The 55,753-nt window shown below is 67.0% G+C and carries 55 protein-coding genes and 2 riboswitches (2 of these 57 cut by a window edge); of the genes, 25 read left to right on the top strand and 30 right to left on the bottom strand.

The window, feature by feature from the left end:
• The 12 genes from J8I35_RS01570 to J8I35_RS01515 all read right to left on the bottom strand — a co-directional run.
• Positions 1-846 carry the 5' portion of an AAA family ATPase gene (locus J8I35_RS01570; RefSeq protein ID WP_050015325.1) on the bottom strand. It extends 363 nt beyond the left edge of the window, so only the first 846 of its 1,209 coding nucleotides appear in the window; it begins with the start codon at positions 844-846; its stop codon lies off the left edge, out of view.
• A 22-nt stretch (positions 847-868) separates the two neighbouring features.
• Positions 869-1,312 carry a TadE family protein gene (locus J8I35_RS01565; RefSeq protein ID WP_124592669.1) on the bottom strand — a complete coding sequence of 148 codons (444 nt, stop codon included), beginning with the start codon at positions 1,310-1,312 and terminating at the stop codon, positions 869-871.
• Positions 1,309-1,842, bottom strand: a complete 534-nt coding sequence (locus J8I35_RS01560; protein ID WP_124630121.1) for a TadE/TadG family type IV pilus assembly protein — start codon at positions 1,840-1,842, stop codon at positions 1,309-1,311. The genes J8I35_RS01565 and J8I35_RS01560 overlap by 4 nt, the downstream gene beginning before the upstream one ends.
• Positions 1,843-1,855: 13 nt before the next feature.
• Positions 1,856-3,127: a TadE/TadG family type IV pilus assembly protein gene (locus J8I35_RS01555; protein WP_209924275.1), complete on the bottom strand. Its 1,272-nt coding sequence runs from the start codon at positions 3,125-3,127 to the stop codon at positions 1,856-1,858.
• 25 nt (positions 3,128-3,152) lie between these two features.
• A complete protein-coding gene (locus J8I35_RS01550) occupies positions 3,153-3,449 on the bottom strand; it encodes a hypothetical protein (RefSeq protein ID WP_124592666.1) in 297 nt (98 codons plus the stop codon).
• Between the two features lie 20 nt (positions 3,450-3,469).
• Complete coding sequence (locus tag J8I35_RS01545) at positions 3,470-5,401, bottom strand: type II and III secretion system protein family protein (RefSeq protein WP_209924274.1); 1,932 nt, start codon at positions 5,399-5,401, stop codon at positions 3,470-3,472.
• Positions 5,402-5,503: 102 nt separating this feature from the next.
• On the bottom strand, positions 5,504-6,343 hold the full coding sequence (gene cpaB, locus J8I35_RS01540) for a Flp pilus assembly protein CpaB (RefSeq protein WP_209924273.1): 840 nt from the start codon (positions 6,341-6,343) through the stop codon (positions 5,504-5,506).
• A 35-nt stretch (positions 6,344-6,378) separates the two neighbouring features.
• Positions 6,379-7,779, bottom strand: a complete 1,401-nt coding sequence (locus J8I35_RS01535; RefSeq protein ID WP_050015337.1) for an ATP-binding protein — start codon at positions 7,777-7,779, stop codon at positions 6,379-6,381.
• A gap of 43 nt (positions 7,780-7,822) precedes the next feature.
• On the bottom strand, positions 7,823-8,362 hold the full coding sequence (locus tag J8I35_RS01530) for a prepilin peptidase (protein WP_124637523.1): 540 nt from the start codon (positions 8,360-8,362) through the stop codon (positions 7,823-7,825).
• 28 nt (positions 8,363-8,390) lie between these two features.
• Positions 8,391-8,597, bottom strand: coding sequence for a Flp family type IVb pilin (locus J8I35_RS01525; protein WP_209924490.1), 207 nt, complete (start codon positions 8,595-8,597; stop codon positions 8,391-8,393).
• Positions 8,598-8,680: 83 nt separating this feature from the next.
• Positions 8,681-8,872 carry a Flp family type IVb pilin gene (locus tag J8I35_RS01520; protein ID WP_050015343.1) on the bottom strand — a complete coding sequence of 64 codons (192 nt, stop codon included), beginning with the start codon at positions 8,870-8,872 and terminating at the stop codon, positions 8,681-8,683.
• A 148-nt stretch (positions 8,873-9,020) separates the two neighbouring features.
• Positions 9,021-9,212 (bottom strand): Flp family type IVb pilin, encoded by a 192-nt coding sequence (locus J8I35_RS01515; protein ID WP_069619945.1) that lies wholly within the window; start codon positions 9,210-9,212, stop codon positions 9,021-9,023.
• Positions 9,213-10,261: 1,049 nt separating this feature from the next.
• Between J8I35_RS01515 and J8I35_RS01510 the strand changes: the two genes are divergently transcribed.
• From J8I35_RS01510 to J8I35_RS01485, 6 genes are all read left to right on the top strand, one after another.
• Complete coding sequence (locus tag J8I35_RS01510) at positions 10,262-11,500, top strand: glycosyltransferase family 87 protein (RefSeq protein ID WP_050015347.1); 1,239 nt, start codon at positions 10,262-10,264, stop codon at positions 11,498-11,500.
• Positions 11,497-12,876 carry a glycosyltransferase family 87 protein gene (locus J8I35_RS01505; protein ID WP_124637521.1) on the top strand — a complete coding sequence of 460 codons (1,380 nt, stop codon included), beginning with the start codon at positions 11,497-11,499 and terminating at the stop codon, positions 12,874-12,876. The genes J8I35_RS01510 and J8I35_RS01505 overlap by 4 nt, the downstream gene beginning before the upstream one ends.
• A gap of 24 nt (positions 12,877-12,900) precedes the next feature.
• Positions 12,901-13,944: a glycosyltransferase family 2 protein gene (locus tag J8I35_RS01500; RefSeq protein ID WP_124555462.1), complete on the top strand. Its 1,044-nt coding sequence runs from the start codon at positions 12,901-12,903 to the stop codon at positions 13,942-13,944.
• A 12-nt stretch (positions 13,945-13,956) separates the two neighbouring features.
• A complete protein-coding gene (locus J8I35_RS01495) occupies positions 13,957-14,340 on the top strand; it encodes a GtrA family protein (protein WP_209924272.1) in 384 nt (127 codons plus the stop codon).
• A gap of 294 nt (positions 14,341-14,634) precedes the next feature.
• Complete coding sequence (locus tag J8I35_RS01490; RefSeq protein ID WP_023475068.1) at positions 14,635-15,138, top strand: inclusion body family protein; 504 nt, start codon at positions 14,635-14,637, stop codon at positions 15,136-15,138.
• A gap of 69 nt (positions 15,139-15,207) precedes the next feature.
• Positions 15,208-15,747 carry an AidA/PixA family protein gene (locus J8I35_RS01485; RefSeq protein ID WP_209924271.1) on the top strand — a complete coding sequence of 180 codons (540 nt, stop codon included), beginning with the start codon at positions 15,208-15,210 and terminating at the stop codon, positions 15,745-15,747.
• Between the two features lie 107 nt (positions 15,748-15,854).
• On the opposite strand, the gene J8I35_RS01480 is transcribed toward J8I35_RS01485, so the two are convergent.
• Together J8I35_RS01480 and J8I35_RS01475 are read right to left on the bottom strand one after the other, a co-directional pair.
• Positions 15,855-16,805, bottom strand: coding sequence for an ABC transporter substrate-binding protein (locus J8I35_RS01480; protein WP_050015356.1), 951 nt, complete (start codon positions 16,803-16,805; stop codon positions 15,855-15,857).
• A 96-nt stretch (positions 16,806-16,901) separates the two neighbouring features.
• A complete protein-coding gene (locus J8I35_RS01475; protein ID WP_124637519.1) occupies positions 16,902-18,023 on the bottom strand; it encodes a TauD/TfdA family dioxygenase in 1,122 nt (373 codons plus the stop codon).
• 404 nt (positions 18,024-18,427) lie between these two features.
• Here J8I35_RS01475 and J8I35_RS01470 point away from each other — a divergent pair, with 404 nt between their 5' ends.
• Positions 18,428-19,870 (top strand): MFS transporter, encoded by a 1,443-nt coding sequence (locus tag J8I35_RS01470; protein ID WP_209924270.1) that lies wholly within the window; start codon positions 18,428-18,430, stop codon positions 19,868-19,870.
• A 53-nt stretch (positions 19,871-19,923) separates the two neighbouring features.
• Positions 19,924-21,192 (top strand): ATP-grasp domain-containing protein, encoded by a 1,269-nt coding sequence (locus tag J8I35_RS01465; RefSeq protein WP_050015362.1) that lies wholly within the window; start codon positions 19,924-19,926, stop codon positions 21,190-21,192.
• Between the two features lie 18 nt (positions 21,193-21,210).
• Here the strand turns inward: J8I35_RS01465 and J8I35_RS01460 are convergent, their stop codons facing one another.
• Positions 21,211-22,086 carry a LysR substrate-binding domain-containing protein gene (locus tag J8I35_RS01460; protein ID WP_209924269.1) on the bottom strand — a complete coding sequence of 292 codons (876 nt, stop codon included), beginning with the start codon at positions 22,084-22,086 and terminating at the stop codon, positions 21,211-21,213.
• Between the two features lie 164 nt (positions 22,087-22,250).
• Between J8I35_RS01460 and J8I35_RS01455 the strand changes: the two genes are divergently transcribed.
• Both J8I35_RS01455 and J8I35_RS01450 read left to right on the top strand, forming a co-directional pair.
• Entirely contained in the window at positions 22,251-23,195 is a 945-nt protein-coding gene (locus tag J8I35_RS01455) for a hypothetical protein (protein WP_124637515.1), read from the top strand.
• 37 nt (positions 23,196-23,232) lie between these two features.
• Positions 23,233-24,441 carry an ATP-grasp domain-containing protein gene (locus J8I35_RS01450; protein ID WP_124630114.1) on the top strand — a complete coding sequence of 403 codons (1,209 nt, stop codon included), beginning with the start codon at positions 23,233-23,235 and terminating at the stop codon, positions 24,439-24,441.
• 38 nt (positions 24,442-24,479) lie between these two features.
• Here the strand turns inward: J8I35_RS01450 and J8I35_RS01445 are convergent, their stop codons facing one another.
• Positions 24,480-25,094, bottom strand: a complete 615-nt coding sequence (locus tag J8I35_RS01445; RefSeq protein WP_209924268.1) for an NIPSNAP family protein — start codon at positions 25,092-25,094, stop codon at positions 24,480-24,482.
• 112 nt (positions 25,095-25,206) lie between these two features.
• On the opposite strand from J8I35_RS01445, the gene J8I35_RS01440 reads away from it, so the two are divergent.
• Positions 25,207-26,127 carry a LysR family transcriptional regulator gene (locus J8I35_RS01440; protein WP_124630113.1) on the top strand — a complete coding sequence of 307 codons (921 nt, stop codon included), beginning with the start codon at positions 25,207-25,209 and terminating at the stop codon, positions 26,125-26,127.
• A 52-nt stretch (positions 26,128-26,179) separates the two neighbouring features.
• Here the strand turns inward: J8I35_RS01440 and J8I35_RS01435 are convergent, their stop codons facing one another.
• On the bottom strand, positions 26,180-27,283 hold the full coding sequence (locus tag J8I35_RS01435) for an alpha/beta hydrolase (RefSeq protein ID WP_209924489.1): 1,104 nt from the start codon (positions 27,281-27,283) through the stop codon (positions 26,180-26,182).
• A 255-nt stretch (positions 27,284-27,538) separates the two neighbouring features.
• Between J8I35_RS01435 and J8I35_RS01430 the strand changes: the two genes are divergently transcribed.
• Positions 27,539-28,120, top strand: a complete 582-nt coding sequence (locus tag J8I35_RS01430; protein WP_245170045.1) for a TetR/AcrR family transcriptional regulator — start codon at positions 27,539-27,541, stop codon at positions 28,118-28,120.
• 163 nt (positions 28,121-28,283) lie between these two features.
• Here J8I35_RS01430 and J8I35_RS01425 read toward each other — a convergent pair whose 3' ends face one another.
• Positions 28,284-29,204 carry a LysR family transcriptional regulator gene (locus J8I35_RS01425; protein WP_124592796.1) on the bottom strand — a complete coding sequence of 307 codons (921 nt, stop codon included), beginning with the start codon at positions 29,202-29,204 and terminating at the stop codon, positions 28,284-28,286.
• 81 nt (positions 29,205-29,285) lie between these two features.
• On the opposite strand from J8I35_RS01425, the gene J8I35_RS01420 reads away from it, so the two are divergent.
• The 6 genes from J8I35_RS01420 (at position 29,286) to J8I35_RS01395 (ending at position 34,545) form a co-directional block, all read left to right on the top strand.
• Positions 29,286-30,236, top strand: a complete 951-nt coding sequence (locus J8I35_RS01420) for a 2-dehydropantoate 2-reductase (RefSeq protein ID WP_050015377.1) — start codon at positions 29,286-29,288, stop codon at positions 30,234-30,236.
• Positions 30,233-30,625, top strand: coding sequence for a VOC family protein (locus tag J8I35_RS01415; protein WP_050015379.1), 393 nt, complete (start codon positions 30,233-30,235; stop codon positions 30,623-30,625). The genes J8I35_RS01420 and J8I35_RS01415 overlap by 4 nt, the downstream gene beginning before the upstream one ends.
• Before the next feature lie 2 nt (positions 30,626-30,627).
• The gene (locus J8I35_RS01410) at positions 30,628-31,086 is read left to right on the top strand and encodes a MaoC family dehydratase (protein WP_209924488.1); all 459 of its coding nucleotides are present in this window, start codon (positions 30,628-30,630) and stop codon (positions 31,084-31,086) included.
• Positions 31,086-32,309, top strand: coding sequence for a CoA transferase (locus tag J8I35_RS01405; protein ID WP_050015382.1), 1,224 nt, complete (start codon positions 31,086-31,088; stop codon positions 32,307-32,309). Before J8I35_RS01410 ends, J8I35_RS01405 begins: the two co-directional genes overlap by 1 nt.
• On the top strand, positions 32,306-33,139 hold the full coding sequence (gene aroE / locus J8I35_RS01400) for a shikimate dehydrogenase (protein WP_050015384.1): 834 nt from the start codon (positions 32,306-32,308) through the stop codon (positions 33,137-33,139). The genes J8I35_RS01405 and aroE overlap by 4 nt, the downstream gene beginning before the upstream one ends.
• Positions 33,140-33,312: 173 nt before the next feature.
• Complete coding sequence (locus tag J8I35_RS01395; protein ID WP_050015386.1) at positions 33,313-34,545, top strand: MFS transporter; 1,233 nt, start codon at positions 33,313-33,315, stop codon at positions 34,543-34,545.
• Positions 34,546-34,752: 207 nt separating this feature from the next.
• Here J8I35_RS01395 and J8I35_RS01390 read toward each other — a convergent pair whose 3' ends face one another.
• Positions 34,753-35,010, bottom strand: a complete 258-nt coding sequence (locus J8I35_RS01390) for a hypothetical protein (RefSeq protein ID WP_209924266.1) — start codon at positions 35,008-35,010, stop codon at positions 34,753-34,755.
• A complete protein-coding gene (locus J8I35_RS01385; protein WP_176015903.1) occupies positions 35,007-35,624 on the bottom strand; it encodes an NAD(P)H-dependent oxidoreductase in 618 nt (205 codons plus the stop codon). The genes J8I35_RS01390 and J8I35_RS01385 overlap by 4 nt, the downstream gene beginning before the upstream one ends.
• Before the next feature lie 109 nt (positions 35,625-35,733).
• Between J8I35_RS01385 and J8I35_RS01380 the strand changes: the two genes are divergently transcribed.
• The gene (locus J8I35_RS01380) at positions 35,734-36,168 is read left to right on the top strand and encodes a helix-turn-helix domain-containing protein (RefSeq protein ID WP_050015389.1); all 435 of its coding nucleotides are present in this window, start codon (positions 35,734-35,736) and stop codon (positions 36,166-36,168) included.
• A gap of 372 nt (positions 36,169-36,540) precedes the next feature.
• Here the strand turns inward: J8I35_RS01380 and J8I35_RS01375 are convergent, their stop codons facing one another.
• Positions 36,541-37,407, bottom strand: a complete 867-nt coding sequence (locus J8I35_RS01375; protein WP_209924487.1) for an NmrA family NAD(P)-binding protein — start codon at positions 37,405-37,407, stop codon at positions 36,541-36,543.
• Positions 37,408-37,617: 210 nt separating this feature from the next.
• Between J8I35_RS01375 and J8I35_RS01370 the strand changes: the two genes are divergently transcribed.
• A complete protein-coding gene (locus J8I35_RS01370; protein ID WP_089490056.1) occupies positions 37,618-38,550 on the top strand; it encodes a LysR family transcriptional regulator in 933 nt (310 codons plus the stop codon).
• Positions 38,551-38,703: 153 nt separating this feature from the next.
• Here the strand turns inward: J8I35_RS01370 and J8I35_RS01365 are convergent, their stop codons facing one another.
• Positions 38,704-39,468, bottom strand: a complete 765-nt coding sequence (locus tag J8I35_RS01365) for an SDR family oxidoreductase (RefSeq protein ID WP_089490057.1) — start codon at positions 39,466-39,468, stop codon at positions 38,704-38,706.
• A 139-nt stretch (positions 39,469-39,607) separates the two neighbouring features.
• Here J8I35_RS01365 and J8I35_RS01360 point away from each other — a divergent pair, with 139 nt between their 5' ends.
• Positions 39,608-40,525, top strand: a complete 918-nt coding sequence (locus J8I35_RS01360) for a LysR family transcriptional regulator (protein WP_089490058.1) — start codon at positions 39,608-39,610, stop codon at positions 40,523-40,525.
• 108 nt (positions 40,526-40,633) lie between these two features.
• Here J8I35_RS01360 and J8I35_RS01355 read toward each other — a convergent pair whose 3' ends face one another.
• On the bottom strand, positions 40,634-41,557 hold the full coding sequence (locus J8I35_RS01355; protein WP_209924265.1) for a LysR family transcriptional regulator: 924 nt from the start codon (positions 41,555-41,557) through the stop codon (positions 40,634-40,636).
• A gap of 108 nt (positions 41,558-41,665) precedes the next feature.
• Here J8I35_RS01355 and J8I35_RS01350 point away from each other — a divergent pair, with 108 nt between their 5' ends.
• Genes J8I35_RS01350 through J8I35_RS01340 form a run of 3 tightly spaced genes read left to right on the top strand, consistent with a single transcriptional unit; the run spans position 41,666 to position 43,805 of the window.
• Positions 41,666-42,400 (top strand): SDR family oxidoreductase, encoded by a 735-nt coding sequence (locus J8I35_RS01350; protein ID WP_209924264.1) that lies wholly within the window; start codon positions 41,666-41,668, stop codon positions 42,398-42,400.
• 13 nt (positions 42,401-42,413) lie between these two features.
• A complete protein-coding gene (locus J8I35_RS01345) occupies positions 42,414-43,181 on the top strand; it encodes an SDR family oxidoreductase (protein WP_209924263.1) in 768 nt (255 codons plus the stop codon).
• 27 nt (positions 43,182-43,208) lie between these two features.
• Positions 43,209-43,805 (top strand): NADPH-dependent F420 reductase, encoded by a 597-nt coding sequence (locus tag J8I35_RS01340; RefSeq protein WP_209924262.1) that lies wholly within the window; start codon positions 43,209-43,211, stop codon positions 43,803-43,805.
• A gap of 67 nt (positions 43,806-43,872) precedes the next feature.
• Here the strand turns inward: J8I35_RS01340 and J8I35_RS01335 are convergent, their stop codons facing one another.
• The 7 genes from J8I35_RS01335 to J8I35_RS01305 all read right to left on the bottom strand — a co-directional run bounded on the left by J8I35_RS01335 (position 43,873) and on the right by J8I35_RS01305 (position 54,051).
• Positions 43,873-44,610, bottom strand: a complete 738-nt coding sequence (locus J8I35_RS01335) for a transporter substrate-binding domain-containing protein (RefSeq protein WP_209924261.1) — start codon at positions 44,608-44,610, stop codon at positions 43,873-43,875.
• A gap of 208 nt (positions 44,611-44,818) precedes the next feature.
• Positions 44,819-45,730, bottom strand: a complete 912-nt coding sequence (locus tag J8I35_RS01330; RefSeq protein ID WP_209924260.1) for an ABC transporter ATP-binding protein — start codon at positions 45,728-45,730, stop codon at positions 44,819-44,821.
• Between the two features lie 45 nt (positions 45,731-45,775).
• On the bottom strand, positions 45,776-46,750 hold the full coding sequence (locus J8I35_RS01325; RefSeq protein WP_050015417.1) for an ABC transporter permease: 975 nt from the start codon (positions 46,748-46,750) through the stop codon (positions 45,776-45,778).
• Between the two features lie 64 nt (positions 46,751-46,814).
• Positions 46,815-48,686, bottom strand: a complete 1,872-nt coding sequence (gene atzF, locus J8I35_RS01320) for an allophanate hydrolase (protein ID WP_209924259.1) — start codon at positions 48,684-48,686, stop codon at positions 46,815-46,817.
• Positions 48,683-52,297: an urea carboxylase gene (gene uca, locus J8I35_RS01315; RefSeq protein WP_209924258.1), complete on the bottom strand. Its 3,615-nt coding sequence runs from the start codon at positions 52,295-52,297 to the stop codon at positions 48,683-48,685. Before uca ends, atzF begins: the two co-directional genes overlap by 4 nt.
• A gap of 330 nt (positions 52,298-52,627) precedes the next feature.
• The gene (locus J8I35_RS01310) at positions 52,628-53,284 is read right to left on the bottom strand and encodes an urea amidolyase associated protein UAAP2 (protein WP_050015406.1); all 657 of its coding nucleotides are present in this window, start codon (positions 53,282-53,284) and stop codon (positions 52,628-52,630) included.
• Between the two features lie 11 nt (positions 53,285-53,295).
• Positions 53,296-54,051, bottom strand: coding sequence for an urea amidolyase associated protein UAAP1 (locus J8I35_RS01305; RefSeq protein WP_209924257.1), 756 nt, complete (start codon positions 54,049-54,051; stop codon positions 53,296-53,298).
• A gap of 57 nt (positions 54,052-54,108) precedes the next feature.
• Positions 54,109-54,240: riboswitch (guanidine-I (ykkC/yxkD leader) on the bottom strand.
• A gap of 432 nt (positions 54,241-54,672) precedes the next feature.
• Positions 54,673-54,797, top strand: a riboswitch (guanidine-I (ykkC/yxkD leader).
• A gap of 140 nt (positions 54,798-54,937) precedes the next feature.
• Between J8I35_RS01305 and J8I35_RS01300 the strand changes: the two genes are divergently transcribed.
• A protein-coding gene (locus tag J8I35_RS01300) for an ABC transporter substrate-binding protein (protein WP_209924256.1) crosses the window boundary here: on the top strand, positions 54,938-55,753 show its 5' portion. It continues 207 nt past the right edge of the window; the window shows 816 of its 1,023 coding nt (coding positions 1-816); the start codon lies at positions 54,938-54,940; its stop codon lies beyond the right edge, outside the window.

Genomic DNA, 55,753 nt, shown 5'->3' with positions numbered 1-55,753 from the left:
CACGTGCGGCATCGCCGGCTGCAGCACGAGCTGGATCTGGTCGCTGCGATCGAGCGCGACCATCGACAGCGGGTTGATGCCGACGCCGACGTCGAAGATCACGAAGTCGTAGCGCGGCGCGGCGACGCCGAGAATCCATTCGAGCGCGTCCTCGCGCATCTCGGCGGCCTTGACCGGGTCGCCGGCGCCGGCCAGCACGTGGAAGTTTTCCGTCACGTGCGCGACGCTCGCGTCGAGAAACGCGCTGTCGAGCCGTTCGATCTGCGCGCATAGCTGCGGCAGCGTCGACGGCGGGGTTTCGTCGCTGACGAGGAACGCCGCGTCGGCGAACTGCTGGTTCAGGTCGATCAGCAGCACGCGGCGCTTGAAGCCCTCGGCGATCTCGAACGCGACGTTGCTGGCCGCGAAGCTCGTGCCGGCGCCGCCCTTGCACGACATGAACGACACGATGCGCGTGTCGTCGGTATCGCGCCGCGTGCTCTGCGCGGCGGCCCGCCCGAGCGCGTGGCCGAGCGCCTGCGGATCGAGCGGCCACTGCAGCACGTCGCGGGCGCCCGCACGCATCGCATCGAGCAGCACGTGCGGCGATGCGTCGGCCGTCACGAGGATGCAGGTCAGGCCCGCATGCGCGCGGCAGATGCGCTCGATCGCCGACAGCTCGAACGGCTCGAGCGACGCGCCGTCGACCAGCAGGATGTCGAACGCGTCGAGCCCGTCGGTGCGATGTTCGATCTGCGACGGGCGGCCGGTGGCGCGCGTCGTGCGATAGCGTCCGCAGTCGGCCACGAGACGCGCGATCTGCGAAAGCCGCGCGGTATCGTCGGAAGCTACGAGGATATTGATCATGTCGTGTGCCTCGTCTTGTCGATTAGTTGCAGGCGGAGCCGCCCGTCGCGGAATTCAGACTTTCGCGCGGCAGCGTCGTCGTGAACGGTGGCATTTTCAGCGTGACGTTCATGAACGGAATCATGGTCTTGACGGTGACGTTCGTGACGCTCACCGTCACGAACGAACAGGTGTTGATGTCGCAACTCGACGGCGTGTAGTTGACCGACACGTTCGCGTTCGACAGCAGCGGCATCAGCGATCGCACACGCTTCACGACGCCCGCGGCGTTCACGTCGCAGACCACCGCCGTGCGTGCGCCGAGGCGCACGGCCTCGCTCGCCGTGTTCCAGTAGAACAGCACGCGGCCGAACTCGAAGATGCCGATCAGCAGCATGATCAGCACCGTCGCGATCAGCGCGAATTCGACGATCGCCGCGCCGCGCTGGGCGCGCCGGCGGGACAGCGGAAAATGGCGCGCGTTCATGACACTTGCCTCATCACGGTGACGATGTTGCCGAAGGTGATCGACGGCAGCCCCGGGTACGCGGGAATCGGCTGGTACTTGTAGCCGCTGATCTTCACTTCGACGACGTTGATCGCGCCCGTGGCCGTGCCGCTTGCCGCGTTGTTGTTCGAATCGTAGGTCGGCAGGTTCGCGAACTGCGCCGGATCGGACGCATCGCTGCAGCCGGTCGTGTGCTGCGCGTCGCAGATCGTGACCATCGACGTCGTGAGCCCGGGCACCAGCTCGGTGCCCGACGTGCCGCACGTCGTGCTGCCGTAGACGACCAGGCACTGCGCCTGCGACACCGGATACGCGCTGTCGGTCGGCAACCAGACCGACAGGTAGCGTGCGGCATCGCGGGTCGCCTTGGTCAGCGTCTCGTACTGGTAGATCGCCCGGCCGAACTCGGCCACGCCGGTCGCCAGCATGATCATCGGCATCAGCACGAGCGCGAACTCGACGGCGACGGCGCCGCGGGTGCGCGAACGACGAATCGACGGCTTCTTCATGATCGTCTCTCCGCTATTGAACGAGCATCGGAACCTGGGTTCCGGACGCGCTGCCGCTGCCGGGCAAGCCGTGCGTCGCGCACGGGTTGTTGCCGGACACCGACGAGCCGAGGTATTCGAGGTGCGCGACGATGGCGCCGCTGCCCGCGCTGAACGGGAGCGGATCGAGCATCAGCACGCAATCCCACTGCGTGACGTGCACCTTGCCGCTGGTGCCCTTCAGCGTCGAACAGTCGCCCTCCGGCGCGAGCGCGAGGCGCCGGTCGCTGCCGTAGGTCGCGTAGTTGCTCGCCGTCGCCGTGCCGTTGGTGGCGATGCCGCTGCCCGACGGCGGTGCGCCGTCGCCCTGGTAAGGCTTGAAGCTCGCGCGGTCGGCCACGAACTGCGTGTACGCGTCGCCCTTGATGCCCGGTGTTCCCGGCGGCCCGTAGTTCGGGCCGACATACGCGTAGCCGGTGAAGTCGGGCTGGCCGCTCGAACCATTCGCGCCGTTCGTATAGATGCCGAAGCGCGTGTTCCAGGCCCGCAGCGACGCCGACTTCAGGCCCGTGGTGGCCAGGTCCGGCGGGCTCGTGATATTGCAGGTATTGCCCGACAGCTCGCTCGCGAGCGTCGTCTCGTTCGTCGAGCCGTCGAGCGCCGCCCAGCCGAAGTTGCCGGGCCCGTAGGTCGACGACGATCCGGACGGCGACGAGATCCAGTCGCCGACCTTGTAGGCCGGGTCGGACGGGCCGCGGCACACGAACACCGGAATCGCGCAGGTCGTCTGCCCGCCGCCGACGGTCGCGATCGCGCTCGCCGACACTTCCGCCGCATTCGCGAGCTTCGTGCCCGGCAGCACGTTCAGCACCTCGATGAACCAGTGCGCGATGTTGCTCAGCGTCGCGGTGCACTGCACGTACTTGACGCTCGCCGGATTCGTGACCGCGTTCTTCGCCAGGAACGGGTTGGTCAGCGAATCGCTGAACGTGACGTTCGCGTTCGTCGACATCTGCACCGACGTCTTCTGGAAAAACACGAAATTCAGGTGACCGGCGGCGATGCCGTCGGCCTCGGCCACCGACAGGCTGATGGCCGAGGTCAGGTCGCGCGCGGCCGACAGCGCGCAGGCATCGGCGCTGTTCTGCAGTTCGCTGCGCGTGACGTACAGCTTGCCAAGATCCAGCGCGAGCCCGACGAACCCGATCATCACCGCCAGCGAGAGGCCGACGATGATCGCGACGGCACCGCGCTGGCGATGCAGGCTGCGACGCGTGACTTTCGGATAGCGGGCTGCGCGGTTCATGGCGTTCTCCCTGAGCATGCCGTCGTTATTGGGTAGCCTTGCCGATGCCGATCACGAACGCATTGGCAGGCGGCACGGTCTGCTTGAACGACTTGTCGTAGTTGTCGAGCGCGGCCGCGGCGGCGCTGCCGTCGACCCCCGGCGCCGACGCCGGATGTTCGCCGGCATGCGGGTCGATGATCTGGGCGTGCATCACGGTGCGGACCGAGTCGCCGAAGCGGCTGTCCCACACCGGGGTCGACGACATGCAGCCGGCAAGCGCGAACGCGAGCGGGGCGGCGAGCGCCGCGCGGCGCACGAATACGAGGTAGGCGGATTTCATGAGCTTCCCCTTGGATGGCTTCAACGATCGGTGGACTGGGGTTCCGCGCCCGTACGCGCGATCTGCGCGTTGGGCGCCGCCGCGGTCCGGTGCTTGGTGCGCGCCGACGGCTGGGCCGACGGTTCGGCGCCGGCGGCCGCAAGACGCGCGGCGGCGGCTTCGATGCGTGCGACCCGCGCCGCGGTGGCCGCATCGGGCTGCGGCGCGGCGGCCGCGACCGGCGCGGGCGCCTTCGGCGGCTCGGCCGGCACCGGTTGCTGCACGTCGGCTTGCGGCGCGCGCGGCGCGGGCAGCGCGGCCGGCACGACCGGTGCTTCCGATTTCGGCGCCGGAGCGGGTGCCGGCGCCTGGGCCGGTGTCTGCGGCGCGGCGGCCGCACCGTTCGCGGGCTGCATCGGCTGGGCGCCTGCCTTGCGCACGCCGCGGCGGCCTTCCATGTTGCCGGTCGCATACACGTCGATTTCGCTCGGCTTCGAGAAGCTGTCGGTCGGCAGCGCGACGTCCGCCGTCTGCAGCGGCTTCACCAGGTGCGGCGTGATCAGGAAGATCAGCTCGGTGCGGTCCTGCTGGAACGACGTGCTGCGGAACAGCGCGCCGAGCACCGGCACTTCGCCGACGCCCGGGATCGCCTTCAGCGCGCCGGTCGCGTTGTCCTTGATCAGCCCGCCGATCGCGAACGATTCGCCGTCGCTCATCTGCACCGTCGTCGACGCCCGCCGCGTCGTGATCAGCGGCAGGATCGACGTGCCGCCGATGTTGGTCGCGCTCAGCGTGACGCCCGTCTGCGACAGCTCCGACACTTCCGGCGCGACCCTCAGGCTGATCCGGCCGTTGGCCAGCACCGTCGGCGTGAACTTCAGCGCGACGCCGAATTCCTCTTCCTGCAGCGTGATCGACGACGTACCGTTGCCGCTGCTCTGCGGGATCGGGATGAAGATCTTGCCGCCCGCGAGGAACGTCGCTTCCTGGCCGCTGATCGTCACGAGGTTCGGCTCCGCGAGGATCTTCACGAGGTTGTCGGTGTTCTGCGCGTCGGCCGCGATGCTGAACGGCTTGTTGTTCGCCTTGTTGAAGATGGCGCCGCTCGCGACACCGGCAAGCAGGTTGCTGACCAGCGCGCCGCTCCACGAACCGAAGCCGCCCTGGATGTTGAACGCGCTGCCCATCTGGTTGATCAGCGTCTTCGACACCTCGGCCACCTTCACCTCGAGCATCACCTGCTGCGGCGACGTGACGTTCAGCATGTTGAGCACGCCGCCGCCCTGCTTGCCGCCGCCCGCGCCTTCGCCCGCGCTGTCGCCGTACGCATGGGCGATCTGCACGGCCTGCTGCGCGGCCTGCGAGCTCGACACGGTGCCGGCCAGCACGATCGTGCCGGCCGCGGTCGACACATGGATGTCGCGCTCGTTCGGCATCAGTTGCAGCAGCGACGCCTGCAGCCCGCCGGCGTCCGCGCCGACCGCGACGTCGATCACGCGGCATGCGCCGCTCCTGCCCTGCACGATCATGTTGGTCGTGCCGACCGCGAGCCCGAGGATGTACAGCGTCTGCGGCGACACCATCGTCGCCTGCGCGACGGCCGGATTGCCGATCGTCCGGTTGCGGACCGGCTCCGGCATCGGCACCAGCAGCGACTTGCCGAGCGGCACCGCGACGCTGGTCGATTCGCGCACGGCGCCGACGCAGTTCGGCCCGCGCAGCGGCCCCGCCGACGCGGCGGGCGCGGCGGCCGGCGCCGGCGTCATGCTGATCGTCATCTGCATCGGCCCCTTGCCGGTCGCGGCGGGCGCGCTGGCGCCGCCCTTGGTCAGCACCGCCGATTCGATGCCTTCCTGGGCGAGTGCGCCATATACGGTCAGCCATCCCGAACAGAGGATCGCGGCCATCATCGTGCCCCGTGCGACGCGTGTGCGCAGTGGGCCGGTACCTGTGCGTTGCGGTTTGATCTTCATTTCGTCTGATCCCCCGAGAGACCGGCGCCGTGCCGGTTATCGACTTCCAAGGCCGCCGCGTTGCCGGCGGCCGGTTTGTTTATCTGGCTGGTTGGTTTGGCTTCAGAAACACTCGACGCTGCCCTTCACGCCCGTCAGCACGCCGACGCAGTCGCGCCGCACTTCCGGCGCCGCATGCGACGCGACGTGCACACGGACCGGCCGCACCTGGACGGGCGCCGGCGCCGCTGCCGGTGCGGGCTCCTTGCCGAGCAGCGTCAGCTTGGTCGCGCCGCCGGTGGTCAGCGTCTTCTGGTCGACCTGGTTGCGCAGCACGAGCGACAGCGTGCCGACGCTGCGCGCGAGGTCGAGCCGTTCGGCCTGGTCGGGCGTGACTTCGAGCGTCACCGCGTTGACCACCTTCGGCGCCGTGTCGTCGCGGCTGACCTGCTGCGCGACGGCGAGCACGAGGATGTGCTCGAGCACGATCTTCGAGATGCTCTGCCCGTCGGTCTTGCCCTGCTGTTCCTGCGTGTTGACGATCACGTCGACGTAGTTGCCCGGCAGCGCGAAGCCCGCGACGCCGACCACGTCGTTCACGCGCACCGTGATCGCGCGGCTGCCGTCGGCGATCACCGCGGACAGCCCGCCCTTCGTGCCGACCGGCGCGAGCTTCGACTCGATCACCGGCTCGCCGCGCGCGAGGCTGGTGCGCACGACGCGCCCTTCGAGCGCCTTCGTATCGGTGAACGCGCCGGTCGGCACGCTGCCCGACGGCCAGCTCACCATGTGGATCTGGTTCGGCCCGAGCGGCTCGCCCAGGTTCAGGTCGGTGGTGGCCACCGCGACGGACGTGACCGAGCTCGTGGATGTCTGTACCAGCCAGCGGGACGCGAACACGACCGCGGCGAGACCCGCGATCATCGCGACGACCAGCATCATGAGCGCTCGACTGTTTTTCATGGCAATGCTCCTCGACGAATCGTGAAAGAAACGGCTCAACCGGTGATGAACGTGCGGCCTCCGCGCTCGACGGGCGGCGGACGACCGTCGTCACGTTCGGGCGCCGAGCCGAAATAGCTCGCCCACGCGTCGTAAAGCGCGTCGTGCGTCACTTCGGGCGGATCGCCGCGATACCGCGCACCGGCGGCCACCAGGCGCAGCAGATCCACGGGGAAACAGGCAAGAAACGCCTTGCCGGTCGGAAAATGCAGCCGGTGCAGCAGGAAGTCGAACGCATCGCTCGCCGATACGAGCCCGAGCGACGTGCAGGCCGCGTCGTACACCGCGCGGTAGTGATCGATCGACATCGCGCCGACGTGCAGCTTCGAGCCGAGGCGGCGCATGAACGCGTCGTCGCAGAACTGCTCCGGCGCCAGGTTGCTCGAGAACACCGGCCATACGTCGAACGGCATCACGAAGCGGTTGCCGGATTCGAGCGTCATGAAATCGACGCCGCGATCGAGCGGACGTAGCCAGCGGTTGAGCAGGTCGCGCGGCTCGACGCGCTGGCGGCCGAGATCGTCGACGACGTACATGCCCATGTTCGCCTTCATGTGCGGCGGCGCCTGATAGAAGCCGGCCGCTTCGTCGCGGCGAAGATCGAGCTCGCCGAGCGTCAGTTCGCCGCCGGACATCACGACCGGCCGTTCGCACAGGCGCCAGCGACGGTCGACCGACTGGCCGCGGGCCTGCGACGCTGCGTCGACATGCAGGAGCGGGTCGTAGACCTGGATCACTTCGCCGGCCGCGCAGATCGCGTACGGGATCGGTACGCGACCATGCATCAGCGTGCCGAGCCGTTCGGCGAGGAAGGTCTTGCCGCTGCCGGCCGGGCCGTAGATCAGCAGCGGCCGGCCGGCGTTCAGCGCGGCAGCGGCGGAGTCGAGGATCGACGTGTCGATCACGACGCCTTCGAACGCCGCCCACACGTCGCTCTGGCCGATGTGCAGCTTGCGCACCGAATGCGCGGCCACGTTCGCGAGATACGCGTCGAGCGTGACCGGCGCGGGACCGCTGTAGCCGCTGCGTTCCCGTTCCTCGAGCGCGAGCACGCGGCCCGCGTCGGTCAGGCGAAACGTGACGTCGAGATCGGTCGCGCCGCGATGGGTCAGCTCGACGAGATGCTCGCGCACCAGGAACGCAAAGACGTCGTCGAGCACCGCGAGCGGCAGGCAGTGCCGCTCGACCAGGTCGCCGTACGACGGGCGGCCGAGCATCAGCGTCGACTTCAGCACGAGGCCGGCGACGAACGTCGTGCTCAGGCCGGTTTCCGCGAGCGTGCGCGGCGCCGCGGGCAGCTGCGCGCCCAGCTTCGTATGGATCTCCCGCGACGGCGGCGGATCGGGCAGGCGTGCCACCTGCGCGTCGCGTCTCGGTTCGGTGTGGTTCGTGTTCATGGTCGCTCCGTCCTCGTTGCGTCCTCGTTGCGGATCCGCCGCGCTATGCGCACGACGCGAACAGCATGCCCAGCGTGCCGACCGCGATCGCCACGCCGTACGGCAGCGTGCCGACCGACGCGATCTCGACGGGGCCGTCGTCGGCCTCGGCGCGCGCCGCTCGCGAGCGCCGCACGATCAGCGTGCGCACGTTCGCCCACATCTGGCGCATCCGCCCGCGCAGCAGCGCGTAGGCGATGGCGCCGATCCCGCCGGCCACGAACGTGGCCAGCACGATGTAAAACGTCATTTCCGCGCCGACCCATGCGCCGATCGCGAGCATCAGCTTCACGTCGCCCGCCGCCATGCCGCGCAACAGGTAGAACGGCAGCAGCAGGCCGAAGCCGGTCGCGGCTCCGGCGAGCCATCCGAGCGCGCCGGCCAGCACGCCGTGCAGCAGGCACTGCGCAACCAGCGCGCCGGCCAGGCCGAGCAACACGAGGCGGTTCGGAATGCGACGGCTGGCGATGTCCGTACTGGCCGCGGCGATCGCGAGCAGCGTCACGCACAACGGAACCGGGTAAGGCGGCGCAACGGGAAACATGGCGAACCTCGCGTATCGAATCGGTGGATCAGGAAACCATGGACAACGCGGTGGTCAAGGCGGCGCTCACGGCCGCGGCGATCATCTCGTACGTATCGACGAGCGAGCCCTTCAGCGTGACGACGCTGCCCAGTACCGCGACGGCGAACATCGACGCGAGCAATGCATATTCGATCGACGTCACACCCCGTTCGTCGGCGATCCAGCGAAGGGCGACACGCGCGAAGGCTTGCATGATGGTCTCCGGTTTCCGGTTGATCGGGATGGCCGCGGACGGCTCGAATGCTGCACCAGCCGAGCCGCCCGCGGCGCGGTGCATCAGATGCCTGCAACCGCCGAATCGAGGTCGGCCGCGATCGTGCTGAACACGGTCTTGAGGTCCTTCCCGATGGTCGACAGCGCGGCGATGATGCCGATGGCGATCAGCGCGGCGATCAGGCCGTATTCGATGGCGGTCACGCCGTCTTCGTCGCGAATGAAACGGCCGGCTTGTTGAATGAACTTGGACATGGTGTTCTCCTTGCGTGGTGACTTGCAAAACCCTCGCGCACCGGCTGGTCGGACGACCGTGCATCGATACGTCGAGGAATGTCGTTGATGCCGTGTGGCGCCGACGAACGATTCGAACGATCGGACAAACCGTTCGTCGTACCGTCCATCAGAGGCCTGCTACCGCCGAGTCCAGATCCGCGGCGATCGTGCTGAACACGGTCTTCAGATCCGTACCGACCGTCGCCAGCGCGGCGACGATGCCGATTGCGATCAGCGCGGCGATCAGGCCGTATTCAATGGCCGTCACGCCGTCCTGATCCTGGACGAACCACGCAACCTTTTCGATGATTCTTGACATGAGCACTCTCCTTTCGGACTGCTATGAAATACCCTTCGTCGGTCAGGACGTCGGGGGTGGGCACCACCGGCACTACGCTAGAAATCGGAAGCCGACGATCAGTCGCGGAAACGGGGCGGACTACCGCGGTTCGTACGAACGGGTATCGGCGAGACGGAGCATGAGAGACGCGTGTACGGTCCGACCGGCCGGATGAATCGGGCAGGTCGAGCGACCGGAACGGCACGACGGCCGTTCGACGCATGGAATCCGGTTGAACGGGAGAGGAACTCCCGGCAAAGCTGCAATGTGTCTTTAACGCGGCTTGCGATCCGCGATGTGCTGTGGTCGTTCATTTTTATTCCCCATGTACTGCCATGCCGATTTCTTATTGCCCGGAAGCTGCCAGGTCTGGTGGGTCGTTCGACGACGGTTTCCGCGGTTGATGGCGCTGGAGCTGCGTGTTCCCCGACGCGCTCCGGACCATCCTTGCCGCAGGCGATTCGCGAGCCGGTTCCGCTGCCTGTTGCCTGAACCGCCCGCTCGCCACGTCGTCGACTGCCGTGCCAACGCTTACGCAAAGAGCGGACCATCCCGGGCGGAATCGAGGCGTACCAAGGGTTCCGGCGATCCGCACGCCAGCCCGGCGAACGCTCGGCTGCCGAAATGTTTCAACTTTGATATATGCGGGTCGGGCGCTTGCCGGCGGCCCGGTAGCCCGTCGCCGCGCTGCACAAAGGGCCCCAAAAATTTTCTCGGGATTTTCCCGAACGCGGCGAGCCGCTCCCGCGTGGAGGGTTCGGCGGCATGCCCGGTCGGTAAAAATCACGGAATGTTTCAGGCCAGAAACACAAATTCCGGCGGCGGCGTTTTCTCATACCAGAAATGGCGGTTTTCGCCCGAATCGCTGAACACATTCAATGCCGTCCGGCCGTGCCTGGTTTGCATCACGCGTTTTTTTCTTCAACAATGAATTCACGGACAACGCCATTTCAGAGCGATCGATCCGCAGGCACGACAACATCGAACGGCCGCGACAGACCACGCGGCCACACCACAGACGGGGCATCATGTACACAGCCAATCGTGGAACGCGCGATCGCGCAATACGCTGTGCTCAATGGCTGACGGCCGACCGGATCATTCCGTACAGCTGCATCATGCTGGCGCTCTTCGTTGCGCTGCTGATCGTCTGGGGTGTCGTGACCGACGGCTTCACGTCGAACGCCACCGCCCGCCCCGGCACCGACTTCTCTGTCTTCTGGACCGCATCGCATCTCGTGTTGCAAGGCCACGCCGCGGCGGCCTACGACACGTCGTCATTCCTGCAGGCCGAGTTCGCGCACTTCGGTGCGTATCTGCAAAACCGGCCGCTTCCCTGGCTCTATCCGCCGACGATGCTGCTGTTCATCGCTCCGGTTGCCCTCGTGCCTTTCCTGCCCGCTTACTTCCTCTTTTTCGCGGGCAGTCTTTTATGCTACGCGTTCGCCGTCTCGCGGTTGTCGGGGCTGCGCGCGCATCTTCCCGTGCCGCGCGCCGCGGCGCTCGTCGTCGTCGCGTATTCGGCCGTGTGCATGTCCGCGCTGTTCGGCCAGAACAGCATCCTGACCGCCGGCCTCGCCGCGCTCGCGCTGCATCTGCTCGGCAAGCGTCCGGTCGTGGCGGGCGTGCTGATCGGGCTGCTCGCGATCAAGCCGCAACTCGCGGTCGTGTTCCCGTTCGTGCTGATCGCGACGCGCGCATGGCGCACCTTCGCGGCGGCCGGGCTCAGCGCGACGCTGTTCGCGGCCGCCGGCGTCGCACTGGCCGGCCCCGCCGCGCTGCACGGGTTGAGTCATGCGATGTCGACGGTGCGCGAGCAGCACTTCATGCTCGCGTCGTACTGGCTCGCGTCGCCGACGCCGTTCGCCGCGCTGCGGCTGGCGGGCGCGCCGGTGGCGGCCGCGCTGGCCGCGCAGGCGGCGGTCGCGCTCGTCGCACTCGCCGCGGCCGTCGACGTATGGCGCCGCACGCGCGACATGCGACTGCGCGGCGCGGTGCTGGCGGTCGCCACGCTGCTGACGACGCCGTACCTGTGGAACTACGAACTGACGTGGCTCGGCATCGCGGTCTTCTGCCTGATCGCGCACGGTCTCGACGAAGGCTGGCTGCCCGGCGACCAGGGCATCCTCGTGCTGGCGTGGCTGCTGCCCATCTTCGAAATGCTGAACCGGCTGATGAAGCTGCCGCAGATCGGGCCGGTCGTGCTGCTCGCGGTGCTGTTCGTGGTGGTGCGCCGCACGGCGCTTGCCTCGCGGAGCGCACGATGAAAACGCCATCGTTCGCCCGCCACGCGCACTCGGCCGCCGACCTGCATCCGGAACTCCCGATCGCCGGCCCGCGCCGCCATCCGCACTGGCTCAACCGCGATCGCGTACGGCTCTATGCCGCCGGCGTGCTGTTGACGGAGCTGCTGTTCATCGTCATCTACCTGATCCGCGTGCACTTGTCGCACGACGGCGCGCTGGAGCCGCTGTCGCAGGATTTCTCGCCGGTCTGGAGCGCCGCATGGCTCGCCGCGCACGGACGTGGCGCCGACGCGTGGCATTACTCCACGCTGTTCGCGGTGCAACAACTCGCCATCCCGACGATGACCCTCGCGGACGGCACGCTGCCGTGGCTCTATCCGCCGACGATGCTGCTGCTCGTGCTGCCGCTCGGCTGGCTGCCGTACACGCTGGCGCTCGTGCTGTGGCTCGCGATCACGTATGCGCTGTTCGCCGCGGCGATGCGCGCGACCGTGCAGCGCGACGCCGCGTGGCTGTGCGCGCTTGCGTTCCCCGGCGCGTTCCTCACGGTGATCGTCGGGCAGACGAGCCTCTTCACCGCGACGCTCGCCGCGTTCGGCCTGCTCGCGCTGAACCGCCGCCCCGTCTGCGCCGGCATCTGTTTCGGGTTGCTGACGATGAAGCCGCAGCTCGCGGTGCTGTTCCCGCTCGCGCTGCTGTGTGCCGGCCAATGGCGCGCGCTGGGCGCATGGGCCGCGACGATCGCCGTCGGCGCGCTGCTCGCGACGCTCGCGTTCGGCGTCGGCCCATGGATCGCGTTCATCCAGTTGATCGCCCACGTCTATACGATCGTCGGCACCGGCCACGCGAAGCTCGCGCGCATGCCGACCATGTTCGCGCTGGCGACGATGGCCGGCTGGCCCGCGCTCGTCGCGCGCGGCCTTCAATTGCTGTCGGCGGCGGGCGCGGCGATTGCGGTCGTCTATGCGTGGCGCGGCGCGTGTTCGTACGCGCTGCGCGCCGCGACCCTCGCATGCGCATGCCTGCTCGTCAGCCCCTATCTGTACGACTACGACCTGACGTGGTACGGCATCGTGATCGCGTGGTACGCACGCTATGCGTGGACGCACGGCTGGCGGCGCTTCGATCGCGAATGGCTGATGCTGCTGTGGCCGATGCCGCTCGCGAGCCTCGCGATCGTCCCGCATCTGTCGTTCCAGTTCATGCCGCTCGTGACGCTCGCGTCGCTCGCGCTGCTCGTCGGCCGGATCGCCCAGGAAAGACGCGACGTGCCGTCGATGCCCGACGCGCGCGACATCTCGACCGAGACCGAATTCGCGCACCCGGTCCGACCGCACCACCGCCCGGCGCACGGCATGCGCCGCACCGGCCGCCTGACGCTCGGCGCCCACCGGTAAAACGACATCACAAGGGGAATCATCATGCGGGAATCCATCTACACGCCGCTCGTCTCGCTGGTCGTGCCGTTCTACAACGAAGGCGAAGCCGTCGAGCGCTTCTTCGACGTCGTGATTCCGCTGATGAGCGCGATCGATGCGATCCGCTTCGAGATCGTCTGCGTGAACGACGGCAGCCGCGACGACACGCTGGAACGTCTGGTCCGGATCGGCGCCGCCGAGCGGCGCGTGCGCGTCATCGATCTCACCCGCAATTTCGGCAAGGAGGCCGCGCTGACGGCCGGCCTCGACGAAGCCGCCGGCGATGCGGTGATCCCGCTCGACGCCGACCTGCAGGACCCGCCGAGCCTGATTCCGGTGCTGATCGAGCACTGGCGCGACGGCGCGGAGGTCGTCGCGGCCAAGCGCAGCAACCGCGCATGCGATTCGTTCGCCAAGCGCACCGCCGCCGCGATCTACTATCGCGTGCACAACCTGCTGTCGGACGTGAAGCTGCCGGAGAACGTCGGCGATTTCCGGTTGATGGATCGCAAGGTCGTGAACGCGCTGCGCAACCTGCCCGAGCGGCACCGCTTCATGAAGGGCCTGTTCGCGTGGGTCGGCTACAAGACCGTGATCGTCGAATACCAGCGCGATCCGCGCAGCGCCGGGCACTCGAAATTCTCCGGGTGGAAGCTGTGGAATTTCGCACTGGAAGGCATCACCAGCTTCAGCACCGTGCCGCTGCGCAGCTGGACCTACATCGGCATCGGCATCGCGGCGCTCGCATTCGTGTACGGCACGTTCATCATCCTGCGCACGCTGCTGTTCGGCAATCCGGTGCTCGGCTACGCGTCGCTGATCTCGGTCACGCTGTTCATCGGCGGCATCGAGCTGATCGGGATCGGCGTCGTCGGCGAATACGTCGGGCGGATCTACGACGAATCGAAGCAACGGCCCGTGTACCTGATCCGCCGCCGCTACCAGACGCACGGCAAGGTGATCGAACTGCCGGTCGCGCGCGACGCACGCCGCCAGCCCGCACGCCGGCGCGCGCAGCCGGTCCGGGCGCGCATCGGCGCGCGCTGACGCGCAGGCGCCATGATCGCGCTGCTGCAGGCCGAGCGCACGCGGCTTGTGCGCTTCGGCGTGTCCGGGCTCGGCTCGACCGCGATCCATTCGCTGGTCGCGGCCGCCCTGTTCGCGCTGCTCGATGCGACGCCGGTGACCGCGAATGCGGTCGCGTTCCTCTGCGCGACCGGGTTCTCGTATCTGGCGAATACGCTGTGGAGCTTCTCGTCGACGGTGCGCACCCGCAACGCGACGCGCTTTCTCGCGGTCACGCTCGTCGGGTTCGCCGAAACGATGCTGCTCGCGCGCGCCGCCGAGGCGTTGGGTGCATCGCGCGCGATGGGCGTCGTCGCGATCGCGCTGCTGATCCCGCCGACGACGTTCGTGCTGCACCGGCTCTGGACGTACCGGTAAGCGGCCCGCTTCCCGCTCCCGCCAATAATCGGTCAATCAATTAACAGATTCAATGTCGTGATATTTATGTCACGCATCGATTCGATTGATTCCGATTTCAAAATTAACCCGATAAATCATTTTCGGACCTGTTTACTTTTACAGCTACCACGATTAACCAAACGGGATAATCTGCATTCGCCGTCGCTTCTGCATGCGTCGAACCCGGCGAAAACCCTTGCAGCACAACGCGATGGCGGCCGCACGAAGCAATTCGCGCAACGATAAGTTCCATTACTTGAAACGGGAGCTTCTATGTCACGCGTTACCGATGTGCTCGTCTCGTTCGATACCGAAACCATTCTCAAAAAATATCCGAATCCCAGCAAGAATCCGGCTGCGCCGACGCTGATCGACTGGCATTACGTGTATATGGTGACGAATCAGGACAACGTCATCTCCGGGCAGGCGGGCGGCGAGCTCGACCTGAAGGCGCAGGTCGGCGACCTGATCCGCTGGCGCGAAACGAGCCTGTCGCTCGGCTTCGAAAACCAGGTGGTGTTCTACAAGTTCATCGGCAACGTCGGCAACGACCTGATCTCGACGCCGACGCCGCGCGTCGCGGAAGCATCGATCCCGGTGCCGAACACGAGCAAACCGGAAGTGCCGACGTGCCAGAAGGTCGCGAACTACTACTGGTCTTCCGAATGCCTGAAGGTCGGCCGCGTGACCTACCACTTCCAGTTCCAGATCATCGATCGCAATTGCCAGAGCCAGGGCTGCTTCTCGTGGGATCCGTTCATCTCGATCCATAACTGATCTGATCGCGGCACGCGGGCGGCGCACGACGGCCGTCCGTGCCGCTCACATGTTGCGGAGGGCGTGCTCATGTCTGGTGTTCGTTGCGATGTGCTGGCGATCGTCGACGCCGTCACGCTGCTGTCGGCCTATCCCGATGCGAGCCGGGACGCCGACGCGCCGACCGCGATCGACGGCCGGCACATCTACGTGTTGAGCCCCGGCGACGCCGGGCAGGTCGGCCGCAACGACAACCGGCTCTTCGCCGGCCTGTTGCCGGGCGACCAGCTTCATCTGCGCGAAACCGCGCTCGCGCTGCGTGCGGAGGCGACCGTGCTGTTCGTCCGGTTCGCGTTGAAGGACGCCGGCATCGTCGCGCCGATCGAAGCGGAAATCCGCGACGCCGCCGTGCCGGTGCCGGACGGCGACGATCTGCTGCATCCGTCGTGCCGGCCGATGAAAGACCATTTCTGGCGCAGCGAGGTGCTGGCCGCGGGCGCCACCTCGTGCACGGCCGATTTCGCGGTGCTCGATCGCGACGGCGCCGTGTCGGGCTATTTCCGCTGGGAAACGACGATCGAGATCGCCGCCAGCCAGCCGGACGCGAAACCGCCCGGCGCCAAGCCGTAACCGGATCGCGACGGCTATTTCAAGCAGCCGCCGACTGGCGATTTCAACGCGGCCGGGGCGGAGGACGACTACGACGACGCTCACGTGCGCCCCGCCGCGTGCGGTACTCAGGTGCGCGGCAGCCCCGGCGGATTGGTCTGCGACCGGTCGATCGCTTCGGCGTCCAGCCGCCAGTGATCGAGCGCCTTCCGGTAGCTGCCGTTCGCGATCAGCGCATTGATCGCGAGCGTCAGCGGATCGGCGAGGCCGCTGCCCTTGCGGGTCGTGATCGCGATATCGGCGGTGCGCGGCCAGCCGCCGCTGACGGTGCCGATCAGTTTCGCATCGCCGCGCAGCGACGCCTGGTACGCGAGCATCGAATTCACGCTGAAGATCGTGTCGACGCGGCCCGACTGCAGCGCGACCCAACGCTCGGCCGCATCCGCGTAATACTGGATCTCGATCGGCGCGAGGCCGCGCGCGACGTTCTGCCGGTTCCATTCGAGCAGGATCTTTTCCTGGTTCGTGCCCGAATCGGTCACGACGCGCAGCCCGGCGACGTCCTTCGGCTCGCGGATCGCGGCAAGCTTGCTGTTGGTCTTCACGTAGAAGCCGAGCTGGTCCTTCCGGTAGGTCGAGAAGTCGAACTTCTCCTTGCGCTGCTCGGTCACCGTCACGTTCGAGATCACCGCGTCGACCTTGCCGGACTGCAGCGCGAGCGGCCAGTCGGCCCATGCGAGCGGCACGATTTTCAGCTTGCGGCCGACGCTGTCCGCGATCAGCTGCGCGAGATCGGGATCGAAGCCGACCACCGTGCGCGCGTCGGTCGCATAGGTGCTGAGCGGCGGCAGGTTCGGCGCGATGCCGATCGTCAGCGTGTTCGCTTCGGCAAACCGGAAGCCGGCCGGCAGCGCCTGCTCGACCGCCGGGTTCACGGCGCCGCGCTGCCGGGCCGGCTGCTCGGGGCTCAGGTCGAACGATGCAGCGCGCGCGGTGACGGCGCTTCCGGCGCTCGCGGCGATCAGCGCGACGGCCAGCACGCGGGCGATGCGCCCAACGGGAAAGGCGGTTCTTCTCATTTCTTGTGGATTCCTGTTTTTATTCGAGGATGCTGGGAGCGAGCGCGGGCAGCGGGCTGGCAACGTTCGGCGCCAGTCGCTGCCCCGCCGGGTCGATCACGCAGGCGTCGCTTCGAGTTCGACCGAGGCCGCACGCTGCGTCGCCGGTTGCACGACGGGCGACGGACGCCTCGCGTGCGCCGACTCGCCCGCATACACCGCCTTCGGATCGAACACACGCGCTTGCAGCGACGTGAACGCGCGGAAGTTCCACAGGCTGCGCGCGACGAACACGCGCTGCACCCAGCGGAACGCGCGGTCGTTCTCGTCGTACTGCGGATCGAAGCGGTCGCGCGAATGCAGCGTGAAGTGGTTGTTGATCAGCACCAGCTTGCCCGGCGACACCTGCACGCCGAACGACACCTCGCGCACCGCGCGATACAGGTTGGCGAGCGCTTCCTGCGCGCGCGCGTTGACCGCCAGCACCATGTCCGGATAGAACGCGACCGTCACGCGCGGCGCCTCGAGCGGCCCCGACAGCACGGCGCTCAGGTCGGTGTTGTCGCGCGGCGTAGGCGCGGCGCCGCGCCACCGGTACGGCACGCGAATGATGTAGTGCTCGCCGTAGAGTTGCGCGATATCGTCCGGCGACAGCAGTTGCAGCGCGCGGCGCGCATCGGCGAGCCGCGTGTACGGGCCGCCGCCGGCCTCGCTGCGCACGCCGAGCAGCAGCAGCGCGAACGGCGACGTGTCGCCTTCCGGCATGTGCGCCTGCGCGGCGTTCTCGATATGGAAGTCCAGCTCGACCTCCGAGCCGAGGCCCGTGTAGTCGCGCGCGGTCGCCTTGTGCGGCGTCAGGTTGTTCACCAGCTCGCGGCCTTCGTGCGCGATCGAGTACGGCTCGCCGGCCAGCGTGCTCAACGCGACCAGCACGTTCTCGCTCAGCACGCCGGCCTTGAACGAGCGGCCGGTTTCCTCGAACCGCGGGCTGCCCGTCACCCCGTCGTCGATCGGCAGGTTGTCGATCTCGATCGAGCCGTGCGCGTCCGCGGTCGGCGCCTTCGCCCGATCGAATGCGTCGACGATCCGGTCGGGAAACGCGTTGTAGGCCAGCTTGCGGACTGCGCTGATATAGCCCGCGCCGCCGGCCGGGTCGTAATCCAGCGCGCCGAGCGTCTTGCGGATGTGAGCGGATTCCGCTGCGGTCAAAGCAATACGTTCATCTGCGAGATAGGTCATAAGTCTCTCGTATAAAGATCTGGTTCGAAGAGCGGCGTGGCATCGCCGCCGCGCCCCGCCGTCCTCGGTGCGAAGCGCTCGACAAGACTAGGAGACCGTCATTGCATTGCGAAATGATATTAATGCGATTGCAAACAAAAATTATCGATATAAGTTCAGCAATGCGGACGGAACCGGTTCACGTCGTATGCGCCGTCCTTTAACAGGAATACTTGTTAAAAAATCGTTGCTTATTATTTGTATTCGCTAACGGGTTGATGCTAGTTTTCTGTCGGATTCGACGATGCGGCCGGCTCCCGACGAGAAGCCGGCTCCGTTCATCTCCCTACGGGAACCCGCCAGATGACTCGATACCGCCTGTTGTGCCCTATGTCCCGCACGCCCCATCTGCCGTGGGAGCCGCGATGAGCGACCGTGCCCCGGCACTCGAGCACGTCGAGCGCGCGCCGACCGCCGCCGCGACTCCGCCCCGCACGTCGCTACGCGCGATCTTCCCGACCGTCGCGGCCGCGAGCCTCGGCTTCGCGATCGTCCAGCTCGACGTGACCGTCGTCAACGTCGCGATTCCGAGCCTCGGCCACGCATTCGGATCGAGCGTCCACGGGCTGCAGTGGATCGTCGATGCGTACACGCTGTCGTTCGCCGCGCTGCTGCTGACGTCCGGCACGCTGGCCGACCGCTTCGGCAGCCGCCGGCTGTTCGCACACGGTCTCGCGCTGTTCCTGCTCGCGTCGCTCGGCTGCGCGCTCGCGCCGTCGCTGGCCGCGCTGGTCGCCGCACGCGTCGCGCAAGGCGTCGGCGCCGCGATGATCCTGCCCACGTCGCTCGCGCTGATCACGCATGCGTGCGCCGACGATGCCGCCGCGCGCGTCAAAGCCGTCGCGTGGTGGAGCGCGACGGGCGGCGCGATCAGCGCGGCCGGGCCGACACTCGGCGGCCTGCTGATCGATTCGCTCGGCTGGCGCGCGATCTTCTTCATCAACCTGCCGATCTGCGCGCTCGGGCTATGGCTCACGCTGCGTCACGTGCAGGATTCGGCCGCCGCGCGCACGCGGCTGTTCGATCCGGCCGGCCAGATCGTCGCGGTGCTCGTGCTCGGGCTGCTGACCGGCGGGATCATCCGGGCCGGTGCGCACGGCATCGGCGATCCGTATGCGGCCGCCGCGCTGATCGCGTCGGCCGTGCTCGGCGCATGGTTCGTCGCGATCGAGCGACGCGTGGCCGCGCCGATGCTGCAGCTCGCGTTCTTCCGGATCGCCCGCGTGCCGGGCGTGCTCGCGATCGGCGCGGTCACGAATGCGGCGTTCTACGGGCTGATCTTCTCGCTGAGCCTCTATTTCCAGAACGCGCGCGGCTTCACGGCGACCGAATCGGGGCTCGCGCTCGCGCCGCTCACGATCATCATGCTCGCCAACATCACGAGCGCACGGCTCGCGGTCCGCTACGGGTTTCGCGCGACCGTCATCGTCGGCCTCGCCGTATCGCTCGCCGGCTACGTGTGGCTGTGGCAAACGCTCGCCGCGCACACGCCGTACGCGCTGCTGGCGCCGGGGCTCGCGGCGATGGCGATCGGCGGCGGCATCGCGATTCCCGCGCTGACGTCGACGATGCTCGGCAGCGTCGAGGCCGGCCGCTCGGCCACCGCGTCCGCGATTCTCAATACCGCGCGCCAGGTCGGCGCCGCGATCGGCGTCGCCGCGCTCGGCGCGCTGGTTGCCGGCCAGGGCGCGGCAATCGTCGCCGGCGCGGCGCGCGCGTTCGCCATCGCGGCCGCGCTCGTCGCGGTCTGTGTCGTGCTCGCCGTGCGCTGGCCCGGCGACGCCCGCGACGCCGGCACGCGGGCCTGAGCACCTTGCCGCACGACATCCTTCAACCGATCCCCCATCCGAGCGAGGAATCCATGCAGCATCGCTTCATCGATACCGTCCTGATCGTCGACGGCGCGTCGACCGCCGCGTACCTGGCCCCCGCGTTTCGCGCCTACGGCATCCGTTGCGTGCACGTGATCAGCGACCCCGATCTGCCGGCAATCTATCGAAACCAGTTCGTGCCGTCCGACTACATCAGGCAGGTTCAGCATCGCGGCGACATCGACGCGACGCTCGCGCAACTGGGCGACCTGCGGATCGGCGCGGTGCTGCACGGTCTCGACGCGGCGCTCGAGCTGGCCGACACGCTGGCCGAGCGGCTCGACGTGCCGTCACGCAACCCGCTCGCGACCTCCGCCGCGCGACGCGACAAGTTCGCGATGAACGAGCGCATTCGCCAGGCCGGGCTGCGCGCGCCCGCGCATTTCCACAGCACGTCGGTCGACGAAGCGCTCGATTGGGCGCGCGCGCACGGTACCTTGCCGCTCGTCGTGAAGCCGGCGCGCAGCGCGGGCGTGGCCGGCGTGAAGATCTGCCGGACGCTCGCGCAGGTCGAGGCCGCCGCGCGCGACGTGCTCGCCACCCGTTCGCTGTACAACCAGCCGAACGACGACATCGTGATCCAGAGCTATTCGGAGGGGCAGGAATACATCGTCGATTCGGTGTCGTTCGAGGGCCGCCATCGCGTGGTCAGCCTGTGGGAAGTGCATCGCGACCGCACGCACGCGCCGCGGCTCGACAAGATGCTGGTGCTGAACCACGCCGACCCGCGCTACGCGCCGCTGCTCGACTACGCGGCCGACGTGCTCGACGCGCTCGACGTGCGCTTCGGGCCGACTCATCTGGAGCTGTTCGATACGGCCGACGGCCCGACGATCGTCGAGCTGAACGCACGGCTGCACGGCAGCCTCGACCCGCGGCTGACGAGCGCGGTCAGCGGCGAGAATCACGTGTCGGCCACCGTCGAAGCCGTGCTGCATCCGGAGCGGCTGTTCGGCGACGTCGCCACGCCGACGGATTTTCACGGGTACTGCGGGCACGTGCTGCTGCTTTCGTCGCGCAACGGCGTGCTGCGGCAGGATTTCACGTGGCAGGCGATCCAGGCGCTACCGTCGTTCGTCGGGCTCAAGCAGTGGATCAAGGTCGGCGACACGCTGCGCGTGACCACCGACCTGCAGACGGCGCTCGGCACGGTCGGCCTCTACAGCCCGACGTTCGAGCGACTGCTCGAGGACTGCGCGCGCATTCGCGAAATCGAGGCCGATTTCTTCGCGGATGAGTGCGCGGTCGTGCCGGCCTAGGGCTGCGGCGTGCGTGTGTCAGCGCGCGAGCAGCGCACCCGCCCGGCGGCCGAGCACCGCGCGCAACGCGTCGAGTTCGGGCAACGCAGGCGCTTCGTCGGGCGTGACGAGGTAGGTCGTCACGCTGTCGAGATCGTCGAATGCGTGCGTGCGCAGCTCCTTGCGCGCCACGTGTTCGGTCGTGATCCGTTTCGGCAGGATCGCGACGCCCATCCCGGCCGCGACGCAGCCGAGGATCGCGCCGAACGTGCCGAACGACGACACCGATTCGATCGCGACGCCGCGCGCCTTCAACCAGTACTCCGCGACCGCGCGATACGGACAGCCGTCGTGAAACGCGAGCAAGCGCACCGTGTTGTCGGCCAGCAGCTGCCGGCGCGTGACGGTCGCCGCGCTCACCAGCACCATGTCTTCCGCGAACGCGGGCTCGTAATGCAGCCCGGGCCGGACCACCGCGCGTGCGGTCAGCGCCGCGTCGAGCCGGCCGCGCAGCAGCGCGTCGGCCAGATCCGGCTCGCTGCCGATCTGCACCGCGAGGCCGAGCGCCGGATCGCGCTCCTTCAGCGCGGCGGCCAGCGCCGGCAGCCGCGTGGCGGCCGTGCTTTCCATCGAGCCGAGCCGGAAACTGCGGGCAACCGGCGTTTCGCGCACCACCTGCGTCGCTTCGTCGACGAGGCGCAGGATGCGGTCGCAATACGGCATCAGCCGGCGTCCGGCATCGTTCAGTACCAGCCGCTTGCCGTGCCGGTCGAACAGCAGCGCGTCGAGCGACTCTTCGAGCTGGCGCAGCCGCGCGGTGACGTTCGACTGCGTACAGCCGAGCCGTTCGGCCGCACGCAACGCGCTGCCTTCCTGCACGACGGCCCGGAAAGTTTCGAGCAGAGGGATGTTCATATCAGTTTCTCTTGTTACTGATTAATCTTATATCATTTTACTTCGCTCATCATCGGGATTAGCCTAGCGGGTATTCCCTGCCGGCCGCCTCTCCAAGGAATCCGCATGCCATCCGCTGCCTGCTTCGGCTTCACTCCCGTCCGCCGCCGGCCCGAGGTTCGTCCGTGCGCGCAGTGATCGCCGCGCTGGTGCGGCGCGGCCCGACCGTGCTCGCGTGCGGCGTCGGCCTCGGGTTGCTGGCACCGCCGCTCGCGGATCTCGCACGGCCGCTGATGCCCGTTACCGTGTTCCTGTTCGTGCTCGGCACGTTGCTGCGCGTCGAGCCGAGCGCCGTGCGCGCGGTCGCACGGCGACCCGCCGTGTCGCTGCTGCTGCCCGCCGTGACGATGATCGCGTGCCCGGTCGCGCTCGGCATCGCCGCGCGGCTCGCGGGTTTGCCGTACGACTGGGTCGTCGCGCTGGTGATCGCATACTGCGCGCCGCCGTCGAGCGGCACGTCGACGATCGCGCGAATGCTGTCGCTCGACGCCAGTGTCGCGCTCGTCGCGACCCTCGCGTCGATGGTGTTCGTGCCGCTGACCGCGCCGTTGCTGACCGCGTGGTTCAGCCACGACGCGGTGGTGTCGATTTCGCCGTCGAGCCTCGCGCTGCGGCTCGCGCTGCTGATCGGCAGCGCCGAGGGCGTCGCGCTGCTCGTGCGGCGCTTTGCAGGCGCGCGACTCGCGCGCCATGCGACGCCGATCGATGCAACCGTCGTCGTCGCGCTGCTGATATTCGCGCTCGGCACGATGGCCGGCATGCAGCAGTCGATCATCGACGCACCGCACCGCGCGTTGACGGCGATCGCACTCGCATTCGCCGTCAACGCGGGCTTCCAGATCGTCGCGTACGGGCTCACGCCCGGCGACGTCCGCACGCGCCTGAACGTCGCGCTGATCGTCGCGAATCGCAACGTCGGGCTGATGTGGGCCGCGCTCGGGCTCGCCGCGACGCCGACCATGGCGCTCGTGTTCGCGTGCGCGCAGCTGCCGATCTATACGCTGCCGCGCGTCGTTCAGCATCTGCTGCCGCGCCTCGAAGCGCAGCGACTGCGCCGGCGCGCACGCTAGCCGGCATCCCTCTTCCGCCCTCGATCCAGGATTCATCATGAAGCGACTCATCTTGATCGGCGCACGCGCCACCGGCAGCAGCGTCGCACTGGTGCGCGCCGCCATCGCACGCCAGGTGGCCGTGACCGTCATCACCGCACCCGGCCATCGTCTCGATGGCGTGTTTCCCGACGGCGTCGAGACGGTCAACCTCGCGCCCGACGCCGGCCAGCTCGTCGACTGGCTGCGCGCCCGCTTTCCGGACGAACTCGACACGCTGCGCGTGACGACCGCGCACGACAGCTATGCGCGCACCGCCGCGTGGGTCGCCGATGCGCTCGGCCTGCCCGGCCCCGATGCGCGGCACGTCGCGCATGCGGTGTCGAAGTCGAACCAGAAGGCACTGCTCGCCGCGCACGGAATCCCGGCCGCCCAGTTCGTCGCGGGCACGCTCGCCGCGCCGGCGGCGCTCGCGGCCGCCGCGGCGCCGTTGCGCTTTCCGGTCGTCGTCAAGCCGTCGGAAGGCTCCGCGAGCGACGGCGTGCGCCGCTGCGAGGACATCGCGGCCGTGCGCGCGCAGCTCGACGCGCTCGCTGCCGCACAGGCCGATGCACCGTCGCTTGCGACCGAACGCATCGTCATCGAGGAATTCCTGGACGGCAGCGAATACTGCGTCGAGTATTTCGACGGCCGCTACGTCGGCGCGCTGCGCAAGCTGAAGCGGCATGGCGCGGGTTTTCTCGAACGCGGGTATACGTCCGAGCTCGATCTCGACGCCGACACGCTGCGTGCGCTGATCGACGTCGGCACGCGCGCGACGGCCGCCGCCGGGCTCACGTGGGGGCCCGTGCATCTCGACTGCATCGTGCACGACCGCGTGCCGCACGTGATCGAGCTGAATCCGCGCATCGCGGGCAGCTTCATCTGCGACATCGTGCGCGACGGCTACGGCTTCAACGTGGTCGACGCGTTGCTCGACAAGCTCGATGGGCGCGCGGTAACGATCCCCGAGCTGTTCGAGCCGCACGCGTATGCGCGCGCCGAATTCCTGCTCGACAGCGATCCCCGTGCGTGGCGTTTCGCGCAAGGCGGCGAGATCGACGATGGCGCGGTCAGGATCAGCTATGGACCGCAGGTGCTGCCCGATCGTGAACGGCGTGCGTTTCTTTATGTGCGGGTAGCGTTGCCGGCGGTGCACGGTTCAGCGCACGACGTGGGTTTGGCGGCTGAGTGCGGTGAATTGAAATCAACTACCGAGTCAGCCTGACTTCGGGGGAGCGCGGTTTGCCTGCGCCGGCCGCGCATTCAATGCAACGGCGACCACGCCTCCGGCAGGCCGATCGTCGACGTCGCCCGTTCGATCTGTTCCGGCCCGCCTGCCGGCGGCCACAGGCCCTCCGCGTAGTGCCGCTTTCTCAACGCCATGCGTTCTTCCAGACTCGAGAACCCCCAAATGTGCGTGATGCGCGGCGGTCCGTCGAGCGCGTACATGTTGCAGACGAGATGCGACGTATAGGCTTGGGCCGGGCCCACCGCACGTTCCCACGCGGAAATGGTCGGCGCCACACCGCCGGCCTTCAGCCAGTAGCAACGAATCTCATAGAATTCGCCCAATACCGCCGGTTCGATATCGGGTAGAAAAGGAAAAAGTGCGTAACTTTCCATGCTCACTCGAACGGACGCGCTTTCGATCCCGAAAGGTTGCTCGGCGCTCAATGCCCGATTGCGTTCATGCTGCAATTCGTCCGTCGTCTCGAAGCCACGCAGCACGACGACCCGCGATAGCTCGCCAATTTCCGTGCGCCATGCGCCAAGCAGCCGCCCTTGCGCGTCGGCATCCGATACCCAGCGATGTGCACGGCCGGACACGATATTTTGGTCCAGAAGCGGACACGACAACGTCGTGAGTTCATACAGCATGTCTGCCCTCCTTTCGCTCGCCTGTCGCAATGTATTTCCATTGCACTGTATTTCCAAAGCGGTGGCTGATAAACGCGCCGCACCTTGAAACAGAATCCAGTAGCATTGCGCAATGGATCTCTTCAAGGCGATGGCCGTATTCGTCCGCATCGTGGAAACGGGCAGCCTGACGGCCGCCGCGCAAGCGTCCGATCTGTCGCCGACCATGGTCGGCAACTACCTTCAGGCGCTGGAAAGTCGGCTGGGCGCGGTCCTCGTTCACCGCACGACGCGTAAGCAGAAAGTCAGCGCGTTCGGCCAGGCTTACTACGAGCGCTGCGTCGAAGTCCTCGGTCTGGTCGACGACACGGAACAGCTTGCGCTCGATCACCTCGAGCATCCACGCGGGCGTCTGCGCGTGACGGCGCCTGTCGTGTTCACGAACGAGTGCCTGATTCCCGCGCTCGCGGACTATTACCGGCGCTACCCCGAGATCAGGCTCGATATCGTCGCAACCGACTCGCTCGCCGATCTGTTCGACGAGGGTTTCGAGGCCGCCATTCGCATCGGCGCGCTCGCCAATCCGGATGTGGTGGCGCGTCCGCTAGCGCCCTATCGGCTGGTGATGTGTGCGTCGCCCGCTTACGTTCACGAACATGGCGCGCCGACTACGCCGCATGCGCTGCGCGAGCATCACTGCCTGACGTATGCGTATCCGCCCCGATCGGAATGGCACGCGGCACAATCCCGCTGGATGCTGGAAGGCCCGGACGGGCCGATGAGCATCTGCGTGGACGGCCGACTGAAAATCGACAGCGCGGAAGCGTTGCGCCGCGCGACGTTGAGCGGGCTGGGTATCGCGATGCTGCCTTCGATGCTGATCCACGAGGACATTCGCAAGGCGCGCCTCGTCGAGATCATGCCGGACTTCGCCGCCCCCGAGCGGTCGATGAATCTGCTTTATCCGCAACAGAAGCAGAAATCATCGAAGCTTCGCAGCTTTACGGAATTCGTGGTCGACCGGTTCGGCGCCGAAACGGCCTCCCGGACCTGATGCGGCTACCGCCGCCGGTCGCGAAAAAGCCCTATGCCACCGCGCCCGTGCTTCACGCCTTCGCGAAAGCGAGCAAGCGTTCGCCCAGTCTGGCCGGTTGCTCCTGCTGGATCCAGTGGCCTGCGCCGTCGATCAGTTCGATGCCACGCATGCTCGTCGTCGCCTTCGTTCTCATCAGATCGAGCGCGCCCGGCGCCGAATAGGTGCCCCAATCGCTCGTGCCGCCAATGAAGAGCGACGGGACGTCGATCGTCTTGCCCGAAAACAGGCGCAACTCGGCGTTCAGATCAGGATCGGACAACACGCGATAAGCCTGAAGCGCGCCTTGAAATCCGGTGCGGCCGTACTCCGCCGTGTACACGCCAAGTTCCGCATCGGTCAGCCATATGCAGGCACGGGTTTCGGCGGCGGACGGCTGGAATGGCGCGACGGTTTCGGGCATCGTCTTGCCGAGATCCATCACGTAGTACGTGGGCATTTGCGCCAGCTCCGCGGCCGTGAGCGCCTTGAGCGGATGCGGCTTGTTTCCGGGCCAGTCGGCACTCTTGACATGGAAGAATGCGCGAAGAAACGCGGATAAACCTTGGGGCGGGTGCCACATGTCCCGGTTGGCGTTCCGGGTGCACAGGTATTGCTGGTAATACTGTCTCGGCGGATCGAGCGCGGCAAGCGCCGCCGCCAGTTTCCGACCGTCACTGCTCGGTTGAGCCGACGATGTCTCGCTTCGCGCCGTGTCGAACGGAAGCGCCGGCGGGCCGGGGAACGGTGCGCTCATCAACACCACCGACGGAAAGACGTCAGGTCGCGCCAGCGCACAATACGCCGCCACGGGCGAGCCGAGGTCGTGTCCTACCAGCATTGACGTCTGCCGATACCCCAACGCAGAAACCAATCCGAGCGCGTCGCGCGTCATATTCAACAAGCTGAACGGCGCGAGCGGGGCGTCATAGTCGTTCACCCAGCCGGTGGTGCGCCCAAACCCCCGCTGGTCGGGCGCCACGACGTGGTATCCCGCGTCGGCCAGGATGGGCATCAGATGTCGCCAGCCGTAGGCCAGATCCGGAAAGCCGTGCAAAAGCAACGCGAGCGGCCGGCCGGCGCTTTCATGACCGGCCTCGAGAATATGGACGTCGAGGCCGTTCACCCCGTGGATCATGCGCGAGCGCACCCCTTTGGGAAGCGTTCCTGCGGCGTAGGTCGGCATGGTCGGATCCCCTTCTGCTGTCGGGTTTGCGCGGGCAGGTCGAAACAAAGCCGCAATCAGGCCGGCCGCGCCCATCGCCAGGACGGTTCGTCTCGACGCAGATGGCTTGCTCTTGTCGACGGGCATCGTGGCCTCCCGGAATATGGTGATCACCATAGTATGGCGATCGCCATAGCCGGGTCAAGCCGAACGTGGTACTTTTCCGGCATGACACGCAAGACTGACGCTCGCGCTCGCGCGATTGCCACGGCCGAACGGCTGTTTCGCATCCAGGGCTACACCGCGACCGGACTGACCCAGATCCTCGAAGAAAGCGGTGCGCCCAAGGGATCGTTCTACTTTCACTTTCCACGCGGCAAGGCCCAACTCGCGGAAGAAGCAATCGATCAGTACGTCACGAATCGCATTGCCGTCTTGCAGAACATCTCGGCCGAAACGACCGGTCATGCGCTGGATTTCGTGCGTCGGCTCTTCAGCACGTTTGCGGCCGAAATGGTCGCCGCCGATTTCCAGTACGGGTGCCTCATGCAAAACCTCGCCAACGAACTGCCCGCGCTCGACGCCGAGCTGACCGAGCGGGTCGCGCGCGGGTTTGCCGATTCGACCGAGGTGATTGCGGCGCATTTCAGGGGATGCGGTTTTGCTGCCGCGCGCGCATCGTCAGCCGCGACAGCGTTGGTCGCCGCGCTGGAGGGCGCCCGCACGATCGCGCGTCTGGAACGCTCGCCGGCTGTATTCGACGCGCTGGCAGACGTCAGCGGCCAAGGGTGGGGTGCTGCCGAAGGGTGATCCGCCCCGATGTTGTCGTGACGAGCCGTGCCTTCCGCCCATCACGGGGACATTGCCCGTTGTCGTGATGCCGCACCGGTTCGGTATCCGCGAAACCACGAAACTGGAAACGCCCGAAAGCCCCGCGACTTCCCGCGTCCATCGCGAACGCCGAAACCGCAGATCAATGCGAATGACCGAATAATCGAATCACGACGCCGCGCAGCCACCGGTTGCCGGCCTCGTGGTGATAGCGCGCGTGCCAATGCTGCCGCACCGCGAAGCCGTCGACCGGAATCGGGCATGCATGAACCGCGAGATCGTTGGCCTGCGCCAGCGTCTCGCCGATATGACGAGGTAGCGTCGTGATCAGGTCGGTCGTCTGGACGATCGCCCCCAACCCGAGAAACCCCGGCAATTCCAGCACCACGTCCCGCTCGATGCGCGCCTGCCGCAGCGCCTGTTCGAGCAGTTGCGCCCCGGTTCCCGCCGTGATGGCGACATGTCCTTCCGCCCGATACTGCTTGACCCCGAGCCGGCCGCGAATCCGCGGGTGATGCCGATTCACCAGACAAATCCAGTCCTGGTCATACAGCTTCTGCTGGTAAATGCCACCGCCCAGCCACGGCACGTAGCCGATCGCGAGATCGGCTTCGCCGGATTCGAGCGCCCGCTCCGTATTGCCGTCGATCCGCGCGGCTTCGAGCCGGACGCCCGGCGCCTGCGCGCGGACATGGGCCAGCAGCCGCGGCAACAGCGTGACGTGGCTCGCGTCGGTCATGCAGATGCGAAAGCGTCGCTGGGCGGTCGCCGGGTCGAACGCGATCTCCCACGCCGTGAAGCGCCGCAGCGATTCGAGGATTTCCCGGCATGGCCCGATCAGTGCGTCGGCCTGAGGAGTCGGCGCCATGCCGCCGGGCGTGCGGATGAAGAGTGGATCGTGCAAATGTTCCCGCAAGTGCCCGAGCCAGATGCTGACCGTCGGCTGGCTCTGGCCAAGTTGCTCGGCGACGCGCGTGACGCTGCGCACGTCGTACAGGAGATCGAATAGCTGAAGCAGCTTCAGGTCCGGCAGATCGGCGGGCATCGTTTCATTATTGTCCAGGGCAATGACACCATTGTATCCATTGCATTGTCGACATGAGCGATGGCTCCTATCGTGAGGCCATACGTCAAGGAGACAGCATTGAAAATTGCGATTCTGGGAGCCGGCGCACTGGGCTGTGCGATCGGCGCCACCCTCACCGAAGGCGGTCACGAGACCTGGTTGATCGACCGCTCGCCCGCGCACGTCGATGCGATGCGCCGTGACGGCCTGCGGGTCGACGACGCGCGCGGCACCCGGCAGGTACGCGTGCACGCGACGACACAGGCTGCCGAAGTCGGCACGGCCGACATGGTCGTGGTGCTGGTCAAGTCGTTCCACACCGACGCGGCGATCCGCGGCGCGCTGTCGCTGGTCGGGCCCGATAGCGTCGTGCTGTCACTGCAGAACGGCCTCGGCCACGAGGACATTCTGAGCGACGCCGTCGGCCGCGAGCGCGTGCTCGCGGGCAAGACCTACGTCGGCGGCGTGCTGCGCGGGCCCGGTCATATCGAATCCGGCGTGATCGGCAAATACACGTACATCGGCGAACTCGACGGACGCATCACGCCGCGCGTGCAGGCGATCGCCGCCGCGTTCGATGCCGCCGGCCTCGCGACGACGATCAGCGACAACATCGTCGGCACGATGTGGGACAAGCTGCTGGTGAATGTCGCGACGGGCGCGCTGACGGGCCTGACCGGCCTCACCTACGGGCAGCTCTACGACGAGCCGCTGCTGAAGGCGACGTCGCTCGCGGCGGTCGCCGAGGCAATCGCGGCGGCGCAGGCGGCCGGCGTGAAACTGTCGATGACCGATCCCGAACAGGCATGGACGCTCGCCGCCGAGGGCCTGCCGGCCGCTTTCAAGACGTCGATGCTGCAAAGCCTGGAGAAAGGCTCGATCACCGAGATCGACTTCATCAACGGTTCGGTCGTGCGTGCCGGGCAGCGCCACGGCGTGCCGACGCCGGTCAATGCCACGCTCGTCGCCTGCATCAAGGGATTGGAGCGCGCGATGGCCGATCGCCAACGCGAGGAGGCAGCCGCATGAGCGCCACGAAAGCCTATCTCGAACACGTTGCGATCTGGGTGAAGGACATCCACTGGCACATCCGTTTCTTCGAGGACGTGCTCGGCATGACGCTGCGCGAAGTGGACGGCACGCTCGACGCACCGCGGCAGTACTGGACGCTCGGCGGCCTGCAGTTCATCCACGCGCCGGAACATGACGGCCCGGAAGGCCGGCTCGCCCATCTCGGCGTGATGTGCGAGGACCTGGAGGCCGCGCTGGCCGCCGCGCAGCGATTCGACGTGACGGAGATGCCGCAGGGGCGCAACTGGATTCGCCTGCCCGACGGGCTCGCCGTCGAACTGATTCAGGCGCGGCCGGCTTCCTGCGTTGCGCAGGCGCTGGCGATCAACCCGCGCGCGGAGGCATGACCATGACCATCGTCGAGAAATACTGGGACGACGCCCGCGAAGGCGACACCTGCATGAGCCCGACCTACGTCGTGACCAAGGAGCGCATTCTCGCGTATGCCGACCTCACCGGCGACCACACGCCCGTTCACGTGGACGAGGCATACGCGAACGCCAGCCATTTCGGCTGCCTCGTCGCGCACGGGCTGTTCGGCCTGTCCGTGGCCGACGGCCTGAAGACGCAGAGCGACTATCGCTTCCTGCCGGGCATGTCGCTCGGCTGGACCTGGGATTTCCTGCTGCCGATCAAGGTCGGCGACGTGCTGCACGTGACGTTCCGCGTCGGGTCGATGCGGGCCAGCAAGAGCCGTCCGGACTGGGGCATCGTCGTGCTGCCGTCGGAACTGATCAATCAGGACGGGCAGGTCGTTCAACGCGGCGAACATCGACTGATGGTGCCGCGCCGTCCGGAGGCACCGTGATGCAGGCTCGTCCCCTCGAAGGCATTCGCGTCGTCGACTACAGCCATTTCCTCGCCGGCCCGTATGTCGGGCGCTGTCTCGCGGCGCTCGGCGCCGAAGTCATCAAGGTCGAGCGTCCCGGCGCCGGCGACGCCGGACGCCAGCACGCGACCGTGCTCGACGACCAGCAAAGCGGCTATTTCCTGCAGCTCAACATGGGCAAGCGCGGCGTGAGCGTCAACATGAAGGACCCGCGCGGCAAGGCGTTCATGCAGCGGCTGTGCGACTCCGCCGACGTCTTCATCGAGAACTATCGGCCGGGCGCACTGGACAAGCTCGGGCTCGGCTATGAAGCACTGTCGGCGCGCAATCCGGGCCTCGTCTATTGCTCGATTTCGGCGTACGGTCACACCGGCCCCGATGCGCATCGCGCAGGTTTCGGGCTGATCGCCGAAGCGAAGAGCGGGATCATGCAGATGGTCGGCACGCCGGGCGAGCGCCCGCCGCTGCTGCGCATTTCGCTCGGCGACATGTACACGGGCATTCATGCGGTCGCGGCGATCAACGCCGCGCTGCTGGGGCGCGTGAAGAGCGGTCGCGGGCAGCACGTCGACATGGCGCTGTACGACACGCTGGTATCGATGCACGAATACGCGGTGCAGTGCTACACGCTGAAGGGCGTGCTGCCCGAGCAGACCGGGCACGACATGCCGACGTCGACGCTCTATGGCGTGTTCCGCGCCGCGGACGGCGATCTCGTGATCGCCGCGCAGGTGGACGACGCGTGGAAGCGCTTCGCCGCGCTGATCGCGGCACACGGTGGCCCGGCGGGTTTCGGCGCCGACACGCGGTTTCACGACAGCACCGGACGCAACGCGCACCGTACGGAGATTCTGTCGGTGGTCGAGCCGTGGGTGGCCGCGCGTTCCGTCGCGTCGGTACTGGACCTGCTGGACGGCATCGACGTTCCGTGCGCGAAGGTGCAGCGCATCGACGAAGTGTTGAACGATCCGCAGATCCAGGCCAGAGGCATGGTCGTCGAGCAGCAGCATCCGCGCTACGGCACGCTGCGCCTGCCCAACCTGCCGTTCCGGTTCTCCGATTGCGATACGACGATTCGCGACGTCGCGCCCGATCTCGGGCAGCACAACGCGGAAGTCGCCCGTTCTCTCGGGTTCGATTCGGCCGAAATCGATGCGATGCAGGCCGACGGTGTCCTCTACTCGAAAGCGAGCCAACGATGACTGATCAATACGCGGTGATCGGCAATCCGATCGGACATACGAAATCCCCGCTGATTCACGGCCTCTTCGCGCAAGAGACGAAGCAGGACCTCCGCTATACGGCGATCGAGGGCCCGCTCGAGCCGGCAGGCGCTTTCGCTGCCGCGGTGCGTGCGTTTTTCGATGGCGGCGGCAAGGGCATCAACGTCACCGCGCCGTTCAAGCTCGACGCGTTCGCGATGTCGGATGAACGCAGCGAGCGTGCGCAACTCGCGGGCGCGGCCAACGCACTCAAGTTCGACGGCGGCCGCATCCTGGCGGACAACTTCGACGGCATCGGGCTGGTTCGCGATATCGAGGCGAACCTCCATCTGCCGATGGCCGGCAAGCGTGTGCTGGTGCTCGGTGCGGGCGGCGCGGCACGCGGCGCGCTGTTGCCGTTCCTCGAAGCCGGCCCGGCGGAACTCGTGATCGCGAATCGCGACGTCGACAAGGCGCGCGCACTGGCCGCGCAGGTCGCCGGGCGCGGCCCGCTCGTGGCCGGCAGCTACGCGGACCTCGCGCGGATGGGACGTTTCGACCTGGTCGTCAACGCGACGTCGGCCAGTTTGACCGGCGACCTGCCGCCTGTCCCGCCGAGCGTGTTCAGTCCGAAGGGAACTGCTTACGAGCTCGCCTATGGCAAGCGACTCACGCCGTTTCTCCGGCTCGCGAAAAATGCCGGCGTGCACGGGATCGCGGATGGCGTCGGCATGCTGGTCGAGCAGGCGGCCGAGGCGTTCGCATGGTGGCGCGGTGTGCGCCCCGCGACCAGTTCGGTGATCGATCGGCTGGCCGTGCCGTTCGACTGAACACGCGATGGGGATCGGCATGCAGGCGATCCCGATGCGCGATGCCATCGATCGCGACAGAGGCGGCAGGCGCGATCGGGTAGACTCGGCGCGTCCATACGAACGCGCTGCGCCGAGCAACGCTGCCTTGCCGCGGCCCTCCTCCCACGCCCGAGACCGTGCCGAACACCGTCATGCCGGACACCACGCGCCCCGCTCGCCTGAACTTCGCGCTCATGTTGCCGCTGCTGCTGGCGGCCCAGCCGGTGGCGACCGACAGTTACCTGCCGGCACTGCCCGAAATCGCCGCGACGCTGGGCTCCGCCAGCGTCAGCCTCACGGTTTTCGCACTGATATTCGGTATCGGACAGTTGCCGATGGGCAGTCTTTCCGACCGATTCGGCCGTCGTCCCGTCTTGCTGACCGGCCTTGCGCTCTATGCGCTGAGTGCATTGGCGGCGGCGATCGCGTCGACCGCCGCGATGCTGGTGGCCGCGCGTGCGATGCAGGGCTTTGCCATGGCCGCGATCCTGGTATGCGCCCGTGCGACGGTGCGCGACCGGTATTCGGCGGGCGACGGCCCGTACGTGATGGCGCGCGGTTTCATGGGAATGGGAATGATGGCGTTCCTCGCCCCGCTTGTCGGTGCGTATGTCACGCAGCACGCCGGCTGGCGATGGGTACTCGCGGGGATGAGCCTGTATGCGTTCGGCTTGCTCGTCATGTGCTGGTACGGCTTCGAGGAAAGCGCCGCCAGAATCGCGCCGCGTAGGAACTCGACCGGGGACGTGCGCGAGATATTCGGCAATGCCCCGTTCAGGGTATGGACGCTGCTGGCCGCGTCGACGTACACCGGCATGTTCTGTTTTCTGCTGCTTTCTCCGACGATCTACATCCGGCAGTTCGGCATCTCGCCGCAGCGATACGGCTGGATCCCCGCGAGCGGGACGCTCGTCTATGTGCTGAGTACCTTTGGCTGCCGGCAGTTGCTGCGACGTCAAAGCATGCTGCGAACGGTACGCCAAGGGGCGACGTTGAGCCTCTCCGGTGCGGTGATCCAGGCATTGGGGTGCGCGCTGCTTCCCGGCAGCATCTGGCCGCTGCTCGTCGGGCATGGCGTGTATTGCCTCGGCCACGGGATCCATCAGCCGTGCGGGCAGGCAGGCGCGGTCAGCGGGCTGCCACATCTTGCCGGCCGCGCGGTCTCGTGGTCCGGCTTCATCATGATGTTCTTCGCTTTCAGCGTGGGGCAGACGGCGGCGGCTTTCACCGATCCGCGCTATCCGTCCGGCGCGTGGCCGATGGTGGTGCCGATGCTTGGCGTGGGCGTCACGCTGGTTACGATTGCGTTTGCGTGGTTGCCGAGAATGGGTGGCGCGAATTTGGGGGTGGCAGTCGTTCCCGCGCGGGCGGGGAATGGTCGGTGAGTTGCGGCGGGAAATCGGTGGGAGAAGGCGGTATGGGTTTTCAGCGCGTCGTCAGCTGTCGACCCATTGCGATCGGTCGTAAGATCACGGTCCCTTCGTCGCTTCTTGAAGTACTTCGGTCATCCGACGGCCGGTCTTTTGGTCGGGCATCGGCCAACACGGTCGACACCTCCGCAGAACCTTATCGGGCGTACGCCGACTTCCGAGTCATTGGATTTGAGGAAGCCGCGTCAGAGAGCGATCGCGCCGGAAGCTGCTTGTATTGCCAGCAATCTCGTCTTCGCTGCGCCCCCCATTGATGGGAATGCTTTCCCCAAAGACAAAATGAGGAACCGAACGCACACCGGCATTGGCCGACTTGAACGCTTCCGCTTCGACGCGATGGTGCCGTTCAGGATCAAGAGCGATGGCACGCGCCTGATCGCGGTTAAAACCGTAGTCGGCGGCAATGTCAGCCAGCGTCACGCAGCCTTCGCCAACAAGGCTTTGATAGCCGTTTCGGTGTGGGCGATTGCGGCCTTCGCCGCATCGGGGCCGAAAACCGTGCCTTCGACACGCACCACTTCAACGTCGGTCAGGCCGATGAAACCGAGCAGATGCAGCAAATAGCTGGTCTGGAAGTCGAACGGCGCCCAGGCACCTTCCGAGAACACGCCACCGGCAGCGGCAAGGAGATAGACTTTCTTGCCAGTCAGCAGTCCCTTCGGCCCAGTATCGCCGTAACTGAAGGTGACGCCCGGCCAGGTGACGTGATCGAACCACGCCTTTAGCTGCGAGGACAGACTGAAGTTGATCATGCCCGAACCGAGCACGATCACATCGGCGACCTTCAACTCATCGACCAACTCTTGCGCGACCTTCACCGCCTCGACCTGTTCCGGCGTGCGATCTTCGGGCGACGTGATCCGGCCCTGGATGTAGGCCGGTGCGATATGGGGCGGAGGATTCGCGGCAAGGTCACGCACGGTCAGCGGGCCGCCCGCGCGCGCCTGGATGCCCTCTGCGATTTCGGTGGCAAATCGGGTGGAAAGGCTGTCAGCCCCGCGCGGGCTGGACGTGACAAGTAGGGTGTGGCTCACGGCGGCTCCAAGGTATAAAAAGAGAACTAAGTAAGATATCGTTCCTTACTTACCAATTCATACAAAGGATGGTATGGTTCCTGCCGTTTTCCCACAAGAAGGCACACGCATGTCACTTAGTCACTCCGAACTACCTGCCGATATGCCTGCACCTGACGCTGGGGGCTGCCTGGCAACTCGTGAAATCCTGGATCGCATCGGCGACAAGTGGAGCCTCTACATTGTCGCCATGCTGGCCAATGGCTCGCGGCGCTTCAACGAATTGAAGCGCGGCATCGACGGCATTTCGCAGCGGATGCTGACACTGACCTTGCGCGGACTGGAACGCGACGGACTGGTAACCCGAACGATGTATCCAACGATTCCTCCTCGCGTCGATTACCAACTCACTGACATGGGAAGAACGCTGTTGAAGCCTGTCATGGCGTTGGTCAACTGGGCGAACGAGAATCAAGTCGCCATTGCCGAAGCGCATAAACGTTTTGACGAGGAGCCGGAGCCGGATCAGGTCTTGATTCAGGGCGTTGTCTACCAGCGTCGATAAACGGGTCCAGGCCGTGGCTTGTGCAAACACAGCGGCGAAATCCAAGTGCCGGCTCGCGTCGGGACCTGTCCCGACGCGGATCTTTCTTGGGGTGCGAAAGCGCTGCATTTTCCGATCTATCCAGCAGGTGAAGTTCCGGCGAAAATGTCATCCGATTGGCCTCCATCGGGCTGAGCCGCAGGAGACACCGGCGGATGCCCGAAATGCTGCGCAGTCCAGACTCCGGACGAGGCCGTTCGCCATAGTCATCAATGACGTCAATAGCGACATTTACACCCCCCCTTCGGCATGGAAGCCACTATCTGCCTGACCGGAAATCCGATGCATGGGCGGGCGTAGCGCAAGCACGCCACGCCCCGCCACCGCACTCAATCAGACCGCACGCGACACCAACTCGCCCAGCACCGTGTCCAGCGCGACATGGCCTCGCAAGATTTCGTCAGGACCGCTTTCGAAATCGATCCAGCCTTCGTTGAAGCCGTCCAGCATGCGCGTGCGCGGGCGCGGATGCTTCATGCCCTGCGCGCGAAACAACGCGTCCCACGTTCGCCTGTCGACGGCTTCCGCTCGCACGTCCCGGCCCAGAACGCGAGCGAAGGCCAGCGCGAGATCGTTGGGGCTCACCCGGCGCGGCCCCTCGAGCTCGACGACACGCACCCCGCTCCACGTCTGCCGAAGCAGTTCCGCCGCGACGCGGCCCACGTCCGCGGTGGCGACCATCGGCACGGGCTTGTCGAGCGGCTGCAGATAACTGGCGACGACGCCCCCGTCGCGCGCGGAGGCAACGTCCCACGCGGCGTTCTCGATGAACCAGCCGGGCCGCAGGAACGTCACCGGCATCGGCATCTCGCGCAGCGCCTGCTCCATCAGCGTGAGTTGCGTGAGCAGATTGGTCTCGTCGGCCTGCGCGCCGATCGTCGACAGGCAAACGACCTTTTCGGGGCGCGCCTTCAGCAGCGCGGCGGATACGGCTTCGATCACCTTCCGCGCTTCGGGAAACCCGGGCGCCGGATCGAACACCGGCGGCAGCAGGATGAACACGCCCGTCGCGCCGGTGAATGCGGCGGCGAGCGACGAAGGATCTTCCATGAACGCGGTCGCGACCTCGCACCCGCGCGCCGCCCATGCCGCTGCCCGCGTCGTGTCGCGTACGACCGCGCGCACCGCGTCGCCCGAGGCCAGCAGTTCGCGCGCCAGTGCGCCACCGACCTGACCGGTGATTCCAGTGATTGCATACATTGCTCGTTCTCCATGTGCGAATACGTGGGTCGCATTCTGGACAAACGCCGACCAAAACAAAATGACATGGATGGCATCAGATAAGTGACAACATGTCATCAATTCGGCATGATCGACACCGACGCCCGGCATGGCTACGCTGTGCGGCGTTGGCGTGTCGGCCTTCAGTGGGTCGCGCGCGATCGGCCAACCGTACTCAGTCGAACAATCATGAGATCCAGTAGCGAGAAACTGTCCGGCAGCATCAGCGTGTTCGCTGCCGTGGTCGATGCGGGGACGTTTTCGGCCGCCGCCGACGTAATCGGCATGACGCCGCCGGGCGTCAGTCGGGCGATTGCGCGGCTGGAGAGAAGGCTGAACATCCGGCTTTTCAACCGAACGACGCGGTCGGTGTCGCTGACCGAAGAGGGCCGCCGCTTTTACGAGCAGGTCATGCCCCATCTCGCCGGGCTGGAGGAAGCCGCGGCAGCGGCGGCGGGCAGCGTCTCCGCGGTGCGCGGAAGGCTGCGAATCAATCTGGATCCGGTCGTCTACCGGGCCATTCTCGGGCCACGGCTCGATGCGTTCATGGACGCGCATCCCGAGCTCGAAATCGAGCTCATCGCGCGAGACAGCCTGGGCGACCTCGTCATGGACGGCTTCGACCTCGCCGTGCGATTCGGCGAACCGCGGCCATCCAGCCTGATCGCGAGAAAGCTGCTCGATACCGGCGTCGTGACGGTCGCGGCGCCCTCGTACATCGCGCGTCGCGGACGGCCGGCCAAACCCCAGGACCTCGAAAACCGCAGCCACCGCTGCCTGGAATTCCGCAATCCGGAGACAGGCAGGCCGTTCGCGTGGGAATTCCATCGCCGGCGCAAACGCATCGTGGTCGACACCCGCGGACGCCTGACGGTCAACGATCCCGGCGCGCTGCTCAACGCATGCCTCGCCGGTTCCGGCATTGCGCAGATGTTGCTGCTCGGCGCCGAGCCGCTGATCGCCGACGGCCGGTTGATCAATCTTTTTCCCGAATGGGCCGACGAGCGGTACCCGTTATACGCGTACTACCCATCCCGGCATCACGTGCCGGCGAAGACTCGCGCGTTCCTGGATTTCATGGTCGAACTGACGGGCGTGCACGGCGGCGTCGGCGCCCGTTAGTGCTGTTCCGGCGAAACCCGTTAGCGAGCTTCGACAGGGTGCCGGCAGGTATCCGGCAATTGAATGCGCCGGGGGCGTCGATATCGTGATTGCTTACCTCGATAAAGACGATCGACGCGACCGCCTGCACCCGGTCGCGTCGATCAGTCCCGCTCAAATCTGCTGCTGACCGCCATCGACGAACAATTCGATGCCGTTCACGAAGCTCGCGTCGTCCGACGCCAGGAACAGCGCGGCGCTCGCGATCTCGCCCGGCTCGCCGAGGCGCCCCATCGGGATCTGGGCCGCCAGATAATCGGCAAGCCCCTGCCGCTGAGCCGCATCGTCACCGGCGAGATCCAGCAGGCCGGGCGTGCGGGTCGCGCCCGGGCTGATCGTGTTCACGCGGATGCGGCGGTCCTTGAGGTCGAGAATCCAGCTGCGCGCGAACGCACGCACGGCCGCCTTCGACGCCGAGTACACGCTGAACGCAGCGGTGCCCGCGCTACCCGCCGTCGAGCCGGTCAGAATCACCGATGCGCCATCGGCGAGCAGCGGCAGCGCCTTCTGCACGGTGAACAGCACGGCCTTCACGTTGCGATCGAAGGTTTCGTCGTAGTGCGCTTCGGTGATGCTGCCCAGCGGCAGCATCGAACCGCCGCCGGCGTTCACGAACAGCACGTCCAGGCGCCCCTGTTCTTCCTTGATTTGCGCATACAGCGCGTCGAGTTCATCGAGCTTCGTGGAATCGGAACGCACGCCGGTCGCGTTGCCGCCGGCTGCGCGAATCCCTTCCACGGCGGCATCGAGCTCGGCCTGCCGGCGGCCCGTGAGATAGACGTGCGCACCATCAGCCGCGAAGCGTTGGGCGGTGGCCAGGCCGATGCCGCTGGTTGCGCCGGTGACGAGTGCGATCTTGTTGTCGAGTTTGCGTGCCATGGTATTGCTCCTTTCGTTCGATCAATGTGTTTCGGTTGGGTGTGACGTGCTGCGATGTGAAGAGAATATCGACGGCCCAATCTTTTCGAAATAGAATCAATCGCAAACAAACGTTGCATAAATGCAAAGATGAGGAGAAATGGCGCAGCTACCTGATTTCGAAGGGCTCGCGATGTTCGCGAAGGTGGCGGAGCACGGATCGTTCGCCGCCGCGGCGCGCGCGACCGGCGTGTCGGTCGCCACTGTCTCGCGCGGTGTGGCGCGTCTGGAGGACCGGCTCGGCGCGCGGCTGTTCAACCGCACGTCGCGCCAGCTGTCGCTGACCGAGTTCGGCCGGACGATCAGCGAGCAAGCCGGCGAGATCTATCGCCAGGCGGAGGAGGCGGAAAGCTCGGCGCGCGAAATGTCGGTGCAGCCGCGCGGACTGGTGCGTCTGGCCGTGCCGATGTCGTTCGGGCTGCGCTGGGTCGCGCCGCTGCTGCCGGGCTTCTTTCGCGCGTATCCGGCGGTATCGATCGACTTGCATTTATCGGATGCGTCGGTCGATCTGATTGCCGATGGATTCGACGCCGCGTTGCGCATCGCCGCGCTGCCGGATTCGTCGCTGGTCGCGCGTCGGCTGTGCGCGGTCACGCAATTCGTGGTGGCGTCGCCGGAATATTTGCGGCGCGAAGGGCGACCCACGCATCCGAGCGAGCTGGCGGATCGCCCGTGCCTGTCGTACGCGTATCGCGCGCGCAGTGCCGTATGGCGCTTCACGAACGACGCGGGCGACGAGGAATCGGTGATGCCGACGGGCCCGCTACGCGTGACCAACGCCGATGCGCTGTTGCCGACGCTGCTCGATGGTCTTGCTATCGCCGAGTTGCCGGAGTTCATTGCGTACGAGTATCTGGCCGATGGCCGTCTCGAAGCGATCCTCACCGACTGGTCGCTGACGAAGGGCGGTCTTTATTTCGTTACGCCGTCGGCACGGGCGCGACCGGCCAAGGTGACGGCATTGTCCGACTACTTCGCCGAACATCTCGGCAATCCCGTGTGGCGATGGCCAAAGTGACGTTCGGTGGGTGGTTGAGTCAAGCCCCGCCTGCCCCATGACCGCGCCGGCGCCTGATGCCCTTGCCTCGCTCCATCAAGGCCGCTGCCACCCGAAAGCGGCCGCACGTTACACCGGCCTCGCTTTTCCCGCCTTTTGCGACGGGCAACCGCCAAGGAGCTCAACCAGCCGCGTCTCGCATCCGGAAAACGCGTACCCGCGCCGCTGCGAAATCATGAACGTCAGCGGACGCATGTGCCACGCACGCCGCTGGAGCTCGACCAGCGTTCCGTTCGCGAGGTCGGCCTCGACCATATGGCGCGGCATGTGCCCCCAGCACAAATTCCCTCTGAGCAGGTCGTGCTTCGCGCCGAGATCGTTCACCCACCACTGGCGTTCACCGGCGACCCCTTGCTGGGTCTTTTCCGCATCGGGCTGATTGTCGGTGACGACGAGCTGGATGTGCCGGCCGAACTCCTCCCGCGGAATCGGCGTCGCCAATGCGGCCAGCGGATGCGCGGGCCCACATACGGTCACCATTTGCGTATCGAGCAAATGATGCCGTTCGATGGTGCCCGGGCTCAGCTCGGGCACGTCGGTGATCGTCACCGCCAATGCGCACGTGCCCTGGAGAACCAGGCGCTCGCCGCCCTGCATGGTCGTCATGCGCAGATCGAGGGCAACCGTTGGAAATTCCGCCTGAAGCGTGCGCAGGCATTCGATCAAATGCGCACGCGGAAAGTAGGTGTCGATCGAGATCGACACCTGCGGGACGCCGGTTTCGGCAATCGCAACCGCACGCATCTTCATTTCCTCGGTGCGTGAGATGACCCCGCGCGCATCGGGCAACAGGCTGCGGCCGGCGGCCGTGAGCGTCGCCTTGCGCGTATTGCGCTCGAACAGCACCACATCGAATGCGCTCTCGAGCGCGTTGATCGCATGACTGATCGCTGATTGCGCGCGCCTCAGTTCCCGTGCTGCGCCGGAAAAGCTCCCTTGGTCGCACACGGCGACGAACGCCCGAAGCTGATTGATGGTGACGTTGTCCAGCATATATCTATCTAAAAAGTAGATGGCACTTATAGATATTCAGTCAATTGGCTTCATGAATCAAGCACGCCAGAATCGAGTTTCTCGCTTTTGTTTCGAAGGACGCACGATATGAACAGACTGAATGGCAAGACCGCCGTGATCACCGGCGGCGCAACCGGCATCGGCCGCGCCGCGGCAAAGCGCTTCATCGACGAAGGCGCTGTCGTCTTTCTCTTCGGCCGCCGGCAGGACGCGCTCGACGCGGCGGTGGCCGACCTGGGGCCCCATGCCCGCGCGGTGAAAGGCTCGGTCTCCGAGCCGGCCGACCTCGACCGGCTCTACGCGGCGGTGAAGGCGGAGCGCGGCACCCTCGACATCGTCTTCGCCAATGCGGGGACGGGAAGCCCGCTTCCCCTCGGCCAGATCACCGCCGCGCACATCGACGACACGTTCGACACCAATGTGAAGGGGACGATCTTCACGGTCCAGAAAGCGCTGCCGCTGATGGGCGCGGGCGGGTCGATCATCCTGACCGGCTCGAGCGCCGGCACCACGGGCGCGCCCGGCTTCACCGCCTACAGCGCGAGCAAGGCCGCGGTGCGCAACCTCGCCCGGACCTGGGCCGAGGACCTGAAGGGTTCCGGCATCCGGGTCAACGTGTTGTCGCCCGGCGCCACCGCGACCGAGCTCGCCAAGGAAGCGCTGGGCGAAGCAGGCCAGAAGGCCTACGGCGCGCTGACGCCGCTCCAGCGCATGGCCGACCCGGCAGAGATCGGCGCGGTGGCCGCCTTTCTTGCGTCGTCGGACAGCAGCTTCATGACCGCCAGCGAGGTCGCCGTCGACGGCGGCCTGGCACAACTCTGAGGAGAACGACCCAATGACTCAATCGCTAAAAGGCAAGACCGCGCTCGTGACCGGCGCGTCACGCGGCATTGGCCGCGCGATCGCCGAACGTCTTGCCAGGGACGGCGCGACCGTCGCACTGACCTACAACGCCAGCAAATCCGGCGCGGACGAGGCGATCGCTGCGATCGAGAAAGCGGGCGGCACCGCGTTTGCGATCCATGCGGATCTCGTCGACCCGGCGAGCGTCCCGGCGTTGTTCGAAACACTCGACGACGAGCTCCCCCGGCGCAACGGCAGCAAGACCCTCGACATTCTGGTCAACAACGCCGGCAATTCCGGCTGGCTCGGCTTCAAGGATGCGACGCCGGAAAGCTGGGACACCCTGATGGCGGTCTATGCCCGCGCGCCCTTCTTCATCATCCAGGCCGCGCTGGATCGCCTCGCCGATGGCGGATGCATCGTCAACATTTCATCCGCGGCCGCCACGAAGCCCGTCACGGCGGCGCCCGTCTACTCGATGGCGAAAGCGGCGATCAACACGCTGACCCAGACGCTCGCCATCGAGCTGGGGCCGCGCGGCATCACCGCGAACGCCGTCGCGCCGGGCTTCACGCGAACGGATGCGAACGCCGCCTTTCGCGAGAATCCCGACCTCGTCAAGGCAGCGGAGGCGCAAATCGCACTGGGCCGATTCGGCGAGCCTTCGGAAATCGCCGCCGTCGTCGCGTTTCTGGCTTCGGATGACGGTCGTTGGGTGACCGGACAGACGATCGAGGCGAGCGGCGGTTACAAGCTCTGAGCACACTGGAAAACGAAGGAGAAACCCATGCGTTACGCCATCATCGGCTTCGGCAAGATCGGCCACGCGCTTGCCAACGCGTTCGCCCGCCACGGCATCGAAGTGGCCGTTGCAACCACGCGTGATCCGCAAAGCTTCGCGGCCGATGCGGCCGCGATCGGACCTGCGATCGTCCCCACGACCCTGGCGGAAGCCGTCAAGGCCGACGTCATCTTTCTGGCGGTTCGTTTCGAGTCGCATCCGGCGGTCGCGAAATCGCTGGCCGACTGGACCGGGAAGACCATCATCGACGCGATGAACACGCAGGCCCCGCTGGACGAACTGGACGGCCTCCCTTCCTCGGCCTTCGTCGCGAAAGCATTCGCCGGCGCCAGGCTGGTGAAAGGCTTCAACCATCTGGTCGCTGGCGTCCTGGGCCAGGACCCGGCCGTCCACGGCGGCAGGCGAGTCGTGTTTCTGGCGAGCGACGATGACGAGGCCGCGGCGGAAGTGGGTGCGCTCGCGGAACAACTCGGTTTCGCGCCGATCCAGCTTGGCGGGCTGTCGGAAGGGGGCTGGCTGGTGCACGCGCGCGGAAAGAACTGGGGGCGCCTGATCTTCAAGGATCTGGTCAGGTTCGACTGATCGACGTCGGCTTTCAGCCACTTCACCGAGTCGAATGGACGGTTGCCGTTCGCTGCCGAGCAGCGACCTATCCTGCCTGCGAGACGGCCGGATCGATCTCGCGCGCCGTCAGCCCGAACCTCGCCATGCGAGCGCGATGGTCGGGCGAGCCGAGATAGCGACGAAGTTGCCGATCAAACGCGTCGAGAAGACCGCGGTTTTCCCGGCTGAACGAAAACGCGCCGAGCGGCGGCGTCCGCTGTCTGCCGTCGACATCCGGCTCGTGCGCGACGGCCTCGATCAGCGCGCTGCCTATCCGGCCCGCCACGATTCGATTCCCCAACGCGGTGCTCGCATAGGCGTCGATCACGCCGGAGAGCACGGCCGCGATCGCGTCGGCCTGCTGCTCGAAGACGACGATTTGCCGCCGGCTCACGCCCGACGCCATCGCGGAATCGTGCTGGACCTGCCCGGCAATGATGCCGAGGCGCGCATCGGGACGTTGGGCGATCGACGCATAACTCGTGAGCGCCTTCGGGTTGCCGGGCCGAACCAGAAAACCGTCTTCGATGCCCCACACCGGTGCGCTGAACGCAACGGTATCGGCCCGCTGCGGCGTCACGAAGAGCGGCACGTTCATGTCCCAGTGACCTGATGCGACGCCGGGCAGCAATTCGCTGAACGTCGTCGCGCAATACTCGATCCGGGTGATGCCAATCTGCCGGAGGATCATCGCCGCGAGTTCGAGATCGGCGCCGGTAGCGGTGCCCTCCGCTTCGGTCCAGCCGAATGGCGGTTCTTCGATGTACGCAATGCTCACCTTCATCGCTTTCTCTCGCAAGCCGAAGAATCGATCAGGAATTCATCAGCTTACCGTGGGAAGTCGACGTTCACTAAGCGTGGACAAAATTAATCCGGGTGTAAGCCAGTCGACGTCATCATTTGGGTGCAAGCGTCAGTGAAGTCGTCAATTTGAGCCTCGATATCCGGCACGAGACATGGATCGACGCGTGACGGCATGAATTGGCTCCGCGCTATTCGACGTTATCCGCAACATCCGTCATCCGGATCATGTGCGGCTTGATGCCGTCGTCTTCCGCCGTCGGGGCTTCCTTCGGATGAATCAGCGCTTCGAGCCGCGCCTTCGTCGCGATGAACGCGGGCGTATTGACCTGCGAATAATCGCGCGGCCGCGGCACCGGCACCTCGATCAGCTCCTGCACCCCGCCCGGATTCGCCTTCAGCACCAGGATCCGGTCAGCCAGAAAAATCGCCTCGTCGAGGTCGTGCGTGATGAACAGGATCGTCACGTCGATGTTGCGCCAGATGTCGAGCAGGTGCGTCTGCATCCTCGCACGCGTCTGTGCGTCCAGCGCGCCGAACGGTTCGTCCATCAGCAGGATGCGCGGACGGTTCGCGAGCGCGCGCGCAATCGCCACGCGCTGCTTCATGCCGCCCGACAGCTGGTGCGGATACACGTCGGCGAAACGCGTCAGCCCGACGAGATCGAGCCACTGCAACGCCTCGCGCTCGGCCACGCCGCTGCTGCTGCCGTTCATTCGCAGACCGAACATCACGTTCTTCTTCACCGTGAGCCACGGAAACAGCGTGTATCCCTGGAACACCATCCCGCGATCGGCGCCCGGCCCGTCGACCGGTTTGCCGTCCAGCAGCACCTCGCCGCTCGTCTGCGCGTCGAGCCCGGCGAGGATACGGATCAACGTCGACTTGCCGCAGCCGGACGGACCAATCACGCACACGAACTCGCGCCGGTGCGTACGGAAACTGATGTCGTCGAGCGCGACGCAGTCGCCCTGCGGCGTCGCGAAACGCTTGCCGACGTGTCGTACGTCGAGTATCACGTCGCGGGCCTTCAGCCGCGCGAAGCGCTCGCGCACCGCGTCGGATTGGACCAGGTAATCGGGAACGGCTTGCGGATTCTGCATGATGCCCTCTGCGGAAATCGGTCGATGGGTACGGGCGGGCAGCGCTCACGCTTTCAGCGTGCGGTCCCACGGAAAGAGCCGGCGGCCGAGCAACCCGAGCACGATGTCGGTGCCGAGGCCGATGATCCCGATCATCAGGATCGCCGCATACACGTTGTCGAAATGCTGGTAGCGCGCCTGCTGGCTGATGTACCACGTGATGCCCGAACTCGTGCCGACCAGCTCGGCGACGATCAGGTAAGTCCATGCCCAGCCGAGCAGGATCCGCTGATCGCGATACAGGTCCGGCAGCACGCCCGGAATCACGACGTGCGTGAGCAGCTTCAGCTTCTTCGTGCCGAGCGTCATCGCGGCCTCGAACAGCCCGTATTCGAGCTTGCGCGTGGTGTTCGCGACGATCAGCACCTGCTGGAATAGCGTGCCGATCACGATGATCGCGATCTTCGGTGCGTCGTAGATGCCGAGAATCGCGACCATCAGCGCGCCGAACGCGGGCGCCGGCAGATAGCGGAAGAACTCCAGGAACGGCTCCTGCAGCCGCGCGAGCGCGCTGAAGGTGCCGCAGACGATGCCGAGCGGCACGCCGATCGCGGACGAAATCACGAAGCCCCAGAAGATGATGCGGATGCTGTGCCACAGGCTTTCGTGCAGCCACACGCCGTCGCGCGACGCGGGCGGCGTCGTGAACGCCGTATAGAACGCGCGCAAGACCTGGTGCGGCGCCGGCAGGTAGACCGGATTCGCGCGCACGCCTTCGGGCACCGCCGCGTGCGTCGCGCGTGCATGCGCGAGCTCGTCGTCGAACACGTCGCGGTCGATCTGCATGCCGGTCTGGAAATAATCGACGCTGCCCGGGTTCGTGATGCGCATCTGCGGATGCCAGACGAACGGGACATAGCTGATCAGGCACCAGACGGCGAACGGCAGCAGGAAGGACGCCAGCCCGAGCGTCCATTTGCCGCGCGTGGTGAGCTCGCGGCGCACCGCGAGCCAGCCGGTCGTGTTGCGGGTCGTTGTCATCGGAATCTCCATCTCGTTTCGGGTGCCGGTCGCGCGGATGCCGCGGCATCGCGCGACCGTGCGTTCATTGCGGTGCGCCGCGCGCCGCCTGTGCGCGGTAAGCGCGCCAGCCGCCGAAGCGCGTGATGTCCTGCGCATCGTCGAGCGCCGCGCTTTCGCACAGGAAGCCCTGCACGCGCGCACCGTCGGCGAGTGTCAGCGTGCCGATGCCGAGCGGCGCCGCGATGCCGGCGACGAAACTGCCGTACGCGTCGACCGGCATCTCCCAGACCTCGACCGCGATCGGCGCGCCGCCGTCCGGCACGCGCACGAGGCCCGGTTTGGCGACACCGCCGCTTGCATCGGCGGACAGCGCATAGAGGCGATAGGCCGGCGCGGTCGTGGTCGCGGCGACGAAGCGCGCGCCACGCTGCGTGAGCTGCCCGTTCAACGGTTCGCCGCGAAGATGCGCGCCGACGACGGCCACCCGCACGACACCCGCGGCTGCGGCACGCGCCGACATCGCGGCCGCAGGCGGCCGAACGTCGTCGACGGCGGCAGCGCCATCGCCCCACGCGTGCGCGAGATCGAGCAGCCGCGCATCGTCGTGCGCACGCCCGACGAACGTGATCCCGAACGGCAAGCCCGCATGCGGCCCGGTCGCGCACGTGCCCGCCGGCACCGCGATCGCCGACAGGTCGAGCAGGTTCACGAAGTTCGTGTAGTAGCCGAAGCGCGAATTGATCGAGATCGGATCGGCTTCGAGCGCGTCGACGGTCGCGGTCGTCGCCGAGGTCGGCATCACGATCGCGTCGAGGCCGTCCCACGCGCGGGCCGCATCGACGCGCAGCGCCGCGAGCCGGTCGAATGCGGCGAACGCATCGGCGGCGCTGAAGCGCGCCGCGCCGCCAACGATTTCGCGGATCACCGGATGCAGCGCGTCGGGCTCGCGCGCGGCGAACGCGCCGATCGCGGCGAGCCGCTCGGCGACCCACGGGCCGTCGTACAGCAGCCGCGCGGCGGCCAGAAACGGTGCGAAGTCGATCTCGACGATCCACGCGCCGCTCGCGCGCAGCCGGTCGAGCGCCGCGCCCCACGCCGCGCGATACGATGCGTCGCCGAAGAATTCGAGCTGATCGGCGCGCGGCGTGCCGAACCGCAATTGTGCGAGCGGCCGCGCCGGGTCCGCGCGCAATCCGTCCCCGCCCAACAGCGGCTGCCATGCGCGCCCGTACGGGTCGCCTTCCGTCACGCCGTGCGCGGCGGCGAACACGGTGCGCGCGTCGTCCGCCGAACGCGCGAACACCGACACGCAATCGAGCGACCGGCAGGCCGGCACCACGCCGAGCGTGCTCAGCACGCCCCGTGTCGGCTTGAGCCCGACGAGCCCGTGGAAGGCGGCCGGCACGCGCCCGGAGCCGGCCGTGTCGGTGCCGAGCGAGAACGTCGCGACGCCGAGCGCGACCGCCACCGCCGACCCGGAACTCGAGCCGCCCGACGCATAGCGCGGATCGAGCGCATTGCGGCACGCGCCGTAAGGCGAGCGCTGCCCGGAGAGCCCGGTCGCGAACTGGTCGAGATTGGTCTTGCCGACGGGAATCGCGCCGGCCGCGATCAATCGCTCGACCACCGGTGCGCTGCGTGCCGGCGTGTACGCATAGGCCGGGCAACCGGCTGTCGTCGGTATGCCGGCGAGGTCGATGTTGTCCTTGATCGCGAACGGCACGCCGTACAACGGCAACGACGCGATGTCGCGCCCGGCCAGCGCGTCGGCATACGGCATCATCTCGTCGCGCGTCAGCGGCCGGATCCACGCATGGTGCGGGTCGCCCGCGTCGAAGTGCGCGGCGATCGCGTCGACGAGCGCATGCGGCGTCAGGCCGCCCGCCGCGTAGCGCGCGCGCAGCGCGGCAATCGAGTGCAGCCCGGGCAGGATCGAGCGTTCCGTCGTGCTCATGCGACCTCCTCGGCGGCGCCCGTCTTCATCACCATCAGCCGCTGGCCGGCCACCACTGCCGCGCCAGGCGCGCAATCGATCGTCTCGATCGTGCCGTCTTCCGTTGCCGTCACCGCCACCTCCATCTTCATCGACTCGACGATCGCGACGACCTGCCCTTCGGTCACGCGCTCGCCGGCTTCGACCAGCACTTTCCACACGCTGCCCGATACGTCCGCGGCGATCGCGCGCTGCGTGTCGTCGAGCGCGCCCGCTACGCGGTCCGCTTGCGCATCGCCCAGTTCCCCGTCGCCGACGTATTCCGCGTGGCCCGCCGCGCGCCACCGCTCGCGCTCCGCGTCGAACGCGGCCTGCTGCGTCGCCTTGAACGCGGCGATCGACTCCGCCTCGTCGTGCAGGAAGCGGTTGTATTCGCGCAGATCGAACACCGATTCCTCGATCTTCAGCGTCGCGCGGCCCGCGATGAAATCCGCGCGCAGCGCAGCCAGTTCGGCCTCGCTGACTTCGTAGAAGCGGATCTCGTCGAAGAAGCGCAGCAGCCACGGCTTGCCGGCCTCGAATTCACGCGTGGTGCGGTGGCGATTCCACATCTGCACGGTACGGCCGACGAACTGATAGCCGCCCGGCCCTTCCATTCCGTACACGCACAGATACGCGCCGCCGATGCCGACCGCGTTCTCCGGCGTCCAGGTGCGCGCCGGGTTGTACTTCGTCGTCACGAGCCGGTGCCGCGGATCGAGTGGCGTCGCGACGGGCGCACCGAGGTAGACGTCGCCGAGGCCCATCACCAAATAGCGCGCGTCGAACACGATCCGCTTCACGTCGTCGATGCTCGCCAGCCCGTTGATGCGCCGAATGAACTCGATATTGCTCGGGCACCACGGCGCATCGGGCCGCACCGACTGCATGTAGCGCTCGATCGCGACGCGCGTCGACGGGTCGTCCCACGACAGCGGCAGATGCACGATGCGGTTCGGCACGCGCAGGTCCGCCACGTCGGCCAGTTCGCGCTCGGCGGCCTGCAGATGCGCGAGCAGCGCGTCCAGCGGCAGCGTCCGTGAATCGAACTGCACCTGGAGCGAGCGGATACCCGGCGTCAGGTCGAGCATGCCGGGCAGCCGGTGCGCGTCGAGCCAGCCCATCAGCGCGTGCACGCGAAAGCGCAGGTTCAGGTCGAGCACGGGCGGCCCGTATTCAACCAGCACGTTGCGGTCGCCCGAGCGCCGGTAGACGACGCCGATACCGCCGCCGGCCGACGGGTCGCGGTGCAGCACGCAATCGTCGGATGAGGCGGATGCAGCAGCAACAGCAGCAACGTCATCCGTCGCATTCACGATCGCCGCAGCCGATATCCCGACCGACACGTTCGCCCGCACGAACTGCACGGTATCGCCCGGCCGCAACTGCCCAAGCTTCCACAGCTCGTCGCGCACGACCGTCACCGGACACACGAAGCCGCCGAGGCTCGGCCCGTCCGGGCCGAGAATCACCGGCATGTCGCCGGTGAAATCGACGGCGCCGATCGCATACGCGTTGTCGTGAATATTCGACGGATGCAGCCCCGCCTCGCCACCGTCCGCGCGCGCCCATTGCGGCTTCGGGCCGATCAGCCGCACGCCGGTGCGGCTGGAGTTGTAATGGACGGTCCACTGCGTGCCGTAGAGCATCTCGATGTCGTCCGGCGTAAAGAAATCCGGCGCGCCATGCGGACCGTCGAGCACGCCGAGCGTCCACGCATGCGTCAGCGCGGGAATATCGGCCGCGGCCAGCGTCGCACCGGCGTCACCGCGCCCGGCGTCCGCGTGCAGATGCAGCACGTCGCCCTTGCGCAGCGCTCGGCCCGCATGGCCGCCGAACTGGCCGAGCGTGAAGGTCGCCTTGCTGCCGAGATAGTCGGGCACCTGCAGCCCGCCCTTGACGGCGAGACACGCGCGCACGCCCGCGCCGGTCACACCGCCAAGCTTGAGCACCGCACCCGGTCGTGCGCGCACGACCTGCCAGAACGGCACCGCATCGCCGTCGAGCGTGGCCGCGAGCGGCGCGCCGCCGAGCACGAACAGCGTCGCGGTATTGAAGCGCAGCGTCGCGCCGACCATCGTGAATTCCAGCCCGGCCGCGTCGCGCGCGTTGCCGAGCAGCGCGTTCGCGAGGTCGAACGCGCGATCGTCCATCGGCCCCGACGGCGGCACGCCGACGCTCCAGTAGCCGACCCGCCCGGGCGCCTGCTGCACGGTGGTCTGCACGCCGCCGTCCAGCACGTCGATCGTGTGCGGCGCGAACGCGAAGCGCGACAGGAAGGCGGTCGTCGGCGCGCCGCGCGCGAACGTGTCGGACCCGACGACGGCGCGCAGGTAGTCGAGGTTGGTCTCGATCCCGTACAACTCGGTCCGGTCGAGCGCGGCGCGCAGCGCGGCCAGCGCGTCGCGCCGCGTGTCGCCGCGCACGATCAGCTTCGCGAGCAGCGGATCGTAATGCGCGCTGATCTCCGTGCCCGCGTCGATCCAGCCGTCGACCCGCACGTCGTCGGGAAACGCGACGTGCGTGAGCAGCCCGGCGCTCGGCTGGAACTGCTTGTTCGGATCCTCCGCATAGAGCCGCACCTGGATGCTCGCGCCGCGCGGCGCGACGGCGAGCGTATCGAGCAGCGGCAGGTCGCCTTCGGCCTGCAGGATCATCCATTCGACGAGATCGACACCCGTCACGGCCTCGGTCACGCAATGTTCAACCTGCAGCCGCGTGTTCACCTCGAGGAAATAGAACTGCCGCGTGCTCGCGTCGAACACGAATTCGACCGTGCCGGCCGATGCGTAGCCCACCGCGCGCGCGAGCCGCACCGCGCTCCCGTGCAGCGCGTCGCGCTCGGCGTCGGTCAGGTCGGGCGCGGGCGTTTCCTCGATCACCTTCTGGTTGCGCCGCTGCACCGAGCAATCGCGTTCGCCGAGCGCGATCGCACCGCCGCGGCCGTCGCCGAAGATCTGCACTTCGATGTGCCGCGCGTGTTCGACGAACTTCTCGAGATAGACGCCCGCATGCGCGAAGTTCGCGGCGCCGAGCCGCACGACCGATTCGAACGCCGCGCCGAGCTGCGCGGCATCGCGGCACAGCGACATGCCGATGCCGCCGCCGCCCGCGGTGCTTTTCAGCATCACCGGATAGCCGATCGCGTCGGCTTCGGCGAGCGCTGTCGTTACATCGTCAAGCAATCCGGTGCCGGGCAGCAGCGCGACGCCGTGCGCCGCCGCGAGTTCGCGCGCGGTGTGCTTGAGGCCGAACGCGCGCATGTGATCGCCGCGCGGCCCGATGAAGCGCAGGCCCGCCGCTTCGCAGGCATCGGCGAAGCCCGCGTGCTCGGACAGGAAGCCGTAGCCGGGGTGCACGGCCTGCGCGCCGGTCTCGCGTGCGGCGTCGAGGATCGCCGCGACATTCAGATAGCTGTCGGCCGCCGGTGCGGGCCCGACACGCACGGCTTCGTCGGCGAGCGCTACGTGGCGCGCGTCGCGATCGGCATCCGAATAGATCGCGACCGATGTGATGCCGAGGCGCTTCAGCGTGCGGATCACGCGGCACGCAATTTCGCCGCGGTTCGCGACGAGGACTTTGGCGAATCTCATGTTGCCTCCTGCCGGGCCGCCCCAAAGGAGGCAACCGCCCCCTTGGGGGGCAGCGAACGTGTCGGCCCGGAGTAGCGCTTCAGCGCGTACTCCGGCCCCATGCAAAGCAAGTGAGCGTGGGGGTAGTTCATTCCGCCTCCTGCCGGGCCGCCCCAAGGGGCGTAGCGGGGAATTCGCGGAGCGTCGCTCCGCGCCCGCGCAGCCGGCCGGCTTTGCAAAGCCGGCCGTGGACGGCAACCGCCCTCTTGGGGGGCAGCGAACGTGTCGGCCCGGAGTAGCGCTTCAGCGCGTACTCCGGCCCCATGCAAAGCAAGTGAGCGCGGGGGTAGTTCATTGCGCCTCCCAGATCATGAGGCGCACGGGCGTCGGGTTGTAACCGTTGCACGGATTGTTGAGTTGCGGACAGTTCGAGATCAGCACCGTGACGTCCATCTCCGCGCGCATCTCGACGTACTTGCCAGGCGCGGAGATGCCGTCCTCGAACGTGAGGCCGCCGAGCGGCGTGACCGGCACGTTCATGAAGAAGTTGACGTTGCCGACCAGGTCGCGCTTGGTCAGCCGCGCGCCGGCGCCGCACGTGCAGTGCGCGATCGCGTTGAGGAAGCTGTCGCGGCAGTTGTGCATGTAACGCTTGTCGAGCGCATAGCGCACCGTGTTGCTCTCGGCCGCGCACGCGCCGCCGAGCGTATCGTGACGGCCGCACGTGTCCGCGACGATCGTCGCCATCGGGTTGCCGCGGCTCGACACGAGCACGCTGCCCGCGCTCAGGTACAGGTTGCGCTGCGCGCGGATCGTGTCCTGCGCGCTGTAGCGTTCCTCGGGATCGTCGGTGCTATAGAACAGCGTGTCGACGGCCTGGTTGCCTTCGAGGTCGAGAATGCGGAAGGTCTGCCCGCGCTTCAGGTCGTGCAGCCACGGGTCGCCCGCGTTCAGCGTGGTGTCGTGGATCGCGTCGCGCGGGTCGAGTCGGCTTTCGATGATCGGCATGGTCTCGCTCCTCATGCGAACAGACGGTCGGTGTTGGCGAAGCCGCGCGTGTTCTCCGCGCATGCGCGCCGGCACGGGTCGTCGTCGGGCGCCGCGCCATCAACCGGATACGCTCGGTACGCGATCAGCTTCACGGCTTTCGGCGCGTAGTCCGGACGCGGATCGAGCGGATGCGGCGCGGTCGAGAACGCCGCGAGCGTATTCATCTCGAAGCGCAGGTCGAACGCGCTGCCGGCCGGCGAATGGCCGGCGACGAAATCGAGCGCGCCGTCGTCGCGCGTGTCCAGCTTGCTGAAGAAGTTGACGTTCGCGGCGAGGTCGCGCGCCGACAGGCCGTATTTCGCGAGCTCGAGCACGAGGCTGTCGCGGCCGTTGCGGATCATCGCGTTGCGATCGATCTGATACGACGACGCGCCGTACTTGTGCGCGAACAGCCGCGCATCGCCGACGCCGCCGAGCGGGTCGTGCCAGCCGAGCGTGTCGGCCGTGATCGACGCGATCACGCGCCCCATGTCCGTATACAGCGCATGGCCGCGCGTGAGATGCGCGGTGTGCTGCGCCTTCAGCGTATCGGCCATGTTGTAGCGTTCGAGCAGGTCTTCCTGACGATGAAACACGGCGGACAGGTTCGCGCCGCCGTCGATATCGACGATGCGCAGCGCGAGACCGCGGCGCAGGATGCCGGACCAGTGGGTTCCGGCGGGAATCAGCGTTTCCCACGCGACGTGTGGCGGCGGGGCAAGAATGGCTTGGGGGCTCGGCGACATGGCGGCTCCGGGGTCGGTTGGACAAAAGGCGTGAGAGGGCGACCGAACGACATCGCGACCTCCCGGGCTTTTATCCCTCCGTGGAGCCTCGCCGTTTCCTCGTATCGAGGCGAAGGCAAGACCGGATTGCTCTCGGACCAGGCATCGCGCGGCGCACGCCGCACGACCGGAACCCTAGCGATCCTGAAGATGATGCAAATTGCTTCGCACCTCTCGGGTATCGAATAAGCGAGTTGCATGCCAGCCGCAGCCCGTCGGCCGTACGACGCGGCCCGGCGGCGCGATGGCGCGCGGCAAGCGAATGGCGCACGCATGAGCTTGCCCTCGCGGCGGGCGTGCGGCGCACCATGCGCACGCAACCGCGCACCGGTGCAGTGCGCGTCGCGTGCTCTCGCACCGTGCGATCCGCGATGGCATGGGCATTGCTGAATTCACGCACCGCCACCTCTTCCCCGCTCCTTCATGAACAAGCTCGACCTGCTCCGACGCGCGCTGCACGCGCTGTTCGCCGCCCGCTTCATCGAACTTCAGCGCACCCTGCGCCGCCGTTGAATCGCATTGCCGCGCGCCGTTGGCACGCTTCTCGCTCGGCATGACGCCGAGAGGTGCGGCGGCGTCGCATCTTAGGGGTGCTAGGGTTCCGGTTCATCATCGAACGTCTGGTCCGAGAGCAGCCCGGCGCGGGTTCATCCGATCGCGAGACCGGATGCACGCGTGCTACACGGCGGGACAAAAGCCCGGGAGATCGGCGATGGCAACGGCCGTCGCGCCTCTCCGTGGCCGCTTCGTTCGTTCCGCATCCGCAGGAACCGGTCACGCAGCCGGAACGTGTGTTCGCGCACGCTCCGTATCGACGATCCCGATCCCGGTCTCCTGGAGAACAACGATGACCCGTCCCGCCCCGGCGTTCCGCCGCCTGCCGTCCTTCCGTTTCCTCCGTCATGCATTGGGCGCCGCCGCCGCGGCCGCCGCGCTATGGGTGGCGCCTGCCGCGCACGCTGCCGCACCGCTGAAGATCGGCTACAGCGACTGGCCCGGCTGGGTCGCGTTCCAGGTCGCGCTCGACAAGGGCTGGTTCAAGGAGGCCGGCGTCGACGTCGATTTCGAGTGGTTCGATTATTCGGCGTCGCTCGACGCGTTTTCCGCAGGCAAGCTGGACGCGGTCGCGGCGACCAACGGCGATGCGCTCGTGACGGGCGCATCCGGCGCGAAGAACGTGATGATCCTGCTGACCGACTATTCGGCCGGCAACGACATGATCGTCGCGAAGCCGCCGCTGCGCACCGTCGAGGCGCTGAAGGGCAAGAAGGTCGGCGTCGAGCTCGGCCTCGTCGACCACCTGCTGCTCGAAACCGCACTGCAGAAGCATGGGCTCAAGGACAGCGACGTCACGCTCGTGAATGCGAAAACCAACGAGCTGCCGCAGGTGCTCGGTTCGTCGGCCGACATCGCGGCGGTGGCGGCGTGGCAACCGAATGCCGGCGAGGCGTTGAAGCGCGCGCCGGGCGCACGCGCGATCTTCACGTCGGCGGATGCGCCGGGGCTGATCTACGATGCGATCACGGTCGCGCCGGCGAGCCTCGCCGCGCGCCGCGCCGATTGGGCGAAGGTGGTCAAGGTCTGGTATCGCTGCGTCGCGTACATCAACGATCCGAAGACGCAAGCCGATGCGGTCAAGATCATGTCGGCGCGCGTCGGGCTC

Origin of the sequence: Burkholderia sp. CpTa8-5 (assembly GCF_017815045.1) — a bacterium.
Classification (GTDB): Bacteria; Pseudomonadota; Gammaproteobacteria; order Burkholderiales; family Burkholderiaceae; genus Burkholderia; species Burkholderia sola.
This window is presented reverse-complemented; position numbering and strand designations above follow the sequence as displayed.

Excerpts from the sequence above, each read along its gene's own strand:
- atzF (WP_209924259.1), bottom strand. The coding sequence starts at position 48,686 with ATGAGCACGACGGAACGCTCGATCCTGCCCGGGCTGCACTCGATTGCC.
- J8I35_RS01445 (WP_209924268.1), bottom strand. The coding sequence starts at position 25,094 with ATGCTGTATGAACTCACGACGTTGTCGTGTCCGCTTCTGGACCAAAAT.
- J8I35_RS01510 (WP_050015347.1), top strand. The coding sequence starts at position 10,262 with ATGTACACAGCCAATCGTGGAACGCGCGATCGCGCAATACGCTGTGCT.
- J8I35_RS01305 (WP_209924257.1), bottom strand. The coding sequence starts at position 54,051 with ATGTCGCCGAGCCCCCAAGCCATTCTTGCCCCGCCGCCACACGTCGCG.
- J8I35_RS01565 (WP_124592669.1), bottom strand. The coding sequence starts at position 1,312 with ATGAACGCGCGCCATTTTCCGCTGTCCCGCCGGCGCGCCCAGCGCGGC.
- J8I35_RS01460 (WP_209924269.1), bottom strand. The coding sequence starts at position 22,086 with ATGAACATCCCTCTGCTCGAAACTTTCCGGGCCGTCGTGCAGGAAGGC.
- J8I35_RS01545 (WP_209924274.1), bottom strand. The coding sequence starts at position 5,401 with ATGAAGATCAAACCGCAACGCACAGGTACCGGCCCACTGCGCACACGC.
- J8I35_RS01515 (WP_069619945.1), bottom strand. The coding sequence starts at position 9,212 with ATGTCAAGAATCATCGAAAAGGTTGCGTGGTTCGTCCAGGATCAGGAC.
- J8I35_RS01370 (WP_089490056.1), top strand. The coding sequence starts at position 37,618 with ATGAGATCCAGTAGCGAGAAACTGTCCGGCAGCATCAGCGTGTTCGCT.
- J8I35_RS01405 (WP_050015382.1), top strand. The coding sequence starts at position 31,086 with ATGCAGGCTCGTCCCCTCGAAGGCATTCGCGTCGTCGACTACAGCCAT.
- J8I35_RS01325 (WP_050015417.1), bottom strand. The coding sequence starts at position 46,750 with ATGACAACGACCCGCAACACGACCGGCTGGCTCGCGGTGCGCCGCGAG.
- cpaB (WP_209924273.1), bottom strand. The coding sequence starts at position 6,343 with ATGAAAAACAGTCGAGCGCTCATGATGCTGGTCGTCGCGATGATCGCG.
- J8I35_RS01410 (WP_209924488.1), top strand. The coding sequence starts at position 30,628 with ATGACCATCGTCGAGAAATACTGGGACGACGCCCGCGAAGGCGACACC.
- J8I35_RS01340 (WP_209924262.1), top strand. The coding sequence starts at position 43,209 with ATGCGTTACGCCATCATCGGCTTCGGCAAGATCGGCCACGCGCTTGCC.
- J8I35_RS01345 (WP_209924263.1), top strand. The coding sequence starts at position 42,414 with ATGACTCAATCGCTAAAAGGCAAGACCGCGCTCGTGACCGGCGCGTCA.
- J8I35_RS01365 (WP_089490057.1), bottom strand. The coding sequence starts at position 39,468 with ATGGCACGCAAACTCGACAACAAGATCGCACTCGTCACCGGCGCAACC.
- J8I35_RS01490 (WP_023475068.1), top strand. The coding sequence starts at position 14,635 with ATGTCACGCGTTACCGATGTGCTCGTCTCGTTCGATACCGAAACCATT.
- J8I35_RS01530 (WP_124637523.1), bottom strand. The coding sequence starts at position 8,362 with ATGTTTCCCGTTGCGCCGCCTTACCCGGTTCCGTTGTGCGTGACGCTG.
- J8I35_RS01350 (WP_209924264.1), top strand. The coding sequence starts at position 41,666 with ATGAACAGACTGAATGGCAAGACCGCCGTGATCACCGGCGGCGCAACC.
- J8I35_RS01395 (WP_050015386.1), top strand. The coding sequence starts at position 33,313 with ATGCCGGACACCACGCGCCCCGCTCGCCTGAACTTCGCGCTCATGTTG.
- aroE (WP_050015384.1), top strand. The coding sequence starts at position 32,306 with ATGACTGATCAATACGCGGTGATCGGCAATCCGATCGGACATACGAAA.
- J8I35_RS01485 (WP_209924271.1), top strand. The coding sequence starts at position 15,208 with ATGTCTGGTGTTCGTTGCGATGTGCTGGCGATCGTCGACGCCGTCACG.
- J8I35_RS01335 (WP_209924261.1), bottom strand. The coding sequence starts at position 44,610 with ATGAAGGTGAGCATTGCGTACATCGAAGAACCGCCATTCGGCTGGACC.
- J8I35_RS01470 (WP_209924270.1), top strand. The coding sequence starts at position 18,428 with ATGAGCGACCGTGCCCCGGCACTCGAGCACGTCGAGCGCGCGCCGACC.
- uca (WP_209924258.1), bottom strand. The coding sequence starts at position 52,297 with ATGAGATTCGCCAAAGTCCTCGTCGCGAACCGCGGCGAAATTGCGTGC.
- J8I35_RS01550 (WP_124592666.1), bottom strand. The coding sequence starts at position 3,449 with ATGAAATCCGCCTACCTCGTATTCGTGCGCCGCGCGGCGCTCGCCGCC.
- J8I35_RS01430 (WP_245170045.1), top strand. The coding sequence starts at position 27,539 with ATGACACGCAAGACTGACGCTCGCGCTCGCGCGATTGCCACGGCCGAA.
- J8I35_RS01380 (WP_050015389.1), top strand. The coding sequence starts at position 35,734 with ATGTCACTTAGTCACTCCGAACTACCTGCCGATATGCCTGCACCTGAC.
- J8I35_RS01310 (WP_050015406.1), bottom strand. The coding sequence starts at position 53,284 with ATGCCGATCATCGAAAGCCGACTCGACCCGCGCGACGCGATCCACGAC.
- J8I35_RS01535 (WP_050015337.1), bottom strand. The coding sequence starts at position 7,779 with ATGAACACGAACCACACCGAACCGAGACGCGACGCGCAGGTGGCACGC.
- J8I35_RS01360 (WP_089490058.1), top strand. The coding sequence starts at position 39,608 with ATGGCGCAGCTACCTGATTTCGAAGGGCTCGCGATGTTCGCGAAGGTG.
- J8I35_RS01355 (WP_209924265.1), bottom strand. The coding sequence starts at position 41,557 with ATGCTGGACAACGTCACCATCAATCAGCTTCGGGCGTTCGTCGCCGTG.
- J8I35_RS01330 (WP_209924260.1), bottom strand. The coding sequence starts at position 45,730 with ATGCAGAATCCGCAAGCCGTTCCCGATTACCTGGTCCAATCCGACGCG.
- J8I35_RS01475 (WP_124637519.1), bottom strand. The coding sequence starts at position 18,023 with ATGACCTATCTCGCAGATGAACGTATTGCTTTGACCGCAGCGGAATCC.
- J8I35_RS01450 (WP_124630114.1), top strand. The coding sequence starts at position 23,233 with ATGAAGCGACTCATCTTGATCGGCGCACGCGCCACCGGCAGCAGCGTC.
- J8I35_RS01505 (WP_124637521.1), top strand. The coding sequence starts at position 11,497 with ATGAAAACGCCATCGTTCGCCCGCCACGCGCACTCGGCCGCCGACCTG.
- J8I35_RS01435 (WP_209924489.1), bottom strand. The coding sequence starts at position 27,283 with ATGATCCACGGGGTGAACGGCCTCGACGTCCATATTCTCGAGGCCGGT.
- J8I35_RS01495 (WP_209924272.1), top strand. The coding sequence starts at position 13,957 with ATGATCGCGCTGCTGCAGGCCGAGCGCACGCGGCTTGTGCGCTTCGGC.
- J8I35_RS01440 (WP_124630113.1), top strand. The coding sequence starts at position 25,207 with ATGGATCTCTTCAAGGCGATGGCCGTATTCGTCCGCATCGTGGAAACG.
- J8I35_RS01520 (WP_050015343.1), bottom strand. The coding sequence starts at position 8,872 with ATGTCCAAGTTCATTCAACAAGCCGGCCGTTTCATTCGCGACGAAGAC.
- J8I35_RS01560 (WP_124630121.1), bottom strand. The coding sequence starts at position 1,842 with ATGAAGAAGCCGTCGATTCGTCGTTCGCGCACCCGCGGCGCCGTCGCC.
- J8I35_RS01555 (WP_209924275.1), bottom strand. The coding sequence starts at position 3,127 with ATGAACCGCGCAGCCCGCTATCCGAAAGTCACGCGTCGCAGCCTGCAT.
- J8I35_RS01480 (WP_050015356.1), bottom strand. The coding sequence starts at position 16,805 with ATGAGAAGAACCGCCTTTCCCGTTGGGCGCATCGCCCGCGTGCTGGCC.
- J8I35_RS01500 (WP_124555462.1), top strand. The coding sequence starts at position 12,901 with ATGCGGGAATCCATCTACACGCCGCTCGTCTCGCTGGTCGTGCCGTTC.
- J8I35_RS01465 (WP_050015362.1), top strand. The coding sequence starts at position 19,924 with ATGCAGCATCGCTTCATCGATACCGTCCTGATCGTCGACGGCGCGTCG.
- J8I35_RS01415 (WP_050015379.1), top strand. The coding sequence starts at position 30,233 with ATGAGCGCCACGAAAGCCTATCTCGAACACGTTGCGATCTGGGTGAAG.
- J8I35_RS01525 (WP_209924490.1), bottom strand. The coding sequence starts at position 8,597 with ATGCAAGCCTTCGCGCGTGTCGCCCTTCGCTGGATCGCCGACGAACGG.
- J8I35_RS01375 (WP_209924487.1), bottom strand. The coding sequence starts at position 37,407 with ATGTATGCAATCACTGGAATCACCGGTCAGGTCGGTGGCGCACTGGCG.